Genomic DNA, 45,317 nt, shown 5'->3' with positions numbered 1-45,317 from the left:
GTGAACAACTTGAGGCTTTTTTGTGTTTATGGATTTCGCTTTAGGTGAAGGCTGTAAGCTTTACGCTAACTAAAAACTATGTTTTATAAAACAAGAAGCTTCCTTTCATCCAACAAGAAGCTTCTAATTAGTCAACGAGAAGCTTCTTCTTTATAAAAAGGAAGCTTCTTTTTTACAACTAACTCAGAACTTAAAACCAGCGTTAGGGATAGTAGTGGAAATCTTTTGTAGAAATTGGATTTTCCTGTAATCACTTCCAATTTTATTCTACAAAAGATTGCAACGGATAGCCCGACCGAAGGGAACGCCATAATAATTAAGCTTATTATTATGTTTCATTAATATTTGTCCATCTGCTATAATTTTAGTACATTGAAGAATAATTTAATTTTGAATAAAATTTTATTTATTCAGCAAGAGGTTTTCTATCTCTTTATATGTTGTAATCATTAGATTACACATTCTATTCTGTTTTACACAATTTTTATAGATGTTTTTTTCTATATCAGGTCGTTTCAGGCATAAAAATCAATTACTATTGAGAGATAGTTGAGTAGTTCATATAAGTTTAATTAAAAACAATTCATGAGTTTAAAAGTAGGCATTATCGGGGCTGGACCAAGTGGTTTGGCAATGTTAAGAGCATTTGAGTCAGAAGAGAAAAAAGGTAACAAAATTCCAGAAATTAAATGTTTTGAGAAGCAAGACAACTGGGGAGGAATGTGGAACTACACTTGGCGTACAGGAGTAGGTAAATACGGAGAGCCATTGCATGGCAGTATGTATAAATATTTATGGTCGAATGGACCAAAAGAATGTTTAGAATTTGCAGATTATACATTTTCTGAACACTTTGGTCAAACAATATCTTCTTATCCACCTAGAGAAGTATTATTCGATTATATAGAAGGAAGAATTAAACAAAGTAATGCGCGAAAGTACATTCAGTTTAATACCGTTGCAAGGTGGGTAGATTATGTAGAGGATAAAAAACAATTTCGCGTTGTTTTTGATGATTTAAAGAAAAATCAAACTTTCGAAGAATATTTCGATTATTTAATTGTCGGAACTGGACATTTTTCTACACCAAATATGCCTTATTTTAAAGGGATCGAGAATTATACAGGAAATGTAATGCATGCGCATGATTTTCGTGGAGCTGATCCATTTAGAGGTAAAGAAATTTTATTGATCGGTAGTAGTTATTCGGCAGAAGATATTGCGGTACAATGTTATAAACACGGAACTAAATCGGTCACAATTTCTTATCGTACAAATCCAATTGATTGTAAATGGCCAAATGGAATAGAAGAATTGCCTTTGGTGACACATTTTGAAGATAAGAAAGCATTTTTCAAAGACGGAACATCAAAAGAGTTTGATGCAGTAATTATGTGTACAGGTTATCAACACAAATTTCCGTTTTTACCAGATAATTTGCGTTTAAAAACCAAAAATTGTTTGTATCCAGAAGGAATGTATAAAGGTGTAATATCAGATGTAAATGCTCAATTGTTATTTTTGGGAATGCAGGATCAATATTACACATTTAATATGTTTGATGCGCAAGCATGGTTTGCACGTGATTATATTTTGGGACGAATTAATTTACCTTCAAAAGAAGATATTCAAAAAGATATTCAGAAATGGATTGATTATGAAAAACAATCGATTTCTGCTGATGATCATGTTGATTTTCAAACTGATTATTTGAAGGATTTAATTCATTTAACTGATTATCCTATGTTCGATTTGGATAAAGTTGCTAATATGTTCAAATCTTGGTTAAAAGATAAAGAAGAAAATATTTTAACTTATCGAGATAAAACCTATACCTCTGTTATGGACGAAACGAAAGCAGAAAAACATCACACACCTTGGATGAAAGAATTGGATGATAGTTTAGAACGCTATTTGGATGAAGATCCAATTGATGAAAAGCAATTAGAAAAAACAAATTATTATTAATATTAACAAAAAGACTAACAAATGTGTTGGTCTTTTTTTATTTTCGATTGTATATTTAAACATCGTTAAAAAAGAAAAGTGTTTATTTTTGACAGAGCACAACACAATATGATTTAATACAATAGAAATGGAGATTCAATATTTTTTCGAATTATTTGGTACACTTTTTTTTGGAATTTCGGGCGCTTTAGCAGCAGATGAAAAATCTGGTAACGATTGGTTTGGTGTAACCTTTATTGCTTTCCTAACTTCAATTGGAGGTGGTACAATTCGTGATATTTTACTTTCCGTTGAAATTATGTGGATAAAGGATGTTAATCTTATTTATGCAGTAGGGATTGGTGTTATTTTAGCGGCAATTTTCTATGAGCCTCTGTTGAAACTTCGTAAAACATTTATGCTTTTTGATACGTTAGGAATTGCTTTATTTACGATTGTTGGTTTAGAAAAAGCTCTAAATCTTGGAATTCATCCTGTAATTGCACCTGTAATGGGAATGTTTACGGCGGTTTTTGGATCCATTATTCGCGATATGATGTTGAACGAAGTTCCTATTATCTTCAAGAAAGAAATTTATGCGTTTGCATGTCTTTGTGGCGCAGTTATTTATATGATTTTATGGAAATTGGGACTTGATCGTAACATCAATTTCTTTTTTTCGGGAGCTGTAATTGTCGCAGTTCGTTTGACTGCAATAAAATACAACTTATCATTACCAAAGTTTAAAAGTCATTAATTTATAGATTCGTATCTTAGCGAACTAATTTTTTATAGATGGAAATTCAATACATTTTTGAATTATTTGGGACGGTTGTGTTTGCTATTTCAGGTGCTTTAGCTGGTGATGAAAGACGAAAACACGATTGGTTTGGAATCGCTTGTTTTGCTTTTATAACGGCTGTTGGAGGAGGAACCTTGCGCGATTTATTTTTGAATAGTTATCCGTTGGTTTGGATTAGCGATATGAATGTGATTTATGCCGTTTTTGCAGGAATTTTATTAGCAGGAATATTTTTTAAGTATTTTTCACGTTTACGAATTACTTTAATGCTTTTTGATACTTTAGGAATTGCTTTGTTTACGATAGTTGGTTTAGAAAAAGCACATTCTTTGGGCGCAAACAATTTTATTTCTGTGATGATGGGAATGATGACGGCTGTGATGGGCGGAATGTTGCGTGATGTTTTGATGAATAGAACGCCGTTTATTTTTGTACAAGAAATTTATGCAACAGCGTGTATTGTAGGTGGGGTAGCTTATCTAATTTTTGATGATTTTGGGCTGGATCGAAATATTAATTTCATTGTTTCAGGAGCTATTATTGCTGCAATTCGTATTGTGACAGTTAAGTTTAATTTATCGTTACCTAAATTTTATTAATCATGCAAAAAACACCATTTAATCAAGAAATTTGGACAGGAAGAATTGATTCTGAAGACGGAGAGTTAGGCTTAAGAGTTCATCAAGTAATCAACGATTATGATCAATTTGAATCAGCATCCATTCAACCAAAAGTAATTCTTGGTTTTTGTTCAGAAGAAGGAGTTGAACGAAATAAAGGACGAATTGGCGCAAAGAATTCACCAGATTTCATTCGAAAAGCATTAGCCAATTTGCCTTTGCATTTTTCTGAAACAGATTTTATTTTTGATACTGGAAATATTGTTTGCGACGACAAAGATTTAGAAACTGCGAGAGAAGAACAGGTTAATCAAGTTCATAAAATCATCAAACAAAATCATTTTCCGATAGTGATTGGCGGTGGACACGAAACAGCTTTGGGCGATTTTTTAGCTTTAGCACAATCATACAAAAATATTGGAATTATCAATCTTGATGCGCATTTTGATTTGAGAACGCCAAATCCGCAATCTACTTCTGGCACACCATTTTATGAAATGGCAAAGTATTGCGAACAAAACGAAATGAATTTTAATTATATTCCAATTGGTATTCAAGAATTGGGAAATACAAAAGCATTATTTCATCGAGCAGAAAACTTAGGTGTTAAGTTTATCATGGCCGATGAAGTACACTTACATCTGAATAAAATTTTAGAAGACCTTAAAATTATCATTCAACAATATGATGCACTTTATGTATCATTGGATATGGATGTTTTTGATGCAGCGTATGCACCAGGTGTAAGTGCAACGACAATTAATGGTTTAACGCCTTTTCAAGTAAAATATATTTTGAAAGTTTTAATGAATTCGAATAAAGTTAAAATCTTTGATTTGGTCGAGTATAATTCGCTTTTTGATGTTGATAACTCAACAGCGAAACTCTCTGCACAAATGATTTACGAAGTTTTAAGACATTAATTATGAAATAATTTACAATATTTTGTAACCTTTTTCAGTTATCTGCGTATACATATATAGTGGTGTTAATAAACCACCCAAGAAATCGATAATAATCATTAATAATAGGAGGGTTTTAGTTAAATGAGACAGCTTAAAATTACAAAGCAGGTAACAAATCGTGAAACTGCGTCGTTGGATAAATACTTACAAGAGATTGGTAAAGTAGATTTGATTACAGCGGAGGAGGAAGTAGAGTTAGCACAACGTATCAAAGCAGGAGATCGTGTTGCCTTAGAAAAATTAACAAAAGCAAACTTACGTTTCGTGGTTTCTGTTGCGAAACAATACCAAAATCAAGGTTTAAGTTTACCAGATTTAATTAATGAAGGAAATTTAGGTTTGATTAAAGCAGCGCAACGTTTTGACGAAACACGTGGTTTCAAATTTATCTCGTATGCCGTTTGGTGGATTCGTCAATCTATCTTACAAGCATTAGCAGAGCAATCTCGTATTGTACGTTTACCATTAAATAAAATTGGATCGATCAATAAAATTAATAAAGCCTATGCTTTATTAGAGCAAGAACATGAACGTGCTCCATCTGCAGAAGAAATTTCTGAAGTTTTGGATATGTCTGAAGGTGATGTAAAAGAGTCGATGAAAAACTCTGGTCGTCACGTCTCAATGGATGCACCATTAGTAGAAGGAGAAGATTCTAACTTATACGATGTATTAAACATTGGTGAATCTCCATCTCCAGATGTACAATTGATGATTGAGTCATTACGTGTAGAGATTGAACGTGCATTACAAACATTAACGCCTCGTGAAGCTGATTTAATTCGTTTATACTTCGGATTAAACGGTCAACATCCAATGACGTTAGAAGAAATTGGAGAAACGTTTGATTTAACAAGAGAACGTGTTCGTCAAATTAAAGAAAAAGCAATTCGCCGTTTAAAACATACTTCGAGATCTAAGATTTTGAAAACATATATCGGACGATAATAAAAATAAAAAAATCCAGCCAATTGGTTGGATTTTTTTTATAATAATTTTCCGCTTAGTAAGAATGCAGCAATTGTAAAGTAGATAATCAATCCTGAAACGTCAACCAAAGTTGCGACAAAAGGCGAGGATGCTGTTGCGGGATCAAATCCAATTTTTCTCAAAATAAATGGAACTAAAGATCCAGAAAGTGTTCCCCATAAAACAATAATGATTAAAGATAAAGCGACTGTTAAAGCTACATACAACCAATATTCTCCATAACTATAAATTCCAGTTTTTTGCCAAATTAAGATTCTGATAAAACCAACAAATCCAAGAATTGCACCTAAGATTAATCCTGAAGCAAACTCTTTCTTCATTACATACCACCAATCTTTTAGTTTCAATTCGCCCAAAGCCATCGCACGAATAATCAGCGAAGCCGCTTGAGAACCAGAATTTCCGCCACTCGAAATAATCAATGGAACAAATAAAGCGAGTACAACCGCTTTTTCGATTTCTTGGTCATAATAACTCATAGCAGAAGCAGTAAACATTTCGCCAATAAATAAGATAACCAGCCAACCTGCGCGCTTTTTAATTAATTCCGCAATAGGTGTTTTAGTATACGAAACATCCAATTCTTCCATCCCTCCGAATTTCTGAATATCTTCTGTATCACGCATTTTCATTCGATCCAAGATGTCGTCGAAGGTTACAATTCCGACCAAAACATCATTCTCTGTCACAATTGGGATCGCAGAACGATCGTATTTATCAAAAACTTCTAACGCATCTTCTAAAGGAGTCGTCGTCTTGATTGAAACAAAATTATGATCGATCAAATCTTCTACTTTCGTATCTTCATCAGCCAAAAGAATTTCGCCAATTTTTAAATCATCAATCAATCTATTTTTTCCATCAACAATAAAAATATACGTCAACGTTTCCGCTTTTTTTCCATATTTTTTGATGTGCGCCAAAACTTGTTTTACAGTATAATGTTCTTTTACCTGAATATAATTTGGCGTCATCAAACGCGCAATCGAATCTTCTTTGTATCCAATCAAATTTAGTGCTGTAGCGCGTTCTTCAGGATTTAAAAGATTAATGGAATGTTTGATTAATTGATCTGGGAAATTTTCAAATAGTTCTGTTCGGTCATCAGGATCAAGATTGTTCAAAACTTCAGCTAAATCTTCGTCCGTCAAACTTTTTACAATTTCGTACTGAATATCGGGTTCAAAATAGGAGAATACTTCAACTTTATCATCATTCGAAAGCGAATAAAAAGCGATGTTTCTTTCTTTTACGTTCAGTGCAGTTAATTGTTCGGCAATATCTGCTGGATGTTGATTAAGCATATTATTTTCCATAAATTTGTTGTTTTTATCCCAAGCTGCAAATTAAGTCTTTTTGAGATGAGAAGAAGTATAGATTGGCTACTTTTAAGCTAATTTTAATATAGAAAATCATGATGAACAAAGCTGATCAAAACCAAATGAAAGAATATATAAAATCTATGGATGTAGATGACAGATTCGTTGGAATTTGGTCTGGAACTGATCATGGGAAATTTTTTAAAGGAGAAACAAATAGTTGGATGGTCAATAGAAAAGCTGACGGCACAATGACGGTTAACTTTAAAACGATTTATAGTGATGATCGTGTAACTTTTTCTGAAGACGAAGGTGTTTGGTGCACGATTGGTGATGAATATTACGAGTTTAGAGATTCTGATGAGATGGCAGATATTTATACTTATATTTTTATGTCAAAAGATTCGATTCATTTTATCATCAACGAAGAATTGAAAGACGAAGAACCTTATAACTTTATTGATAATCGAGTTTTCTTGGATTAAAAATAATTTTACTGAATCATTTTTTCAGTTATATTCGTATTGAATTAATTAACACTGAAAATGAAAAGACTAATATTTACTTTCTTATTATCATCTTCTCTTTTTGCTCAAGAAAAAGCAACAGATTTGATTTCAGCACATATTAATGTTTTGGGAGTTGGAGCAAATTATGAGAAAGCCATAACAGATAAAATTACAATTCTTGGTAATTTAAATTATTCTACAATTAATTTTACAGGTTCAGATGATGGTTTGGATATGGATTTCACAGTAAAGTTAGGATTAGAAGGTCGTTATTACTATAATTTTGATCGAAGAAGTTCAAAAGGAAAATCTACTTTAAATAATTCTGCAAATTTTATAGGATTGAAATTTGACTATTATACAGATTGGTTATCAACATACCAAGGGATGGGAAAAGATGATGATTTTGCAAAACTTGTGGTGAATTATGGAATTAAAAGAAATTTTGCTAAAAAATTTTTTTATGAATTCAATTTTGGAGCAGGAATTTTTATAGATACTTATTATCCTTTTAAATATTCTATTAATGGTTCTGATTGGATATATTCAGATAAAGAAACATACATCGACTTCTTACCTGAATTAGGTTTCAAATTTGGTTATAATTTCTAAAAAATATAAATCGTTGAGTTTTCAACGATTTTTTTATTTCATTACCTTTGCACCACAAAATACAAACAAACAACAAATAAGATTATGCCAATAGTAGCACCATCAATTTTAGCAGCCGATTTTGGGAATTTAGCAAAAGACATCGAAATGGTTAATAATTCTCAAGCCGAATGGTTTCATTTAGATGTAATGGACGGCGTTTTTGTTCCGAATATCTCTTACGGAATGCCAATTATCGAGAAAATAAATTCGTTAACAGACAAAGTTTTGGATGTGCATTTAATGATTGTTGATCCAGATCGTTATATTTCAACTTTCAAACAAGTTGGCGCAGATATTTTGACTGTTCATTACGAAGCGTGTACACATTTACATCGTACAATTCAAGCTATAAAAGCAGAAGGAATGAAAGCAGGAGTGGCGCTTAATCCGCATACACCAGTATCTGTTTTAGAAGATGTGATTAATGATTTAGATTTGGTGTTAATTATGAGTGTTAATCCAGGTTTTGGAGGTCAAAAATTCATTGAAAATACTTACAACAAAGTTTCTAAATTGAAAAAAATGATTACAGAAGCTAATGCAAATGTGATCATCGAAATTGATGGAGGAGTTGGAGTACAAAATGCATCAAAATTGGTAGAAGCTGGTGCAGATGCTTTAGTTGCTGGTTCGGCAGTTTTCAATGCTGAGGATCCAACAGCATATATCGCGGAATTACAAAAAGCTTAATAAAAATAGTATTGAGATGTGAGAAATTAGAATTGAGAAGTTCATATTTTTCCTTCAACTATTTAAACAAATAATAAAAAACTGAATCAGAAATGATTCAGTTTTTTTGTTGATTAATCCTGAACTTTTTTCAGGATCCTCATCAAGTTAATCAAACAATTTTCTTATTAAAATCTTAACTTTGTTGCATGAATTTCTCTAAAGACAACCCAAAAAAGATTTATACGATTGATGAAATCAAAGATAAAATGGCAAAATATTGTCTTTATCAAGATCGTTGTCATTGGGAAGTAGAGAAAAAACTTCGTGATTTTGATTTGATTCCAGAAGCGAAAGATGAGATTATTTTTAAGCTAATTCATTACGGATTCCTGAATGAAGAACGATTTGTTCATAATTTTGTTCGAGGAAAAGTCAATCAAAAAATGTGGGGAAGAAATCGTCTTCGTCAAGAATTAAAAATGCGTCAAATTGATCAAAAATTAATTGAAAAAGCATTTAAAGAAGAAATTGATTTGGATAAATATTGGAATAATTTATTGCATTTAACACAAAAAAAGTTCAATTTATTAGCTTCTGAGCGAGAATCTTTCAAGAAAATAAACAAAGTAAAAGCATATTTAGCGTACAAAGGTTACGAGTTCGATTTGATGAATGATGCTATAGAAACAGTGAAAACAAAAGAGTAATACAATTCATCCTTAAAATTCGACAATTCGGTCAACTATTTTTAAAATTAAAAACGACTTCACTTAATTTTATTCCATAATAAATAAACACATTATGGAAAATTTAGTCAACATCATTATTTACATTCACGCATTTTTTGGAGGAATTGGCTTGGTTGCTGGAACAGCTGTTATGATTATAAAAAAAGGAAATTCGACACACAAAAAAGTGGGAAAAATATTTTCGATTGGTATGTTAGTCAGTTCTGTTCTTTCGTTGATTATTTGTGCTTTTCCAAATCACCACAATTCTTTTCTTTTAATGATTGGTATTTTCACGATTTATATGATTTTGATCGGAAATAGAATTCTAAATTATAAGCGCAAAAACTATTCTAATAATTTGGATAAAATCATTTCTGGAGCAATGTTTATCACATCTATTGTGATGATTGTTTTTGGATTACTTCCACTTTTCACAAGCAATGCAATTGGATTATTGTATTTAATTTTTGGGTTTTTAGGAGGGTTTATGTGTTATCGAGATTTTGTTTTTTACAAGAATACAGAGAATTATAAAAAATGGACAATGAATCATGTTGGAAAAATGGTTGGTGCTTATATCGCTTCAGTAACAGCGTTTTTGGTTGCAGGCGCTGGATTTGGAGATAATATTTATTTTTGGATTGTGCCTTCAATTATCGGAACGATTTATATTTTTTCTTGGTCAAAAAAACTAAATAAAAAAGTTGCAGTGAATTGATTATCTTTAATCAAAACACTTATATGAAGAATTTATATTTTTTACTCTTATTCATTCTTTTTGTTCAATGTGAGCAACCGAGCAGTCAATCTGCTAAAGGTTGGGAAAAGAAGAATGAAATAAAAGCAGATTCAGTTTTTAAAGATGAGAATGTAAATGAAGTTATTGAACAAGCTATTGATATTACAAAAAGTAATCATATACCAATTAGAACAATCTCTCTCTTTTTCGCAAAAGAAAAATTTTATTTATATATTTCTTCGACTGGACAAGACTGTTCAATAGGGAATTATTATACATTACCAATTACTATTCAAAATACAGATTATACTATTCTTTTAGATAAAAATGAAGTATTAGATGAATATATCGATATCTCAAATTTAAATTATATCCCTTTAGATAAAGAAAAAATAACATTCTGTTGTGAAATAAAAGGTTACGCTTTTCGATTTCATAAAGATGAAGAAGGAAAGTATCAATTAAGAGAGTTGGAGCATTTTTATAATTATACGGATGATTTTGTTTTAGAAGAAGATAAAAAATATTTTCCTATTCAATATGAGGAAATTCTAGAACCAGAACCATTTATTCATCCTAATGATGTAAAATAAAAAAACGAATTTCGAAACTCGAAATTCGTTCTTACTATTTCTAATATTTACCTAATTCGTTTTCAAATTCTTGCAGATAATTCGCCAAATGAAAACCATCTACAAAACCATGATTCGCCTCAACCGAAACAGGCATATACATTTTATCGTTTTGCGTATACGCTTTTCCAAAAATAATTCGCGGAATAGATTCTCCCGTTCCAAAGTTACTTGGTTGTGTTAGACCTGTAAATCTCGACCATGGAAATGTAGAATGACGAACCAAGCCAATGGTAATTTCTTCATTTTTGATATGCAAACCAACCGAGTTTTCTACACTTTGTATTTGCTCTTGAAGTTGCGCGTTAAATGCATCAAAATCTTCGGTAAAATTCATCAATGCAAAACCAAAAGTTCCGTCTTTTCTTCCAATTGTTGTTCCGCAATCTAAATGATCGTACACAAAAATTTCATCATCTTCGATGCGATATTTAAACTCATTAATCTTATTTTCTGCCAACATCGAGCAATGTAAATAGACTGCGAAAAAAGACAATTTATTTGCTTTGGCAAATTTGTACGTTTTAGAACATTCAACCTCCGCAACAACTCCGACATACGGATTATCCATTTTCGAGAACATATTAAAATGCTCTATACGATTCCAACCTTCAGGATTAAATTTCTGTTTCATTGCTGCAAAGTTAAAAATAGGATTTACAATTACTTCAATCTTTTTTGTTGATATGCATCACCAATTACATTCAGAGTTACGCCTAGAATAATCATAAAAATTCCTAAAGCTAAACTCAGCGAAAAATCTTCACCAAACATCATAACACTTACAGCAACGGCAACCACAGGTTCTGATGCGCCAAGAATAGAAGTGGCTGTAGAACCAATATTTTTAATCGCATAAATCAATGCGATGCTCGAAACAACTGTCGTAACAAACGCAAATGTAAAAAAGTTGAAGGTTAATTCTAATGATGGTAAAATGAAGGATTCTTTGTGAATAATCATTTTTGTTGCGTAATAAATCGTTGTAAATAGAAACGAATAAAAGCTTAATGTAAAGCCTTTTATATCTCGTACTTTCGATTTGTTGACTGTCACAATATATAATCCGTAACCCAAAGCACTAATAAAAACAATTCCTAATCCGATTGGATTTAGCTCGAATTTTCCTTCTTTAAAACTTAATAAAATTACACCAGCCAGTACAAAAACAATGGCTACAATAGTTGAAATTGTAATTCTTTCTTTGAAGAAAACAGCCATTATGATGGCAACAATCAACGGATAAACGAATAATAATGTGGAGGCAATTCCAGGAGTTAAATAATCATAACCTAAAAATAAAGCATCCGCTGAGATTCCGTACAATAATCCTAAAATGATTAAAAATGGAATCTGTTTCACATCTATTTTGAATGATTGTTTTTTGATGAATAAATATGTTCCGACAATCAATGCAGAAAAAAAGAATCGATAGAATAATGTAGTATCCATCGAAAAATTTGCCTGTTTTATAGGTAGGATAAATAATGGAATTAATCCATAAGATATGGAAGAAATTAGTCCATATGCGTAACCTTTGAATTTCATTTTTAATAGAAAAAACGAAGTTCTAATTTCGAACTTCGCATTTGATTAGTATTTATTAAAATTTATTTTCTCGTAAAATCTAAATCTTGGAAGTCGTAACTAAAATCTGTTAACGGAGAAATGGCCTTCATTTTGAAACCTGTCATTTTTCCATCTTTTATTTCTGCATAAACAAAAGCGTCTGCATGGAAATAACGATTGTACCATTTTACTGCAAACGTATTGTCTTTGTAAAAAAGCATTTCACCAGTTAATTGAGGTGAACGTTTCGATTCGAAAATGATTTTTCCTTTCTTTTCATAAATTACAACATCACCAAACCAATTGTCCTTATACGTTCCGATTACACTTTTTGAATCAAATTTGATGGCTTTATTTTTTTGATTTGCTTCAACTGTTTTCCAAACTTCATCGGTAATAACATCGGCTTCTTCCACATTTTTCTTCATTATATCATCATACGTTTTTACCCAATCTGTAGATGGATTTTTTAAGTAAAAATCTTTGATTGTATTCGAGATTGCTCGGAAAGCTGCACCCGATTGTTGGTTTGTCAAAATCACAATTCCTAATTTTTCTTGAGGATAAAACATCGTTTGTGTTACAATTCCTTCCAATCCACCAGTATGCGAAACTTCCAATTTTCCGTTCATATCCTGCAATTGCCATCCCAAACCATACGCTTTGAATAATGAATTATAAGGTGGAGTAGTACGATTTGGTTGTAAAGTTTGTGGTGTAATCATTTCGTTCATTTGTTTTTCCGAAATAATTTGTTTTCCATTCACTTTTCCTTTATCTAAATTGAATTGCAACCATTTTGCAAGATCATCTACATTCGAATAAATTCCTGCAGCTGCATCAAAAATGGTGTTCGTATAACGATCAATCACTTGTAATTTTCCGTCAATTGGAACGTGCGGATTAATTGCATTTTTCTTGTCTTTTAGCAAATGCCAATTCGCTGCAGTATTCGTCATTCCAATTGGTTCCAACAATCTTTTTGTTACAAAATCTGTCCAAGATTGCCCCGAAACTCTTTCAATCACAACTCCTGCAATAATGTATAATAAATTATCGTAATCATATTTTACACGGAAATCTGAAACTGGTTTTAAAAACTGAATATTAGAAATAATATCTTTTGGAGTGAAATTATGTCCATCAGGCCAAACCATCAAATCTCCAGCACCCAAACCTAATCCACTTCGATGCGTTAATAAATCACGAATTGTAAACTCTTTGGTTACATAATCGTTGTACATCTTGAATTCAGGAATGTGCGTAATCACTTTATCATCCCACTTTATATTTCCTTCATCAACCAAAATCGCCAAAGCAGCTGCTGTAAAAGCTTTCGAGTTAGAAGCAATGCCAAAATTTGTATTCGACTGAACTTTTTCTCCCGTTTTAAGAGATTTTACGCCATAACCTTTCGAATGCACAATTGTCCTGTCTTTGATAACCGCAACAGACATTCCAGGAACATCAAATGCTTTCATTGCATTTTCTGTGACTTTATCAATAGCTTGATTCGAAATATTTTGTCCAAAAGCTGTAAAAGAAGCTAATGTAATCGTTGATAAAAGTATATTTTTCATGTGTGAATTTGAATTTTCACGAAGTTAGAAATTTTTATTCATCAGCTTATAGCTTTTAATAAAATATCAAAAATAGAGGATGAATTAATTTTGAATGATTTAAAATTTTATAATAATCAAGTAGAAAGTAAATTACAATTAATTAAAAACATAAATTAGTTAAAAATAATTCAATGAAAATAGCTTTCTTTTCGTCTAAGCCTTATGACAAAACTTTTTTTGAGGCTGAAAATAAAAATTACGGTTTTGAACTTAATTTTTATGAAACACATTTAGGTCCGCATATCGTAAACGCGATTGAAGATGAGCATGCTGTTTGTGTGTTTGTGAATGATAAAGTGAACCGACAAGTCATTGAAGTTTTAGCAAAAAAAGGCGTTAAAATTATTGCATTGAGATGTGCTGGTTTTAATAATGTCGATTTGGAAGCTGCGAAAGAATTTGGAATTAAAATTTGTCGTGTTCCTGCATATTCTCCCGAGGCTGTTGCTGAACATACAATGGCGATGTTGTTAACATTGAATCGAAAAACACATAAAGCTTATAATCGTGTTCGTGAACAAAATTTTGCATTGAACGGTTTACTTGGTTTTAATCTTTTTCAGAAGACGATTGGAATTGTTGGAACAGGAAAAATAGGAAAGGCTTTTATCAATATTGCGAAAGGTTTTGGATGTAAGATTATTGCTTATGATTTGTATCCAGATCAAGAATTGATGAATAATGGCGTGGAATATGTTGAGCTGGATAAGTTGTTTAAAACTTCAGATATTATTTCGTTGCATTGTCCGCTGACGCCAGAAAATCATTACATGATTAATCAAGAAACGATTGCGATGATGAAAGATGGCGTAACGATTATTAATACGAGTAGAGGTGGATTAATCAATACACATGAAGCGATTGAAGCTTTAAAAAATCATAAAATTGGTTATTTGGGAATTGATGTTTATGAACAAGAAGAAAAATTATTCTTCAAAGATTTATCAGCAGAAATTATTCAGGATGACATGATTCAGCGATTGATGAGTTTTCCAAATGTTTTGGTAACTGCGCATCAAGCTTTTTTTACACAAGAAGCGTTGGAACAAATTTCAGAAATTACGATGCGAAGTATTTTAGAAATTTTAGAAAAAGGTTCAACAGATGAGGTTGTGATGTTATAAATTATCTAAATGAGTGGATTTGAAACCATCATATTTTTTGAGACCAAATCCTAAAAAACGATCTAACGCAATATGAGCGAAAAAAATTAATCCAATCATTAAACACCATTCAATGTGTAAAAAATAACCAATGAGAATCAATGAAATTGTCGTAAAATAATTATGAATAAAATTATAAGATATTGCGCCAATCTTATTTCCAAAAAGATAACCTAACATAAAAATATCGGGAGCAAGAAAAAGAATTGCAAACAAAAACCAGGAATAATCAAGTTTATAATAGATGATTAGCGTTACAATTAAAATTGCTAATTGTTCTAATTTTAATAAATTTTTCATAATGTTGATGCTTAATTTATTAGTATAAATATTTTACCAATTGTTACAAAAAAAGCCGTTCATTAGAACGGCTTTTGGTATATAAAAAGAATTTTAATCATTCAATTTCAAAACAGCTAAGAATGCAGATTGGGGAACTTCTACACGTCCAATTTGACGCATTTTCTTCTTACCAGCTTTTTGTTTTTCTAATAACTTACGTTTACGAGAAATATCACCACCATAACATTTTGCAGTAACGTCTTTACGTAATGCTTTGATTGTTTCACGCGCAATAATTTTTGCACCAATCGCGGCTTGAATTGGAATATCAAACTGTTGACGAGGAATTAATTCGCGTAATTTTTCACACATTTTCTTTCCAATATTGTAGGCATTATCAACGTGAATTAAGGCAGATAAAGCATCTACAACTTCACCGTTAATCATGATGTCAACTTTTACCAATTTTGAAGCTTTCATTCCAGAAGGTGCATAATCAAACGATGCATATCCTTTTGAAATAGATTTTAATCGATCATAAAAATCGAAAACAACTTCAGCCAAAGGCATATTGAAAATCATTTCTACTCTATGTTGAGTTAAATAGTTTTGAGATTGTAATTCACCACGTTTCTCAATACATAAACTCATTACAGGACCTACGAATTCAGATTTTGTAATGATTGCTGCTCGAATATATGGTTCTTCAACACGATTTAATCCTGATGGATCTGGTAATTCAGATGGATTATGAACCGGAATCATTTTTTCTGGATCTTTTTCCAAGTACGCTTCATACGAAACGTTAGGAACAGTTGTAATTACCGTCATGTTGAACTCACGTTCTAAACGCTCCTGAATAATTTCTAAGTGTAACATTCCTAAGAATCCACAACGGAAACCGAAACCTAAAGCAGCAGAAGATTCAGCTTCAAAAGTTAATGAAGCATCATTCAAACGTAACTTTTCGATAGAAGCACGCAAATCTTCGTAATCTTCTGTGTCAACCGGATAAATACCAGCGAAAACCATTGGTTTTACTTCCTCGAAACCATCAATAGCTTCGCTTGCAGGATTCTCAACTAATGTAATTGTATCTCCAACTTTTACCTCAGAAGCTTCTTTAATTCCAGAAATAATATAACCTACATCTCCAGTTTTAATGACTTTCTTCTCAACTTGATTCAGTTTTAATGTTCCAATTTCATCGGCACCATATTTTTTGTTGGTAGCCATGAATTTTACTTGATCTCCTTTTTTGATTTCTCCATTTACCACTTTGTAAAAAGCTTCAATTCCTCGGAAAGGATTATAAACAGAGTCAAAAATCAAGGCTTGTAACGGTGCATCTGGATCACCAACTGGTGCAGGAACTTTCTCGATAATTGTGTGTAACAATTCTAACACACCTTCACCTGTTTTTCCACTTACACGCAAAACATCTTCGGGATCACAACCAATCAAATCAACAATATCGTCTGTTACTTCTTCTGGATTTGCAGAAGGTAAATCGATTTTGTTCAAAACTGGAATGATTTCCAAATCATTTTCTAAAGCCAAATAAAGGTTAGAAATGGTTTGTGCTTGTATACTTTGTGCAGCATCTACAATTAACAAAGCTCCTTCACAAGCGGCAATCGAACGAGAAACCTCGTAAGAAAAATCCACGTGACCAGGAGTGTCAATTAAATTTAAAATATATTTTTCACCATCTTTTTCATATTCCATTTGGATGGCGTGCGATTTAATTGTGATTCCGCGTTCGCGTTCCAAATCCATATCGTCTAAAGTTTGATTTTGTAACTCACGATCAGAAATCGTGTTTGTTACTTGCAATAAACGATCGGCCAAGGTACTTTTACCATGGTCAATATGGGCGATAATACAGAAATTACGGATATTTTTCATATTCTATTTGTCGAATAGGCAAAAATAATCTTTTCCGTGCAGACTGCAAGTATTTTGAAAAATATTATGAATTATATTTTAATAAATTAACGAGAGTTGAAGTGTGTTTTTTACTAAAAAATAAATCTAGGCAATTATCCGATGAAAAAAAGTATATAATTTATCTTCTTTTACTAGACCAAATTTTTGTTTCAAACGATACTTTGTTATTCGTACACTTTTTGGTTCAATATTAAGAAGAGTTGCAATTTGTTTGGTGTCTAAACCAAGATAGATATACGAACAATATTTCAAATTAAGAGGTGTTAGTTTTTGCTTAGAATGCTCGTTTAGCGTTTTGAAAAAGTTTGAATGTAATTCTTGAATTCTAAATTTAGCACTTTCAAAATCATAATCCATTAAATTTTCTTCTCGCATAACTTGTTTTAAATTGATAGAAGAATCATTTCCATTTTTTTGTAGTTTCCGCTTGATCTTGATTGTACAAATCGATTGAATAATCAGTTGCTTTTTTCTGAAATTCAAATATAGCCGAGTCAACCTAAGTTTAGCATATTCGTTATTCCCATAATTAACGAAGCCTATATTATGTATTCAACAAAAGAAATTGTTTTTAATAATCTCTTTTGTGTTTATATGAATTTTAAACCTAATTTTATCCTTATGAAAATCAGCACAAAATGAGGAGATTACTATTTTTTGTTATTACTTTTTTTACATTTATTCAACTTTCTGCTCAAACGACTCGAAATTTGAATTTAGAGAATTGGACTTTTCAACAAAAAGGAGATTCAAAATGGCTGAAAGCTGAGATTCCTGGTTCTGTTCATACCGATTTGATGTTAAATAATATTATTCCAAATCCTTACAAAGACGTTAATGATGCAAAAGTGCAATGGGTAGAAAACGAAGATTGGAACTACAAAACTTCTTTTGATTTGACTGAAGCCGAACGAAAAGCGCAAAACATTCAGTTAAAATTTAATGGATTGGATACATATGCAAAAGTTTTTCTGAACGGAAAATTAATTCTGGATGCGAATAATATGTTTCGAATTTGGGAAGTTTCGGTCAAAGATTTACTGAAAGATAAAAATAATTTGCTCGAAATACAATTCAAATCGTCGCCTAATGAAGGAAAACGATTAGCAAATCTTCTTCCATATAAATACCAGAAGGTGAGCGTGTTTTTACTCGAAAAGCGCAATATCAGTATGGTTGGGATTGGGGACCAAGATTGGTAACGGTTGCGATTTATAAACCAATTGAACTTATTTCTTGGAATAATTTAAAACTGAATGACTTGTCTTATGAAATTGTCAAATTGGATAAAAATCAAGCGAAAGTAAAGTTTAAATTTATTATCCAATCGGAACAAAATACAACTGTAGAAATTAATTTTAATCAGAAAAAAATCACTCAAAAATTAACCAAAGGAATCAATTATTTTTCGATTGATGAAACAATTCAAAATCCAAAATTATGGTGGCCAAATGGAATGGGCGAACAATATTTGTACGACTATCAATTCAAAATTAGACAAGGAAATGAGCAAGTTTCTAAGCATTTGAAATTTGGTTTACGCACTATAGAATTAGTTCAAGAAAAAGATAATGTTGGTTCAAGCTTTTATTTTAAAGTAAATGGAATTCCAACGTATATGAAAGGTGCGAATTATATTCCGCAAGATAATTTTGTTTCGCGAGTTTCAAAAAATGATTACGAAAAGCTGATAAATAGTTCGGTTGAAGCTAATATGAATATGATTCGCATTTGGGGCGGAGGAATTTATGAGGATGATTATTTTTATGAATTATGCGACGAAAAAGGTTTGTTGGTTTGGCAAGATTTTATGTACGCTTGTGCTTTTTATCCTGGTGATCAAGATTTTCTTAACAATGTAAAACAAGAAACAATCGATCAAGTGAATCGACTAAAAAATCATACTTCTATCGCGCTTTGGTGTGGAAATAATGAAATTGATGAAGCGTGGCACAATTGGGGATATCAGAAACAAATGGGCTGGTCAAAACAAGATTCTTTGAGTATTTGGAAAGATTATCAAACGACTTTTCATCATATTATTCCCAATGTTTTGGATTCTATTTTATCAAAGTCAGAGAACCGTTATTGGCCGTCTTCACCTTCGATTGGTTGGGGAAGAAAAGAAAGTTTGACGCAAGGAGATTCTCATTATTGGGGTGTTTGGTGGGGAATGGAACCGTTTGAAACCTATGAGAAAAAAGTTCCACGTTTTGCTTCGGAATATGGTTTTCAAGGAATGCCAACGTTAGAAACCGTAAAATCTATGTTTTCTGAAAAAGACACATTGAGTAAGAATTCTGTAACCATTTTAGTGCATCAAAAACATCCAAAAGGTTGGGAAACAATCAACGAATATATGCAACTCGATTATGCAATTCCGACCGATTTTGTGCAGTACAACTACGTTTCTCAATTGTTGCAAGCGCGCGGAACTCAGATTGGGATTGAGGCGCATCGACGCGCAAAACCGTACAATATGGGAAGTTTGTATTGGCAATTGAATGACGTTTGGCCTGTGACTTCGTGGGCGTCTTTGGATAAATTAGGAAATTGGAAAGCGTTACATTATCAAGTGAAAAGAAGTTTCGAGAATGTATTGATTTCGGTTGAGAAAGAAGAAAATGTGTACAAAATCTATATCATAAATGACTTATTGAAAGATTTGAAAGGAAAAGTAAAATTTTCTATAATCGATTTTAATGGAAATAAACGTTGGACTAACGATAAAGATGTAATTATTTCATCAAATTCTTCTACTAAAATATTGGAATTAAGTAATGAGGTTTTGAAAGGAACTTCTTCAATAAAATCTTTTCTTCGAATTGAATTTGAATCAAATAGAGAAAAATATTCGAGTAATTATTTCTTCGAAAAACCGAAAGATTTAGCTTTAACAAAACCAACAATTAAAATTAAAAAGATCAGTAGCAATCAAATTGAAATTTCTACAAATGTTTTGGCAAAAGATGTTTATTTATTGGACGGAAACAATCAATTTGATGATAATTTCTTTGATTTAATTCCGAATGAAACTCGTATTATAAATGGAGAGAAAGCAATTCAAAATCTAAAAATTTATTCGTTGTATGAGACGATGAATGCTGAAAATCAATAATATTTTTCTCCCTATTTTTAGTGAAATTTCACAAACGATTTGGAAATGTGAATTTTATTGACTTAAATTTGCACTGATAAAAATCATAACGTATAACAATTTAATAACGAAGAAATAAAATGTTCAAAGAAACGACATATCAGTTTTCAGCTATTGCAACAGATTTTGCAATGAGCATTTCTTCGTGCTTATAAATCGTAAATAATTAACTTATTATATCAAAAGCCCGGAGGATTCTTCGGGCTTTTTCTTTTATTATTCCATTCTAGATTCAGAATAACTTCTAAAAACTTCCGAAGAAGAAATAATTAGCGCTAATTATTTCAAAACAATTATTTGCAATCAAATAATCCATGTTATGGAAGATTCAATTTTCTTTTCAGCTCGTTTACGAACAAAGAGAACGAAGAAAAGAAGCGTAAAAACAGCAAAAGAAAAAAATGTAAGAGAGAAATATAAACGTAGAAAAGAAATCTTTAAAGAACAAAAAGCGATTCCGCTTGTTCCTTTAAAAGAGCCATATCAAAAAGGTTTCGAACGTTATTTTGTATTGAGAGAAGATATTAAAAAGGAAAATGAGATTGAATTTTTCACTCAAATTCTGAAGAAAATTAATACTTCTCAATATGCAGAAACGCGAAAGTTTGTAAAAAAACGAAAACGAAACGGAAAGCGAATTTATGTTCCGAGAATTCAAGAATTGAAACAATTACAACCTTATGAATATTCAGGACCGCATTCAATTTTGAATGATGAAGAACGTCGATATTTTGCGTGTATTCAGGTGTATGATCCAAAAACAAAACGTTTCAAAGGAATTTATGAATTTCTACAACCGTGGCGTTTTCGATTGATTATAAAACCAAATATGATTACGCATTACAAACCACTTGATATTGATTTGAAGCGCGAAGAAGCGCAAATCGATCACTTTTTTGACAAGTATAAAAATCAAGGAATCCTCTTAAAGAAAATAGTTGGAGGAGGTTATTCGTATGAACGAAAACCAAAATTTAAAAATCCTTTTACGAAAAGGAAATTTTTTAACGACAAAAATTCGGCGACAGAAATCGCTGAAATGCTGATAGAACAAGAACATCAGCTATCTAAAAGACATTAATCATGGGAAATAAAATCTCTGGAAAGGACTTCATAAAATTAGGCTTTCCAAAAAATAATTCGATCAATATTGCAATTGGGCAAATTCATCGATACAGAAAAAAAGAAAAGAAACAAACGATTCTCAACGAAGCAAAAGAAGTTTTACTCGAACCAGAAAAGTACATTGGTCACGGAATTTGGGGAAAAGTTGCGGAAGGATTAATAAAACCAGTTGAGGTTAGATTACAAGAATTAAAAACAACGCGTTCACCTTTTTCGATTTTTGGAGAAAATGAAATTGACGAGCAAGCAAAATTTCAATTATATGATGCATTGAAATTGCCAATTTCGGTAAAAGGAGCTTTGATGCCAGATGCGCATTCGGGGTATGGATTGCCAATCGGAGGTGTCTTAGCGACGGATAATGCGGTGATTCCTTATGGAGTTGGTGTGGATATTGGTTGTAGAATGAGTCTTTCGGTTTACGATTTGCCAGCTAGTTTTTTGAAAGGAAAATCGCATCAATTGATTCAGATTTTGCAAGATCATACCAAATTCGGAATGTATGAAACGCATAAACTAAAAGCGGATCATGAAATTTTTGAACGTTCTATTTTTGATGAAATTCCAATCTTGAAAAGTTTAAAAACAAAAGCTTATCAACAATTAGGAACTTCTGGTGGAGGGAATCATTTTGTTGAATTTGGGATTGTGAAATTAGATGAGGTAAAACCTGAATGGAACTTGATTCCAGGAGAATATTTGGCTGTTTTATCGCATAGTGGTTCGCGTGGTTTGGGTGCAAATATTGCAAAACATTATACGTATTTGGCGACGAAACAATGTCCACTTCCGAAGCAAGTTCAGCATTTGGCTTGGTTAGATTTGGACACGTACGATGGCCAAGAATATTGGGCAGCGATGAATTTGGCTGGCGAATATGCCAAGGCTTGTCACGATGATATTCACCGAAGAATTGCGAAAGCTTTGGGAAAACGTATCGTTTTTAACATCGAAAATCATCACAATTTTGCGTGGAAAGAAATGGTTGAAGGAACGGAACGAATTGTTCATCGTAAAGGAGCGACGCCAGCTGGAAAAGGAATTTTAGGAATTATTCCAGGTTCGATGACCGCGAACGGTTACATTGTTGAAGGTTTGGGAAATGAATTGAGTATTAATTCGGCTTCGCATGGTGCGGGACGAAAAATGTCGCGTGCGAAATGTAAATCAACAATTACTAAAAGTTTTATGAATTCACAATTGAAAGATGCAGGAATTGAGCTGATTGGCGGAAGTGTAGATGAAGCACCTTTGGCATATAAAAACATAAAAACGGTGATGAATTTACAGACTGAATTAGTGAAAGTGTTGGGAACTTTTACACCGAAAATTGTACGAATGGATAAATAATGATGAGGAAAAAAATTATTCAACTTACATCGGGTAGAGGACCAGCGGAATGCAATTTTGTGGTGACTAATGTTTTTAAAAAGTTTTCGGAAGCGTGCACAAAATCTGAAATTAAGTTTGACATAATTGAAAGAGAAATGGATAAAGATTTTCATCAACTTTCATCTGTGATTATAGAACTTGAAGGAAATGATTTAAACACGTTTTTAAAAACTTGGCTTGGAGCAATTTTATGGATTGGTAAAAGTCCATACCGAAAATTTCATCAACGAAAAAATTGGTTTATTGGTTGTTTTGAATTAGAAATTCCGAAAGAAAATTCAATCAATCCGAATGAAATTATATACCAAACAATGCGAAGCTCTGGAAATGGTGGACAAAATGTAAACAAAGTAAATTCGGCTGTTCGTGCGATACATCAACCAAGTGGAATTTCGGCTGTTTCGATGGATTTACGTTCACAACATCAGAACAAAAAAACTGCAACAACTCGTTTGTTATTGAAATTACAAGGATTTGAAACCAATAAATTGAAGGACTTGGTTCAAAAAAAATGGAATAATCAAACGTCTATTGCAAGAGGGAATCCTGTGAAAATATTCAGAGGAGATAAATTTAGTGAATAAAAAAAAGCCGCTCAATGAGCGGCTTTTAGTTTATTTTTTCAAGATTGCTTGGATAATTCCTTCCAAATTTTCATTGAATTCGAGCAGTTGAGAAAAAACTTTATCGTCTTTATTCAAGCCGCCGTGCTTATTATTTTTGACAAACGTTGCTTTTATCGTTTCCCAACGTTCTTTTTCTTCAGAAGTCATCAAATCTGCAATTTCTTTTAAACGCAAAAGATTCGATTCTGTGTCGGTTGTCAACGTTTGCGATTCACTTTCGTAATGCGCCAAAATCGTTTCATTAATTTCTTTTTCGTTCATCATCGGAACAATTTTCGAAACTAATTTTGACATATTTCTGTACGAACCTTGCATCTTGAAAGGCGGTTCAGTTCTGTAATCATCTTGCATTGCCGCACTTGTAATATAATTTTGATTGACTTTTACGACTACATTTCTAATCTTAATTACATGTTTCAAAACAGCAATAAAATCATCAATTTCTTGTTTCAAATAATTGCCTTCCAAATCTGGAAGTTGTTCTTGATTTTCGGTTACAAAATTTGTTAACTTGTAAAAATCTGTCAAACTTTTCGAAGCAATTTTATCCAAATATGGATTATCGCCTGTCGCATTTTCAATCAAACTCAAGTTGAACAACGTTTCCGTATCACCAATTACATCACCCAAATTATACACATCAGCACGATTGGCCAACATATCCGGAATCTGAAATTTAGAACCGCTTTCCGTATATGGATTTCCAGCCATTACAATACAAAAACGTTTTCCACGTAAATCGTAGGTTTTACTTTCTCCTTCAAAAATTCCATCAATTTTTCGCTGTCCATCGGCTAATGAAATAAATTTCTGTAAAAATTCTGCACTCAAATGCTGAATATCATCCAAGTACAACATTACATTATCCGCCATTTCAAACGAAAGATTGATCTTTTTCAATTCTTCTCTTTCTCCAGAAGTTTTGGCTTCGATTGGATCGATTGACGTAATGTTATGTCCAATTGTTGGTCCATTCACTTTCACAAAATGCAAGCCCATTGTTTTGGCTAAATATTCCATCAAGGTTGTTTTTCCATAACCTGGCGGAGAAATTAATAACAACATTCCCATACGAGCGGTGCGTTTGTTTTCGCCTGCTGTTCCTAATTGTTTGGCTAAATTATTTCCGATTAAAGGAAAATAAACTTCGTTGATTAATTTATTTCGGACAAATGAAGTCAAAACTTTTGGTTCAAATTCTGCGATTTTTAAATCTTTCTCGTAAGTTTTCGAAATTTCTTCTTTCAGCTTTTGGAATGATTTAAAATTTGGAACATCAACAGTTGAAAAATGCTCTAATTTTGAAATGATTTCATGATAATTTTGTGTGTAAATTCCGTCAACAATTACCGCATGATTTCCTTTCAAATCTTCAATTTTGATGACAGAATTTCCATCATTTATATGATATTGATCTTTCGAAAATAAAAGTATTGTTGCTACTTCATTCATCACATTTCTATATGACGAATAATTTTCGTTTTCATCTATAAATGAATGAATCCAGTTTTCGATCAAGTAAAATTTTTCGGTAGAAGAAAATTGTTGATCTTCAATCAATGCATTAAAATCTTCCGAATTTTTATTTTGTTCTAAATAATTTACAAACTCTTTTTGAAATTTTTCAGCTTCTCTACTCATTGAAAAAGCTTGATATTTCGTGAAAGTTGTAAATAAATAGTGAGAAACTTTTTCTGATGATGTTTGTGATTTATCCCATTCTGTTTCCCAATTTTCAAAAAGCGATTTGATTTCATTTAGAATGTTTTCAAAACGATTTGAATTCGGAAAATTTTTCAAAATTAATTGAGCAGAATTAATCATCGCATTCAATTTTTCTTGCAAATTATTTTCTAAAGAATGCCAAAAAACTTGAGCAGTTGTGCGTGTTTGAGCATCAAATTGCAACACATCTAATTTAGAATTGACGTGCACTAATTCAGTGAAAATTCGAAGTGCGTCAAAATTATGCACACCTTTTATATAACCTTCCGAATAATTTTGTTCAATGATTTGATTGATGAATTTTTCAGCATCGAAATCTTTTTCATTTCTCGCTAAAAAAGCTTGATAAGCCAAATATTCAGCGCGATAAACCAATTGATTTTCCGAAACAAATTCTTGATTCCAAATATCTTGATAACGATAAATTTCTTCGTTTTTAACTTTTTGATAGAAACTTGTTCCTGTTAAATGATAAAATAATTCGTTGTTACGATTCATTAAAGTCAGCGCTAATTGCTGCGTATTGACCGTAAATTTATTTTGTCCGAGCGCAATAATATTTTGTCCATCAACAAAAAGTTCGGTTTTATCTCGTAAAACGCGAAGCGTATCTTCTTGCGATTTTTTCAAGAGGTTTTCAAGATTTTCGGCTTTCGAAACATCTTTCAAATCCTTTAATTCTTGAATAATTTGACGCATTTTGTCAATCATTAAATCCGAAGAATAAAACGCTAAAATTTCTTCTTTTTCTGAAAAAGTTTTGGATTTGTTTTCGATATTTTTCAAGACGCGCAAACCAATTTGCTCTAATGAATTGGTGCGTTTGTTGGTTTGTTCAACCAATTGTTCGCGCTTCGAATTGAACGCTTTGATAATTTCGTCGCGTTTATCTGCAATTTTTAAAGCGAAATCATCAAAATCTGAAAATTTACTTTCTAATTCTTCGAGCTGAACAATAATTTTTGTATTGTATTCTTCTGTTTTTTCGGCAGTTGTTGATAACTCTAAAAAATTGACTACACTTTGTTCCAATAACGTAATTTGAGCAGAAAATTCGGCAACCGCTTCTTTACTTTTTAAATCAGAAGTTTGACGTGTTAATTGCGCACGAACTTCGTTAAGCGAAGCAAAAATGACAGAAATTTTCTCAATAATTTTTGTCGTTTGTGTAGCGTCTTCAATTTTTAAACTGTTCAGAATATCAATCAATAATTCTAATTCGGAAGCAATTTTAAGACAAGCTTCTTCGATAACTTTCGCATCAATGACTTTTTCGATAGAAGCTACTAAGTTTTTCTGTTCAGCAACTTTTTCTTCGTATGGAATTAGTGCTTCATCCAATAAAAGAAACTCAATTGTTTTGGTTGATAAATTTTCGTTTACCTCTTGCAATCGGTTTTCTAATTCTTGAACACGCTCTAAATTGATGTAGCGAATTGAACGTAAATCAATAACTTTTCCTTGAATTTTACGAGCCTCAGCTAAATGTTCAACCAATAAATCCAATTGATTGTACGTTGTGCTATTTACTTTGAAAACGATTTCTTCAATCGATTCTTCCGTTTTTTCTAAGGTTTCTTGCGCAAATTTTTTCTGAATTTGAACTTTAGCAAATTCATCAATCGCTGTATTGGCAACTGTTTTTATTTCTAATAAAGGAACAGCAAGCTCAAAAGTCTCTTGATCATTAATCCAAAAATAGCCATCTACAATATTATTCGCTTTTTTTACAATGTCCTCGTATAAACCTTCGTACGAATCTTCTTTGTTGATTAATTGAATAACCTCCTGAGATTCAGCCATTGCTTTCACAATGTCTTTGTTCCCAATTTTATATAATGGATGATTTGTTTTCTCTGTATTTTCAATCAAACGTTCAACATAAGGTGTTTGCCAAATTTGAACTTGATGATGTCTTGTCGCTTCTTCTTCGGTGCGGAAATAAATTAAACTTCCATCTTTAAAAATCGTAAAACCATTACAAACTATAGGTGTTTCCACAGTTTGTTGAATGATATTGTACGATAAAAGAATGTATGTATTGGTTTCATCTTGATTGAAAATGTACATAAAATCTTCTCCGTTCGGAGAATTTACACGACGGAAAAATTGAAAATGCTCTAAATTATTATTATCGAAAAGATGATACGTTCCGTTTTGTAAATAATAACCATTCGAAAAAATTAAACCTTGATTATCGGGTAACAGAACTGCTGCATCTAAAAGTGCAGGAATGTTGATAACTTCTTTGGTGCGAACATTGTAAATATAGGCTCTGAAATCTTCTTGAAACGGTTTTATTTTAACCGCAATTAGATTTCCTAAATCGGCATAATAATATTCGGCATCGTCTAATTGTTGATCTAAATGTGTCACTTTTTCAGTGAAAATTCCTTTTCCTGAATCCGTATTATCTTCAATTTTAAAAGTAATATCACCACCAATTGCTTCGATAAAAATCTTATCTAAAATAGAAATATGTGGAAACTTTCCTAATCGACGATCATCGATAGAAGTTTTTTGCCATTCAAAATCAAATTGATCTGCTTTTTTTACTTCGTGAATGCTGCGATCATCTTGATAAATTAATTTTCCGTCTTTGATTAACCATTTAAACGCTTTCAAATCTTGTGCGCTTTTACTGGTTTGGAAAACCATGTATAGATAATTATCTGTTCTACGAAATTTAGAAAAGATAGAATCGCGGTAATATTTATATAAATTCTGAAAATCTGTAAAGAAATTCTGATCGTTTATTAAGTCGAGAGGTTGAGGAATAAATTGATTTTCTTGAAACAGATAAATACTAAAAACATCGCTCAACTGAATGTCTGTGCGTAAACCGAAATGCACGTTGTAACCAAAAATACACAATTTATCGAACGCGATAATTCCACGTGCGACGCATGTATTTTCTGTCGTAATTCTTTGGTTTGCGCTTAATGCAAAATTGGTAGAATTGAAGACTTCTTTTCGAGCATCATTCAATTTCGTTAATCTTTCCGAAAGAAAATCTTTTTGTGTAAGAAGTCTTTTTCGGATGATTTCGTACGCGCCTGCATCAAGCGTTTCGGTAACGTTAATATTTTTTTCTTCTTGCATTAAATTAAAATCTAGAAGGTGATTAAACTGTAATTAAGAGCGATTGAAACGAATAGATTCAATCACTCTATTATTGTTTAATGGATTAACCTATTTTTTTATTTGAAACACCTAACTGATTCGCAATTCCGAAAAGAGAATTTATAAATCCTGTGTCTTCGCTGTTTCCAGAAGCAGAAGCAGCTTGCTGTAATTTAATTAATGCCGCAGTAATTGTTAAGTTTTTGATGTCGTTTGATGAAATGCCATATTTATCGGCAAGACTTCTCACTTTTCCAGCTAAATCGCTTCCGCCATCTTCGTCAATCAATGCATTTTTGATATCTGTTGCATGTTTCGAATTGTCGATTAAATGATCGAAACCTTTTGCATTCGAAACTTGTTTCACAATATTTTCGAAGAACATTGTTTCTCCACCAACAATGTCAATTTTCGCAGATTTCAATGCATTTGATAACACCTCAGCTTGGGCTCCAGCAATATCTTTTTGAATGTTGATATGAGCCAATTCGATATCTTTTTCTTTTTGTAATTGAAGTTTGAACTCTTCGTGCTCTTTTCCAACACCGTCCAGTTTCTTCATAGCTTCTGCTTTTTCTTCAATTCCTTTTGCTTCTGCTAATGCTTTTTCACGAACAACTTCTGCTTGTGCTAAGCCTTCTTTACGTAACGCTTCTGCTTTTTTCTCGATAACAGATGCTTCTACAGTTCCTTGTTTTTCTTCTGCTTCTGCTTTTGCAACCATTACTTCTGCTTCAGATAGACCAATTGCAGCTTCTTCTTTTGCTTGTGCTTCAGCAATTATTTTACGAGCTTCAGCTTCTTTTGCAGAAGCTTCTTTTTTAGCTTCCGCATCAATTAATAACTCTTGCGCTTTGCGTTCTGCAACTTGTTTTTGTGCATCTGCTTCGATAACTTGACGAGCAGCTTCTTGCTCTGCCGCAATTTTTGCCGCTTCCGCAGCTTTTACAGTTTCGATTAAACGCTCTTCCGCTTCTTGCGATGCAGCAATAATTCCGGCTTGTTTCTGACGCTCAACTTCACGGTAAACTTCAACATCTTTCACACCTTGTTGCTCTTCAATCACGCCTTTTTCTAAAAGAACGCGTTCTTTGATAACGCCTTGAATATTTTTCTTCTCAACTTCGATAGACCTTTCTTTATCAATCTGAGCTAAAGTCACAATTCGCTCACGTTCTGTTTGCTCTAATGCACGATCTTTTTCAACGCGTTCCGTTTCGATTGCATCAGTACGAACTTTATTTTTTTCTGCGATAATAATTTGACGCAATTTATTTTCTTCTTGTACCGCCAATTGCTCTTCTGTTGTAATACGAACAGATTCAGCTTTTAGACGTTCTTCTTCGCGAACTTTTGCAATTTCTGCCTCTTCGCGCGCTTTTATATTTTCGATTTCTCTGCGTTGACGCTCTTCTTTTTCGGCTAATTGTCGCTCTAATTCTAAGATTGCTTCGCGCGCTTCAACGTTTTGTTTTTTGATTACTTTTTCTTCTTCACGACGAATTAAGTTGGCGTTCATATTTTGTTGAGCCGTTAATTCCGTGATTTTTTTAATACCTTCCGAATCTAAAATATTATCAGGGCTCAAGAATTGTAATTCAGTTTGTTCTAAATAATCAATCGCACAGTCATCTAAAATATATCCATTCAAGTCTGTTCCGATGATATTTAAAATTTCATCTCTAAATTCGCGACGAGCTTCGTATAATTCGATAAAATCGAATTTTTTTCCAACTGTTTTTAAAGCTTCTGAGAATTTTGCTTCGAAAATACTTTTTAATGTTTCTGGTTCTGATGCTCGTTCTGTTCCTAAGTTTTGTGCAACATTGATTACATCATTCACCGATTTATTAACGCGAACAAAAAATGCAACTTTGATATCTGCACGAATGTTGTCTTTACAAATTAAACCATCGTGTTGTTGACGAGTAATATCAATTTTCTTAATCGAAATGTCCATAATTTCCATTTTGTGGAAAACAGGAATTACATACATTCCTTTGTTGAAAGCTACTTGCGATCCACCAACACCAGTACGAACGATGGCTTTTCCTTGCGGAACTTTTTTATAGAAAACGCTTAAAACGACGATGAAAGCAATAAAGATGAAAACGATAACACCAACTGCTAAAAGAATAAAATTTGTCATGAGATTTTTATTATATTTTGATTGATTTAGTGAATAATTAAGATTAAAATTTCTTCGATAAGAAACGAAGTAAGTTGAAATATTAGTGTCATAATAGTGTTAAATGTTGTTTAAGGTTATATGTTTGATGACGAAATAATAATGATTTGAAGGCGATTCGTCGGTGATAATAATGGTATCTCCAAAATTAATTTCTTCGCCATTTTGACTTTTGATGTTAAGCGTAATAATATCTTTCTCGATTTGAAATTCCGCAGAGCCTATTTTATCTCCTGTGATTTTAGATTTTGATTTTCCGACTCTTCCGATAAAATCAGTTTCTTCTTCTCCATGATAACCTAATTCTGAATACATTTTAACTAATGGTTTAGTGATCCAATGCATCATAAAATAAGCGATGATGAAAACCGGAATTAAGATTAAAACTGAATACAATCCTAATTTGCTTAATCCAAAAACAATCGAAGAAATAATGGTAATCACCCAACTGATAAATTTGAACAAAGTAATAATCACCATTAACGGAACTTTACCAACATTGATGAATTCTAAACATTTTGCCCAAAAACCTGGTTCGTGATGCACGTCTGCATCAGCATCGTGATCAGCGTCAATTTCGTGGTGGGCATCAACATCATTGATGTCTCCGATATGAAAATCAGAATCTGTTCCAAGATCAATTCCGTCACCAGCTAACAGTTGAAATACCCAATAGACAAGAGAAAATCCCATCAAAATGGTCATAATTCCGTTGGCCAATGGATTAAAAAGAAGGTCTAAAATTTCGGTCATTTAGTGTTAATTTTTAATGTTAAATAGCTCTTCTGAATGTATAATAAATAATTTTCGTTGTGCTGTTGATGGAAAGCGGAGTGGAAGTGATTAATTCCCAGCCTTCATTTCCATATTTATTTAGTAAATCATCCAAAAATGTTTTATCTATTTTGATAGAAAATAAGCCAGCGTTAGGCATTATTTCTATTGTTTTGTATTCATATTTAGATGCCATAGTTTTGATTTTTTAAAAGAGATTAATTTACTAAAAATTTTATAGAAATAATTCACTATAAAAAGTGATTTATTCTTGATTTTTCGACTGAATTTTTAGCTTTAAAGCTTCTAATTCATTTTGAATCAAATCACCTTTCAAGGTTTCGTTAATTTCGTCATCAGCGGTTTTCGAATTGTCCGCTAAACTTCCGTAAGCTTGTGCAAGTGCTTCGTCTTCTTCTACTTTGGCTTTCATGCGTTCTAACATGCTAATTGTGCTATTCGCATCAATTTTTGCCATTTGTTTGTTTACTTGTTTTGTGGCATCAGCAACTTTTACACGAGCTTTTAATGTTGTTAATTCATTTTCCCATTTATTAATGTTGAATTTAAGAACCTCAACGTTTTTGTGCACTTCATTTGCAGATTTTTCATGAATAATCACTTGATTTTCTAATTCAGTAATTTCTTCTAACAATTGATTTTTTAAGCTCAAAGCTTCTTTCGCTAAATTTTCGGCTTGTTCAATTGTAATTTCATTTCGCTCAGCTTTTTCTAACAAAAGAATTGCTTTTCGTTCATAATCTGCAGCTTCTTCTTTCTTTTTGTCGACGCTATTTTGCGAACGAATTGCCATTGCTTTTACCTTTGCGTAAGCCTCTAATGATTGATTAAGATCGTCGCGCATTTCGCGAATTCCTTGTTCTGTCATTTTGATTGGGTCTTCCATTTTTTCGACAACCGAATGTATTTCCGCTTGTCCAATTCTAAAAATACGTTTGAAAATATTCATAGTGATATTGTTTTATTGTTTAGAAAATTCGATTAATTGAGCAGAATATTCGCTCATCAATAAGCTCAAAGAATTTAACGTTGCTTCAAATTCGTTTTGATCAAGATTCGCAATTTGAAGTGTGTAACGATAAATAACTTTTTTTCCGTCTTCTGTTATTGCAAAAGCACCATGAATGATATCGCGATTTTTCATCAACAACGCTTTTAGCATTTCCAGATTATCATTTGTAATTGTAAATAAATACAACTCGAAAATGATAACAGGTGGTGCAATTCCTACAATCAGATTTTGAACACCATCCAATAAATTTTCAATCATAAAAACACCCTCTTTTTCGTCTTTGTAAGTGATGGTGTAATTGATGTTTTGAATAAAATTTTCAATCTTCGAAAAATAATTCATTTTGTTGTTATTAGTGTTTTTTGTAATTTGTTTCCATAAAATTAAACAATTTGCTAAAATAATTAGCAAATAAAAGTGTTAAAATTTTAAATAATGACAAAAATAGGTGAAAATATAAAGAAATTAAGACAAGTTAAGAACTTAACTCAACAGGCTTTTGCTGATTTGTTCGAAGTTAGTAGAGGGAATATTTCATCTTATGAAGAAAAACGTGCAGAGCCACGAATTGAAACAATTTCTCAAATTGCTAAATATTTTAGCATTCCAATAAGTCATTTGATCGAAAAAAACTTAACAGTTAACGAAATATTACACTTTGATAACTATTTTGAGGAAGCTGATATGTTACGAAATGTTAAAAATTTGAGCGCGATTCCTTTTTTATCACGAGAAATAATTCAGTTAAAAAAAGAATTATTTTCTAATATAGAAAATTATCCGTCGATTTACTTTCCAATCTATAATTCGCATCAGTTTATTGCGTTAGAATATTCTTCGGGTATCGCTTCACCTATCGATTTTACAGAAGAAGAATCGTCTATTTTATTTTTTGAACATTTGGAAGTGGAAAATTTACATTTGGTAAATGATAAGTTTGGTTTGTATTTGAATGATGATGAAATTTTTGTTGGGAAGTTTACTCAACACGAAAATCAATTGATTTTGGAATTAAATCAATGGAAACAAATTATTTTTGATGTTGAAAATATTCAGCACTTTTATCAGTTTTATGCTGTTTATAAGAAGGTTTAGAAATAATTTTTATAAGTAAGATTGTTTTCTAAATATTAGATGTTTCTACATCGTTTGACTCGCTCAACATGACAAGAAAATCCAATCTAGGCTGATAATTAATGTCATGTCGAGGAATCGAGACATCTCTTCTAAAAACTTATAATTTACTACTCAAGACTTTTAAACTTTAATATAAATCTTCTTTTTATCTAATAAATAAGCTAACCACCAAAAGAAAGCTAAGAAAATTAGCGAATAAACAAATGAACCAATTTCTGGAATTCCAGGAATTTTAGCGCAAACATTTTCGTAGAACCAACCCAATGGTGAAATGAATTTGATTTCTCTTTTGTCGTTTAAACCAGCTTCAATTCTGATTAAACCTAATAATCGAGGTAATAATCCGCTCAAAACAAAGATGAATAAAGGATTTTTTCCAAAAACATCAAAGAATTTCATGAAACCATTTTTGATGCCTAAAATTTCGATGAACCAAATCATTGATCCAATTGTCAAAATTGCTAAACCAGTTGTGTTGAAAACATAAGAACTGCTCCAAATCTTTTTATTGTACGGAAAATCCCATTGCCAAACGTAACCAATTGTCAACGCAATTGTTCCTAAAACAAATAAGCCAGCTAACATTTTATATTGCGGATTGTCAGTTTTTGGTAAAGGACGATTCAACCAATTGATATTTCCTTGTTTCTGAATATAATCACCAACCAAATACCCAAATAAAACCTGTGGAATAGTAGAAATTGTACTGAAAATTCCTTCGGGATCAAACGGTACTCCTTCTCCTTTGTAAATATGCGCTAAACCAAGCAATTGATTATCAATTTTAGTTCCGATAAAACCTTCTAATGAATAAGGGGTAGAAGTTCCAAGTCCGAAAGTTAAAACCCAATAAAGTAGAAGAATCGCACAACTTATCAATAAAACTTGTTTTTGTTTAAAATAAAAAGCAATCACCGAAGCGAAAAAATAAGCAATTGCAATTCGTTGTAAAACGCCCATTATTCGGATTCCGCTTTCTTCTGAATCTTTCCATGCTTTGAAAATAAGTTCATTATTATCCCACTTGAAAAATGGCCACCAATTGATGAATAATCCAATTCCGAAAATTAGAATTGTTCGTTTTATTACTTTTTGCCAGAAAATTTGTTGAGGTTGTTGTTGTAATTTTGGAATCATAAAAGCCATTGCATTTCCTAAGGCAAACAAAAAGAAAGGAAAAACCAAATCTGTTGGTGTGCATCCGTGCCATTCTGCATGCTCCAAAGGATCGAACATAGCCGACCAAGTTCCTGGATTATTTACCAAAATCATCAACGCAACAGTTGCGCCACGAAAAACGTCTAATGAATAATAACGAGCTGCTTTCATCTCTTTTGTGTTAATGTTTTAAAGATATAGATTTTTTAAATTTTTTGGAAAAATGCTTTTCAAAAAGATACTAGATTATTCCTTACCTTTAATTGTCAATAACAAACAATAAATAAAATGAGAACGGAGTCTGATTTATTAGGAGAATTACAAATTCCTGAAACGGCTTATTATGGTGTGCAAACGCAACGTGCCATTAATAATTTCAAAATTTCCAATAACTATTTGTCACATTATCCCGAATTTGTAAAAGCGCTTGGTGTTGTGAAATTAGGAGCAGCGCAAGCCAATCACGAATTAGGAATTTTATCGAAAGAATTATTTGATGCGATTTCTTTTGCTTCGAATGAGTTAATAGCTGGTAAATATACAGAGCAATTTCCAATCGATATGATACAAGGTGGTGCGGGAACTTCTACAAATATGAATGCAAATGAAGTAATTGCAAATATTGCTTTGGAGTATTTAGGAAAACAAAAAGGAGAGTATCAATTTTGTTCGCCAAATGATCATGTAAACCTTTCGCAATCTACGAATGATGCCTATCCATCTGCTTTGAAATTAGCATTATTTAATATGAATAAACCTTTGGTTGAGGCATTAACTTCGTTGTATGAGGCACTTGATAAAAAAGGGAAACAATTTGGTAATGTTATAAAAATGGGACGTACGCAATTGCAAGATGCAGTTCCAATGACGCTTGGGCAAGAGTTTGAAGGTTTTTCGAATACATTACATAAAGAAGTTGATAATTTAAACCGAATTGCTGCCGAATTATTAGTAATTAATATGGGTGCAACTGCAATTGGAACTGGATTGAATGCTGTTCCAGGTTATGCACAATTGTGTACAACTAAAATAGCTGAAATCATGAATGAAGATGTTTCGTTGGCTGATAATTTAGTTGAAGCAACTTCGGATACAAGCTCGTTTGTGGATTATTCATCAGCTTTGAAACGTCTTTGTGTGAAGTTGTCGAAAATTTGTAATGATTTACGTTTGTTAACATCTGGTCCGAGAACAGGTTTGTTCGAGATTAATTTACCTCCAAAACAACCAGGATCTTCGATTATGCCAGGGAAAGTAAATCCAGTAATTCCAGAAGTAGTGAATCAAGTTTGTTTTAAAGTGATTGGAAATGATTTATCAATAACAATGGCTGCCGAAGCTGGTCAATTACAATTAAATGTAATGGAGCCAATAATTGGTTTTTCGATTATGGAATCGATTCAATATTTAACAAATGCGATGAATACGCTACGTGTTGAATGTGTGGATGGAATTACAGCAAACGCAGAACATTTGAAAAATGAAGTACAAAATAGTATTGGAATTGTTACAGCTTTAAATCCTTACATTGGTTACAAAGCAAGTACAAAAATTGCGAAAGAAGCTTTAGAAACAGGAGGAGGTGTATATCAATTGGTCTTAGATCACGGTTTATTGTCGAAAGAACGTTTGGACGAAATCCTTGATCCTAAAAATATGCTTGGTCCACATATCTAGAAGTTGTGAGTTAGTAGTTATGAGTGATAAGTTTTGAAAAAATAAATTAATAATGAAACCTTCGAATCTTCTAAAAATAGAAACATTAAACGATGAATGGCTAGATAAGGATGTGATTATTTTACATGCTTGTTTTCAGATTTTATGCGATTGTATTGAAAAAGAAAATTTATTTACAAGTCATGTTGATTGGATGTATGATGATGAACATAAAAATGCAAAAATTGAAATTGAAAACTTATATAATTGGTGGAATAAACGTAAGCTCGATAATGATAATTTAGAAAATAATCAATATGAAGAAGATAATCAAATGTTGAAAAAATTAATAGAGTTTAGACAATATCTTTGGACTTGATTTAATTAAAAAATTATGAGTAATGAGTTCAGAGAAAACTTAGAACTTGTTACTCATAACTTAAAACTTATTTTAATATCCGTGTAAATTCACATTATCAGTTGGAAGTAAATCAACTTTTTTACCCATTTTTTTCTGAATGATTTTGAAATGATGCAAATCTTCTTCTGTAATCAAACTAATGGCTTTTCCGTTTGCATTTGCACGACCTGTACGCCCGATTCTGTGCACATAATCTAAAGGCGAACGAGGTAATTCGTAATTAATAACAGTTGGTAAACCTTCGATATGAATTCCGCGTCCAATCAAATCTGTTGCAACCAAAACTTTAATATCACCTAGTTTAAAATCTTCCAAATTATCCATTCTAGCGCCTTGGGATTTCTTACTGTGAATCGCCATTGCAGAGATTTTATTCTTTTTTAATTTTTCTACTAAATTATCTGCAGTTCGTGTCGAAGAAACAAAAACCAAAACTTGTTCTAAGTTTTCAGATTTGATTAAATAACGTAAAAAAGGACCTTTTGTTTCGGCATCAACTTTATAAGCAACTTGTTCGATTTGTTCCAAATCAATTTCTTGTTTTTTGATTTCAACAACAATTGGATCAATACTTAATGTAGATTTTATTTCATCAATTTTATCATTCAAAGTTGCAGAAAATAGAATTGATTGTTTCTTTTTCGGAACACTTTTCAAAATTCGGTTCATCTCATCTCCAAATCCTAATTGGAACATTTTGTCTGCTTCGTCAATCACCAAATATTGCAATTGATCCAATGATAACGCATTATGATCCATCAAATCCAATAAACGACCAGGAGTTGCAATCAAAACTTCAGTTCCATATAAATTCTTCATTTGTGGATTAATTGAAGTTCCACCATAAACAGCTTGTGTTTGTACTTCGCGACGTAAAGCAGTTTGTAATCCTGCAAAAGTTTGTTCAATCTGAACTGCTAATTCACGTGTTGGAACTAAAATTAACGCTTTTATATTACGAGATTTTTCGTACGATTGATGCTGAATTTTTTGTAGCAAAGGCGCAACAAAACACAAGGTTTTTCCAGAACCAGTTTTTGCAATTCCCATCACATCTTTTCCTTTTAAAATAGATGGAATTGTTTCGGTCTGAATTTCAAAAGGTTTTAAAAATCCAAGTTTTGTAATTGCTTTTGATAAATATGGTGATAATCCTAAATTTTCGAATGACATAAATTGATATAAGACTGCAAAGGTAGAGATTAAATTTGAATGATATTTTAGGAATAATTACTCGTTTAATTATTTTTAATCGTGATGAAAATGAAAGTTTTAAAATCGTTTCTGAAATATTTCTAAAAATCTTTTTAGAAACAGTCAAATTATCGAAACAACGATTGAAAACAGAAATAATTTCTGTTTAAAACTTTATTAAAAGCTTTTTGCTTAATAAAACTATCGTTAACTTTGATTCTTATGAAAAAAGATCAGTCTAAGATAATTCGTGAGCAAGCGCCAAGATCTGCTACTCGCGAGCATTCGGTTCCATTATATTTAACATCAAGTTTTATTTTTGATAGCGCAGAGCAAGGACGTGCAATTTTTGCAGAAGAAGAGCAAGGTATGGTTTATTCACGTTATGCAAATCCAAATACAACAGAGTTTATTAATCGCGTTTGTGCTTTGGAAAAAGCAGATGCAGGTTTAGCTTTTGCTTCGGGAATGGCTGCTGTTTTTGCATCTTTTGCTTCGTATATAAAAAGTGGAGATCATATTGTATCGAGTCGTGCAATTTTTGGTTCTACACATCAATTAATTACGCAATTATTTCCGCGTTGGGGCGTAACTTATACATATGTAGAAACGCCAAATATCGAGGATTGGGAAAAAGCAATTCAATCAAATACAAAAATTGTTTTCTTAGAATCGCCTTCAAATCCTGGATTAGAATTATTTGATTTAGAATCTTTGGCAAAATTGAAAGAAAAACATCCGAATGTTATTTTTGCAATTGACAATTGTTTCGCAACACCATATTTACAACAACCTTTGCAATTTGGATTTGATTTATCTATTCATTCTGCAACAAAATATATGGACGGACAAGGTCGAGTTTTGGGTGGAGTAGTTGTAGGGGAAGAAGAATTAATCAACGAAATGATGTTTTTTATTCGTCATACAGGTCCAGCGATGTCAGCTTTTAATGCATGGACAATTTCTAAAAGTTTAGAAACGTTGCCACTTCGTATGGATCGTCATTGCGAAAATGCGTTGGCGTTGGCAGAAGCTTTGGAAAATCATGCTGAAATTGCAGATGTAAAATATCCATTTTTACCATCGCATCCGCAATATGAGTTGGCGAAAAAACAAATGAAAAGCGGGGGTGGAATCGTAACATTTGAAGTGAAAGGAGGAAAAGAACGTGCTTTCAGATTTATTGATGCATTAGAAATGATTTTATATACGTCTAATTTAGGGGATTCGAGATCGATTGCAACGCATCCAGCAACTACAACTCACGCAAAATTATCAGATGCAGAACGTGCAGATTTGGGAATTAGGCCAGGCTCTATTCGTTTATCAGTCGGTTTGGAGGATAAAGTGGATATTATCGAAGATATTTTGCAAGCGTTAGAAAAAACTAAGGTTTAATTAATTTATTGATTAGTTGTTGATTAAATATAAATTTTAATAATTTATTCATTTCAGCACGGACTTTGCTTATTCTAAACGAAAGTTTAGAATATGAAGAAGTTTTTAATTTTTGGTTTTGCGTTGTTTACAATGTCAAGTTATGCGCAAAATAGACCAAATGATGGAAATAATAGAAATGTCGATATTTTAATTGAAAGATCTGATTATTACGGAATATCAAGTAGTCAAAAAAATAAAATAATTGCTTTAAAAAAACAAGCAAGTAAAGATTTCGAAAGAGTTGGAAGAGATCGTAATTTATCTGGTTACGAAAAAGGTAGAAGAAAAAGAGAGATTTCTTACAATTTACAACGTGATATTGATAAAATCTTAAATGATAATCAACGTTATAAATGGTCAAATTCTCATCGTGACGATTATTACAAAGATCGAATTGATGATCGGTTAGAGCGTTTAGAAGACGAATACGAAAGAGATATCAAGGGAATAGAACGTAATTATTCTTACGATAAAAATTTGATGAAACGTAAAAAAGAAATCAGAAAAGCAGAATATAAACGCGCGAAAGAGCGTTTGAAAAATGTGAAAGATTATTATTAAAATAAAAGGATCCAATAATTTATGGATCCTTTTATGTTTTATATTAATTTGATAAAATTTTCTACTTGTTCCTCTGGTGTTGTCCAAGAAGTGACTAATCTAATTGCAGAATTTTCTTCATCAATTTTTTGCCAAATATAAAACTCAAAATCTTGTTGTAGTTTTTCGATAATTGAATTTGGTAAAATAGGGAAAATTTGATTGGAAGATGGTTCTGTCAAAAAGTTGTGACCTTTTGCTGAAATAGCATTTGCTAATTTTTCTCCCATTTGATTGGCGTGTTTTCCCATCTCGAAAAATAAATCATCTCGAAACATTTCCGAAAATTGAATTCCTATCAAACGTCCTTTCGCTAACATTCCGCCTTTTTGCTTAATATGATAACGAAAATCTTCGTCCAATTTTAAATTATTTATCACAATTGCTTCACCTAAAAGTGCACCATTTTTAGTTCCACCAATGTAAAAAACATCTGCAAAATTTGCCATATCTTCTAAGTTTAAATCACATTTAGAAGAAGTTAAAGCAGAAGCTAAACGTGCGCCATCAACAAAAAGGTATAAATTATTTTCTTGGCAAAAATGATAAAGCTTTTGCAATTCCTTTTTTGAATAAACACTTCCAACTTCCGTAGAATTAGAAATATAAACCAATTTTGGCTTTACCATATGCTCGTCCGTATGTGTGGCAAGAATAATCGAAATTTGCTCAGGAGTTATTTTTCCATTATCCGTCGCAATGGTATTTATTTTATGTCCTGTTGCTTCTATCGCGCCCGTTTCGTGAACGGCAATATGCCCGCTTTCGGCTGCAACTACAGATTCGTGTGGTTTTAGAATAGAAGAAATTACAATTAAATTGGCTTGTGTTCCACCAGAAACAAAATGAATTGCTGAATCTTTTTTCAGTCTTTTTTTGATGAACTCTCTTGCTTCATTGCAAAATTCGTCTTCGCCGTAACCAATTGTTTGTTCTAAATTTGTATCGATTAATCGTTGCAAAATTGCTGGGTGAGCACCTTCGCTATAATCATTTTTAAAGCTATATTTTTTCAAAATTGAAATCTTAAATTTTGAGAATAAAAGTAGGAGTTTTCCTAATTCTTTCCTATTTTACTATCTATTTTTACCAATTATTTAAACTGAAGTTATGAAGATTTTAGTCGTAGAAGATGAAATAAAATTGCAAGAAACAATTGTTGAGTTTTTAGAAAAGGAAAAGATGATTGTCGAAACAGCAGATAATTATCAGCAAGCTTTGGATAAAATAATTTCGTTCGATTATGATTGCATTTTATTGGATATGATGTTACCAGACGGTGATGGAATGTCTTTGTTGAAGGAATTGAAGAATCTTCATAAAGAAACTTCGGTGATTATTTTGTCGGCGAAAGATTCGGTTGATGATAAAGTAGAAGGATTATTGGTTGGCGCGGATGATTATTTAGCGAAACCATTTCATTTTGCTGAATTATTGGCTCGAATTAAAGTTGCTTTGCGCAAAAATCTACAAAAAGGAGAGGATGTTTTGAGTTATAAAAATATTCAAATTTTTCCCGAAGATCGTTTGGTAAAAGTAAATAATATCGAACTGAAATTAAACAGAAAGGAATATGATTTGCTGTATTATTTTATGTTGAGACCCGAACGTGTTTTTCAGAAAACAACTTTAGCAGAAAGTGTTTGGGGAGATCATATTGAGCTATCTGATAATTTAGATTTTATTTATTCGCAAATAAAAAATCTAAGAAAAAAAATGAAAGAAGCAAATTCTGAAGCCGATTTACAAGCGGTTTATGGGATTGGTTATAAGTTGATTTAACATGAAAATATCACTAAAAAATTATACATTTCGTTACCTCACATTTTGGTTGCTTATCGTTATTGCGATTTGGGCATTTCTTTTTCATTCCTTGATTTTGGATGAAGTTTATGACAATGTAGATGACGGATTAAAGAATCAAAAAATTGAAATTATTCGAGAAGCTTATCGCGATCCGAATTTATTAAATACAACCGAATTTGGATTAAGTCAATTCAAAATTTCCAAAGTTGATCCAAGTAAATATGATGAAAGAAATCACTTTTCGAATGAGTTGGTTTACATGGGATACGATGATGATATGGAACCTTATCGTATATTGAGAACTGGTTTTTATGACAAAGAAAATCATCCGTATTCATTAGAAATAAGAACCTCAACAGTCGAAGAAGATGAATTGATTTATGATTTATCGATTTCTTTGATTGCGTTGTATGTTTTTATTTTGATTAGTATTTTATTGATTAATCATTTTGGATTGAAAAAAGCCTTCAAACCTTTTGGGCAAATTATTTCTCAATTAAGAAAATATGAAGTAGGAAATAACGAAAAACCAAAACTTGTCGAAACGAATGTGAAAGAATTTTCTTATTTGCAAAAAGAAATTGAGCGAATGATTAATCGAAATGATGAGGTTTTTAATTCACAAAAATTGTTCATCGAAAATGCTTCCCACGAATTGCAAACACCTTTGACAATTGCGCTAAACAAACTTGATTTGCTAATAGAAAATTCAGATTTAAAAGAAAAAGAGGTGATGAGTTTGGTAGAAACCAAGCAAACACTTTGGCGAATGGTGAATCTTAATAAATCGTTGTTAATGTTATCTCGAATCGAGAATAATCAATACAAAAATAATGTTGAAGTTAATTTTACAGCTTTGACAAAAGATTTGATCGAAGATTATGAAGAAATTTTAGAAGCAGAAGAAATTAAATTAGAAACGAATTTTAAGGCAGATTTTATTCTTGATTTTAATATCGATTTAGCGCGAATTTTAATTTCAAATTTGATTCGAAATGCGATCAAACATAATAATGATGAGAAAATTATTAAGATAGAAAGTGATTCAAATCAATTTATAATTTCGAATACAGGGAAAAACGCAACATTGGATTCGAATCTTATTTTTAGTCGTTTTTATAAACAAGGAACAAGTGATGGAAATAATGGCTTGGGGCTTTCGATTGTGGACACGATTATCAAAAATCAACAAAATTTGACGTTACGTTACAATTATGAGTTTCCTTTTCATCAATTTATTTTGAAAAAATAAATTATTCCCAAATCTTTCCTAATTCACTTTGCAACTTTGTCTTAATAATTATAAAATCAAACAAAATGAAAAAGTTTTTAAGTGTTATCATGTTAAGTGCAACGTTGATTTCTTTTGCTCAAGATAAAGCAATAAAATATAACCAAGTTCCAAAAATGGGACAGCAATTTATCAACAAATATTTTGGTGTAAAACAAGTTGGTTCTGTGATGTTGGACGACGATTATTTTTCGAAAGAATATAAAGTGTATTTGGCAAATGGAACAAAAGTAGAATTTGATGGAGACGGAGCTTGGAAAGAAGTCGATGGAAAACGAAATGCTATTCCAACAGGATTTATTCCAGCTAAAATTTCGAATTATGTGAAAAGAAGTTTTCCGAATACTACAATAACAAAAATTGAAAGAGACCGAAAAGAAATTGAAGTGAAATTGAACAATGGACTTGAATTAAAATTTGATAAAAACGGAAATTTTAAGAAAATTGATGATTAATAAATAAAATAAAAAACTCCANNTGGAGTTTTTTATTTTATTTATCTCGGCTTTCTAACATTGGTACAAATTTGAAATCTCCAAATTCGTAATGCTCAAATTGATCTTCTGATAATCTCATAATGACAATCATTCGTTGCGATTGTTCACCAACTGGAATCACCATTATTCCTCCAATATTCAATTGTTTTTTTAATTCTTCTGGAATTTCTGGCGCACCAGCCGTTACAATAATTTTATCAAAAGGAGCAAAAGAAGGTAAACCTTTGTAACCATCTCCATACGTTTGATAACGTGGCTCGAAATTGATTTTTTTCAACATGATTTTCGAGAAATCAAACAAATCTTTTTGTCTTTCAATCGTAAAAACTTCAACACCCAAAGCAACCAAAACAGCAGTTTGATAACCAGAACCAGTTCCGATTTCTAAGACTTTTTCATTAGGCTGAATGTCTAATAATTGTGTCTGAAAAGCAACTGTAAACGGATGCGAAATCGTTTGTCCAGCAGCAATCGGAAAAGCTTCGTCGCGATATGCGAATTCCGTAAATGCGCTGTCTAAAAATAAATGTCGTGGCACTAAATTAATAGCTTCCAATACGTTTTCATCTTCAATTCCTTTCGAGCGCAACAAATCAACCAACATTTTGCGTCGTCCTCTGTGTTTAAAATCGTCTACAGACATATTCCAAAATTTTTACAAAAATGCATTAAATACAACTTATTCTCATTAATTTTAACGGCAAAATCTACCAAATGTTAAAAGTAGGAGTGATCGGTGCTGGGCACCTTGGAAAAATCCATTTAAAGTTATTAAATCAATCGGAAAGATACGAATTAATTGGCTTCTTTGATTCTTTTGAAGAAAATGGAAAAAAAGTTGAAGCTGAATTTGGGTATAAATATTTTAGTTCGATGGACGAATTGATTGATGCTGTTGATGTTGTCGATATTGTGACACCAACGTTATCACATTATGAAGTGGCATTGAAAGTGATCGAAAAAAATAAACATTTTTTCATCGAAAAACCAGTTACGCATACCTTAGAAGAGGCAGATCATTTGTTGAAATTGACAAATGAAAAAGGTTTGAAAGCGCAAGTTGGACACGTAGAGCGTTTTAATCCTGCATTTACAGCGGCTGCACCTTTTATCGAAGAACCATTGTTTATTGAAACGCATCGTTTGGCAGAATTTAATCCGCGCGGTACAGATGTTCCTGTAGTTTTAGATTTGATGATTCATGATTTAGATGTGATTTTATCGATTGTAAAATCAGAAATTAAATCAATTCATTCGTCTGGAGTTTCGGTAATTAGTGATACACCTGATATTGCAAATGCTCGAATTGAGTTTGAAAATGGTTGTGTGGTGAATGTTTCGACAAGTAGAATGTCAATGAAAAATATGCGAAAAATGCGTGTTTTTCAACGAAATGCGTATATTTCAATTGATTTCTTGACGAAAAAGACTGAAATTATTAAAATGCACAAAGCGCCAGAAAATCCAAGTGAATTTGCGATGATTTTGGAAAACGATAAAGGAGATCGTAGAGAAATTTGTTTTGAACATCCAGAAATTTTACCAAATAATGCAATTTTGGATGAATTAGAAAGCTTTGCAGATTCTATTGTGAATAATTCACCAATTAAAGTTTCGTTACAAGATGGACGAAATGCATTGAAAGTTGCATTGGAGATTATTGCTTATTTTGAAAAAGAACAGCAAGTCATTAAAAATCAAACAATCGAGAAAGAATAAATCGATGTTAGATTTTAGAAGTTCGAATTTCGCTAAACGCATGAATATGATGTGATTTTGAAACAAGTTCCTTTAGATTTGAAAATCTT

The 45,317-nt window shown here is 31.9% G+C and carries 42 protein-coding genes and 2 pseudogenes; 27 read left to right on the top strand and 17 right to left on the bottom strand.

Annotated elements, in window-relative coordinates; genetic code table 11:
• The first annotated feature begins 585 nt into the window (after window positions 1-585).
• From B4L98_RS00215 to B4L98_RS00195, 5 genes are all read left to right on the top strand, one after another.
• Entirely contained in the window at window positions 586-1,968 is a 1,383-nt protein-coding gene (locus tag B4L98_RS00215) for an NAD(P)-binding domain-containing protein (protein WP_291077218.1), read from the top strand.
• A gap of 127 nt (window positions 1,969-2,095) precedes the next feature.
• Complete coding sequence (locus B4L98_RS00210) at window positions 2,096-2,704, top strand: trimeric intracellular cation channel family protein (RefSeq protein WP_291077216.1); 609 nt, start codon at window positions 2,096-2,098, stop codon at window positions 2,702-2,704.
• A 38-nt stretch (window positions 2,705-2,742) separates the two neighbouring features.
• Complete coding sequence (locus tag B4L98_RS00205) at window positions 2,743-3,348, top strand: trimeric intracellular cation channel family protein (RefSeq protein ID WP_291077214.1); 606 nt, start codon at window positions 2,743-2,745, stop codon at window positions 3,346-3,348.
• A gap of 2 nt (window positions 3,349-3,350) precedes the next feature.
• The gene (gene hutG, locus B4L98_RS00200) at window positions 3,351-4,292 is read left to right on the top strand and encodes a formimidoylglutamase (protein ID WP_291077212.1); all 942 of its coding nucleotides are present in this window, start codon (window positions 3,351-3,353) and stop codon (window positions 4,290-4,292) included.
• A gap of 123 nt (window positions 4,293-4,415) precedes the next feature.
• Window positions 4,416-5,282 carry a sigma-70 family RNA polymerase sigma factor gene (locus B4L98_RS00195; protein ID WP_019975176.1) on the top strand — a complete coding sequence of 289 codons (867 nt, stop codon included), beginning with the start codon at window positions 4,416-4,418 and terminating at the stop codon, window positions 5,280-5,282.
• A 38-nt stretch (window positions 5,283-5,320) separates the two neighbouring features.
• On the opposite strand, the gene mgtE is transcribed toward B4L98_RS00195, so the two are convergent.
• On the bottom strand, window positions 5,321-6,640 hold the full coding sequence (gene mgtE, locus B4L98_RS00190) for a magnesium transporter (RefSeq protein ID WP_291058732.1): 1,320 nt from the start codon (window positions 6,638-6,640) through the stop codon (window positions 5,321-5,323).
• 98 nt (window positions 6,641-6,738) lie between these two features.
• Here mgtE and B4L98_RS00185 point away from each other — a divergent pair, with 98 nt between their 5' ends.
• From B4L98_RS00185 to B4L98_RS00160, 6 genes are all read left to right on the top strand, one after another.
• On the top strand, window positions 6,739-7,128 hold the full coding sequence (locus tag B4L98_RS00185) for a hypothetical protein (protein WP_038332499.1): 390 nt from the start codon (window positions 6,739-6,741) through the stop codon (window positions 7,126-7,128).
• Between the two features lie 60 nt (window positions 7,129-7,188).
• Window positions 7,189-7,764 (top strand): hypothetical protein, encoded by a 576-nt coding sequence (locus tag B4L98_RS00180; RefSeq protein ID WP_291077210.1) that lies wholly within the window; start codon window positions 7,189-7,191, stop codon window positions 7,762-7,764.
• Between the two features lie 84 nt (window positions 7,765-7,848).
• A complete protein-coding gene (gene rpe / locus B4L98_RS00175; RefSeq protein ID WP_280036965.1) occupies window positions 7,849-8,496 on the top strand; it encodes a ribulose-phosphate 3-epimerase in 648 nt (215 codons plus the stop codon).
• Window positions 8,497-8,684: 188 nt separating this feature from the next.
• Window positions 8,685-9,185 (top strand): regulatory protein RecX, encoded by a 501-nt coding sequence (locus B4L98_RS00170; RefSeq protein WP_291047174.1) that lies wholly within the window; start codon window positions 8,685-8,687, stop codon window positions 9,183-9,185.
• 94 nt (window positions 9,186-9,279) lie between these two features.
• Entirely contained in the window at window positions 9,280-9,927 is a 648-nt protein-coding gene (locus B4L98_RS00165; RefSeq protein WP_291047175.1) for a hypothetical protein, read from the top strand.
• Between the two features lie 23 nt (window positions 9,928-9,950).
• The gene (locus B4L98_RS00160) at window positions 9,951-10,541 is read left to right on the top strand and encodes a hypothetical protein (protein WP_286495877.1); all 591 of its coding nucleotides are present in this window, start codon (window positions 9,951-9,953) and stop codon (window positions 10,539-10,541) included.
• A 40-nt stretch (window positions 10,542-10,581) separates the two neighbouring features.
• On the opposite strand, the gene B4L98_RS00155 is transcribed toward B4L98_RS00160, so the two are convergent.
• The 3 genes from B4L98_RS00155 to B4L98_RS00145 all read right to left on the bottom strand — a co-directional run bounded on the left by B4L98_RS00155 (window position 10,582) and on the right by B4L98_RS00145 (window position 13,729).
• A complete protein-coding gene (locus B4L98_RS00155) occupies window positions 10,582-11,214 on the bottom strand; it encodes a CatA-like O-acetyltransferase (RefSeq protein WP_286495878.1) in 633 nt (210 codons plus the stop codon).
• A 29-nt stretch (window positions 11,215-11,243) separates the two neighbouring features.
• On the bottom strand, window positions 11,244-12,128 hold the full coding sequence (locus tag B4L98_RS00150) for a DMT family transporter (protein WP_286495880.1): 885 nt from the start codon (window positions 12,126-12,128) through the stop codon (window positions 11,244-11,246).
• A gap of 62 nt (window positions 12,129-12,190) precedes the next feature.
• Window positions 12,191-13,729, bottom strand: coding sequence for a serine hydrolase (locus tag B4L98_RS00145; RefSeq protein ID WP_291047178.1), 1,539 nt, complete (start codon window positions 13,727-13,729; stop codon window positions 12,191-12,193).
• A gap of 173 nt (window positions 13,730-13,902) precedes the next feature.
• On the opposite strand from B4L98_RS00145, the gene B4L98_RS00140 reads away from it, so the two are divergent.
• Window positions 13,903-14,895, top strand: coding sequence for a 2-hydroxyacid dehydrogenase (locus B4L98_RS00140; protein ID WP_125350034.1), 993 nt, complete (start codon window positions 13,903-13,905; stop codon window positions 14,893-14,895).
• On the opposite strand, the gene B4L98_RS00135 is transcribed toward B4L98_RS00140, so the two are convergent.
• The 3 genes from B4L98_RS00135 to B4L98_RS00125 all read right to left on the bottom strand — a co-directional run bounded on the left by B4L98_RS00135 (window position 14,890) and on the right by B4L98_RS00125 (window position 17,541).
• Window positions 14,890-15,234, bottom strand: coding sequence for a DUF4260 domain-containing protein (locus B4L98_RS00135; RefSeq protein WP_125350035.1), 345 nt, complete (start codon window positions 15,232-15,234; stop codon window positions 14,890-14,892). The genes B4L98_RS00140 and B4L98_RS00135 overlap by 6 nt on opposite strands.
• A 93-nt stretch (window positions 15,235-15,327) precedes the next feature.
• Window positions 15,328-17,124 carry a translation elongation factor 4 gene (lepA, locus tag B4L98_RS00130; RefSeq protein WP_038332533.1) on the bottom strand — a complete coding sequence of 599 codons (1,797 nt, stop codon included), beginning with the start codon at window positions 17,122-17,124 and terminating at the stop codon, window positions 15,328-15,330.
• A gap of 126 nt (window positions 17,125-17,250) precedes the next feature.
• Complete coding sequence (locus tag B4L98_RS00125) at window positions 17,251-17,541, bottom strand: helix-turn-helix transcriptional regulator (RefSeq protein WP_219035376.1); 291 nt, start codon at window positions 17,539-17,541, stop codon at window positions 17,251-17,253.
• A gap of 263 nt (window positions 17,542-17,804) precedes the next feature.
• On the opposite strand from B4L98_RS00125, the pseudogene B4L98_RS00120 reads away from it, so the two are divergent.
• The 6 genes and pseudogenes from B4L98_RS00120 to prfH all read left to right on the top strand — a co-directional run.
• A pseudogene (locus B4L98_RS00120) lies at window positions 17,805-18,239 on the top strand (glycosyl hydrolase 2 galactose-binding domain-containing protein); the annotation flags it as partial.
• A gap of 53 nt (window positions 18,240-18,292) precedes the next feature.
• A pseudogene (locus B4L98_RS14650) lies at window positions 18,293-18,349 on the top strand (hypothetical protein); the annotation flags it as partial.
• A gap of 12 nt (window positions 18,350-18,361) precedes the next feature.
• On the top strand, window positions 18,362-20,284 hold the full coding sequence (locus B4L98_RS00115) for a beta-mannosidase (protein WP_291077208.1): 1,923 nt from the start codon (window positions 18,362-18,364) through the stop codon (window positions 20,282-20,284).
• A 358-nt stretch (window positions 20,285-20,642) separates the two neighbouring features.
• Window positions 20,643-21,404, top strand: a complete 762-nt coding sequence (locus tag B4L98_RS00110; protein WP_114997794.1) for a hypothetical protein — start codon at window positions 20,643-20,645, stop codon at window positions 21,402-21,404.
• A gap of 2 nt (window positions 21,405-21,406) precedes the next feature.
• Entirely contained in the window at window positions 21,407-22,798 is a 1,392-nt protein-coding gene (locus tag B4L98_RS00105; RefSeq protein WP_291077206.1) for an RtcB family protein, read from the top strand.
• 2 nt (window positions 22,799-22,800) lie between these two features.
• Complete coding sequence (gene prfH, locus B4L98_RS00100; RefSeq protein ID WP_219035381.1) at window positions 22,801-23,424, top strand: peptide chain release factor H; 624 nt, start codon at window positions 22,801-22,803, stop codon at window positions 23,422-23,424.
• 30 nt (window positions 23,425-23,454) lie between these two features.
• Here prfH and B4L98_RS00095 read toward each other — a convergent pair whose 3' ends face one another.
• The 6 genes from B4L98_RS00095 to B4L98_RS00070 form a co-directional block, all read right to left on the bottom strand.
• The gene (locus B4L98_RS00095; RefSeq protein ID WP_291077204.1) at window positions 23,455-28,293 is read right to left on the bottom strand and encodes a DNA repair ATPase; all 4,839 of its coding nucleotides are present in this window, start codon (window positions 28,291-28,293) and stop codon (window positions 23,455-23,457) included.
• An 85-nt stretch (window positions 28,294-28,378) separates the two neighbouring features.
• Entirely contained in the window at window positions 28,379-30,463 is a 2,085-nt protein-coding gene (locus B4L98_RS00090) for a flotillin family protein (protein WP_221856601.1), read from the bottom strand.
• 99 nt (window positions 30,464-30,562) lie between these two features.
• Entirely contained in the window at window positions 30,563-31,255 is a 693-nt protein-coding gene (locus B4L98_RS00085) for an OB-fold-containig protein (RefSeq protein WP_125350042.1), read from the bottom strand.
• A 19-nt stretch (window positions 31,256-31,274) separates the two neighbouring features.
• Window positions 31,275-31,472 carry a DUF4177 domain-containing protein gene (locus tag B4L98_RS00080; protein WP_125350043.1) on the bottom strand — a complete coding sequence of 66 codons (198 nt, stop codon included), beginning with the start codon at window positions 31,470-31,472 and terminating at the stop codon, window positions 31,275-31,277.
• Between the two features lie 69 nt (window positions 31,473-31,541).
• Window positions 31,542-32,246 (bottom strand): PspA/IM30 family protein, encoded by a 705-nt coding sequence (locus B4L98_RS00075; RefSeq protein ID WP_125350044.1) that lies wholly within the window; start codon window positions 32,244-32,246, stop codon window positions 31,542-31,544.
• Window positions 32,247-32,258: 12 nt separating this feature from the next.
• Window positions 32,259-32,651 (bottom strand): YbjN domain-containing protein, encoded by a 393-nt coding sequence (locus B4L98_RS00070; protein WP_219034890.1) that lies wholly within the window; start codon window positions 32,649-32,651, stop codon window positions 32,259-32,261.
• Between the two features lie 93 nt (window positions 32,652-32,744).
• Between B4L98_RS00070 and B4L98_RS00065 the strand changes: the two genes are divergently transcribed.
• Window positions 32,745-33,404: a helix-turn-helix domain-containing protein gene (locus B4L98_RS00065; protein ID WP_286495889.1), complete on the top strand. Its 660-nt coding sequence runs from the start codon at window positions 32,745-32,747 to the stop codon at window positions 33,402-33,404.
• A 162-nt stretch (window positions 33,405-33,566) separates the two neighbouring features.
• Here the strand turns inward: B4L98_RS00065 and B4L98_RS00060 are convergent, their stop codons facing one another.
• Entirely contained in the window at window positions 33,567-34,775 is a 1,209-nt protein-coding gene (locus B4L98_RS00060; RefSeq protein ID WP_286495890.1) for an acyltransferase family protein, read from the bottom strand.
• A 108-nt stretch (window positions 34,776-34,883) separates the two neighbouring features.
• On the opposite strand from B4L98_RS00060, the gene aspA reads away from it, so the two are divergent.
• Window positions 34,884-36,281: an aspartate ammonia-lyase gene (gene aspA, locus B4L98_RS00055; protein WP_114997768.1), complete on the top strand. Its 1,398-nt coding sequence runs from the start codon at window positions 34,884-34,886 to the stop codon at window positions 36,279-36,281.
• A 52-nt stretch (window positions 36,282-36,333) separates the two neighbouring features.
• A complete protein-coding gene (locus B4L98_RS00050) occupies window positions 36,334-36,639 on the top strand; it encodes a hypothetical protein (RefSeq protein ID WP_114997765.1) in 306 nt (101 codons plus the stop codon).
• Window positions 36,640-36,711: 72 nt separating this feature from the next.
• Here the strand turns inward: B4L98_RS00050 and B4L98_RS00045 are convergent, their stop codons facing one another.
• On the bottom strand, window positions 36,712-37,854 hold the full coding sequence (locus B4L98_RS00045; RefSeq protein WP_286495891.1) for a DEAD/DEAH box helicase: 1,143 nt from the start codon (window positions 37,852-37,854) through the stop codon (window positions 36,712-36,714).
• A gap of 243 nt (window positions 37,855-38,097) precedes the next feature.
• Here B4L98_RS00045 and B4L98_RS00040 point away from each other — a divergent pair, with 243 nt between their 5' ends.
• Both B4L98_RS00040 and B4L98_RS00035 read left to right on the top strand, forming a co-directional pair.
• Complete coding sequence (locus tag B4L98_RS00040; protein ID WP_286495892.1) at window positions 38,098-39,273, top strand: trans-sulfuration enzyme family protein; 1,176 nt, start codon at window positions 38,098-38,100, stop codon at window positions 39,271-39,273.
• Between the two features lie 93 nt (window positions 39,274-39,366).
• Window positions 39,367-39,876 (top strand): hypothetical protein, encoded by a 510-nt coding sequence (locus tag B4L98_RS00035; protein WP_286495893.1) that lies wholly within the window; start codon window positions 39,367-39,369, stop codon window positions 39,874-39,876.
• Between the two features lie 38 nt (window positions 39,877-39,914).
• Here the strand turns inward: B4L98_RS00035 and B4L98_RS00030 are convergent, their stop codons facing one another.
• Complete coding sequence (locus tag B4L98_RS00030; protein ID WP_286495895.1) at window positions 39,915-40,931, bottom strand: threonine aldolase family protein; 1,017 nt, start codon at window positions 40,929-40,931, stop codon at window positions 39,915-39,917.
• 94 nt (window positions 40,932-41,025) lie between these two features.
• Between B4L98_RS00030 and B4L98_RS00025 the strand changes: the two genes are divergently transcribed.
• The 3 genes from B4L98_RS00025 to B4L98_RS00015 all read left to right on the top strand — a co-directional run bounded on the left by B4L98_RS00025 (window position 41,026) and on the right by B4L98_RS00015 (window position 43,467).
• Window positions 41,026-41,697, top strand: a complete 672-nt coding sequence (locus tag B4L98_RS00025; protein ID WP_221854497.1) for a response regulator transcription factor — start codon at window positions 41,026-41,028, stop codon at window positions 41,695-41,697.
• Window position 41,698: 1 nt separating this feature from the next.
• Window positions 41,699-42,973: a sensor histidine kinase gene (locus tag B4L98_RS00020; protein WP_221854498.1), complete on the top strand. Its 1,275-nt coding sequence runs from the start codon at window positions 41,699-41,701 to the stop codon at window positions 42,971-42,973.
• Between the two features lie 65 nt (window positions 42,974-43,038).
• Window positions 43,039-43,467, top strand: a complete 429-nt coding sequence (locus tag B4L98_RS00015; RefSeq protein ID WP_114997745.1) for a PepSY-like domain-containing protein — start codon at window positions 43,039-43,041, stop codon at window positions 43,465-43,467.
• A gap of 37 nt (window positions 43,468-43,504) precedes the next feature.
• Here B4L98_RS00015 and B4L98_RS00010 read toward each other — a convergent pair whose 3' ends face one another.
• Complete coding sequence (locus tag B4L98_RS00010; RefSeq protein ID WP_038332579.1) at window positions 43,505-44,152, bottom strand: protein-L-isoaspartate(D-aspartate) O-methyltransferase; 648 nt, start codon at window positions 44,150-44,152, stop codon at window positions 43,505-43,507.
• Between the two features lie 71 nt (window positions 44,153-44,223).
• Here B4L98_RS00010 and B4L98_RS00005 point away from each other — a divergent pair, with 71 nt between their 5' ends.
• Window positions 44,224-45,228: a Gfo/Idh/MocA family protein gene (locus B4L98_RS00005; RefSeq protein WP_114997742.1), complete on the top strand. Its 1,005-nt coding sequence runs from the start codon at window positions 44,224-44,226 to the stop codon at window positions 45,226-45,228.
• The last annotated feature ends 89 nt before the right edge of the window (window positions 45,229-45,317 follow it).

It is taken from the genome of Empedobacter sp. UBA5528 (genome assembly GCF_002426075.1).
GTDB lineage: Bacteria > Bacteroidota > Bacteroidia > Flavobacteriales > Weeksellaceae > Empedobacter > Empedobacter falsenii_B.
Note: the sequence above shows the minus strand (reverse complement) of the source record. Positions and strands in the feature narration are given on the sequence as shown.

Excerpts from the sequence above, each read along its gene's own strand:
- B4L98_RS00070 (WP_219034890.1), bottom strand. The coding sequence starts at position 32,651 with ATGAATTATTTTTCGAAGATTGAAAATTTTATTCAAAACATCAATTAC.
- B4L98_RS00140 (WP_125350034.1), top strand. The coding sequence starts at position 13,903 with ATGAAAATAGCTTTCTTTTCGTCTAAGCCTTATGACAAAACTTTTTTT.
- B4L98_RS00170 (WP_291047174.1), top strand. The coding sequence starts at position 8,685 with ATGAATTTCTCTAAAGACAACCCAAAAAAGATTTATACGATTGATGAA.
- B4L98_RS00165 (WP_291047175.1), top strand. The coding sequence starts at position 9,280 with ATGGAAAATTTAGTCAACATCATTATTTACATTCACGCATTTTTTGGA.
- B4L98_RS00205 (WP_291077214.1), top strand. The coding sequence starts at position 2,743 with ATGGAAATTCAATACATTTTTGAATTATTTGGGACGGTTGTGTTTGCT.
- B4L98_RS00035 (WP_286495893.1), top strand. The coding sequence starts at position 39,367 with ATGAAGAAGTTTTTAATTTTTGGTTTTGCGTTGTTTACAATGTCAAGT.
- B4L98_RS00110 (WP_114997794.1), top strand. The coding sequence starts at position 20,643 with ATGGAAGATTCAATTTTCTTTTCAGCTCGTTTACGAACAAAGAGAACG.
- B4L98_RS00150 (WP_286495880.1), bottom strand. The coding sequence starts at position 12,128 with ATGAAATTCAAAGGTTACGCATATGGACTAATTTCTTCCATATCTTAT.
- B4L98_RS00125 (WP_219035376.1), bottom strand. The coding sequence starts at position 17,541 with ATGCGAGAAGAAAATTTAATGGATTATGATTTTGAAAGTGCTAAATTT.
- B4L98_RS00105 (WP_291077206.1), top strand. The coding sequence starts at position 21,407 with ATGGGAAATAAAATCTCTGGAAAGGACTTCATAAAATTAGGCTTTCCA.
- B4L98_RS00145 (WP_291047178.1), bottom strand. The coding sequence starts at position 13,729 with ATGAAAAATATACTTTTATCAACGATTACATTAGCTTCTTTTACAGCT.
- B4L98_RS00180 (WP_291077210.1), top strand. The coding sequence starts at position 7,189 with ATGAAAAGACTAATATTTACTTTCTTATTATCATCTTCTCTTTTTGCT.
- B4L98_RS00045 (WP_286495891.1), bottom strand. The coding sequence starts at position 37,854 with ATGTCATTCGAAAATTTAGGATTATCACCATATTTATCAAAAGCAATT.
- B4L98_RS00085 (WP_125350042.1), bottom strand. The coding sequence starts at position 31,255 with ATGACCGAAATTTTAGACCTTCTTTTTAATCCATTGGCCAACGGAATT.
- B4L98_RS00065 (WP_286495889.1), top strand. The coding sequence starts at position 32,745 with ATGACAAAAATAGGTGAAAATATAAAGAAATTAAGACAAGTTAAGAAC.
- B4L98_RS00080 (WP_125350043.1), bottom strand. The coding sequence starts at position 31,472 with ATGGCATCTAAATATGAATACAAAACAATAGAAATAATGCCTAACGCT.
- B4L98_RS00195 (WP_019975176.1), top strand. The coding sequence starts at position 4,416 with ATGAGACAGCTTAAAATTACAAAGCAGGTAACAAATCGTGAAACTGCG.
- B4L98_RS00010 (WP_038332579.1), bottom strand. The coding sequence starts at position 44,152 with ATGTCTGTAGACGATTTTAAACACAGAGGACGACGCAAAATGTTGGTT.
- B4L98_RS00015 (WP_114997745.1), top strand. The coding sequence starts at position 43,039 with ATGAAAAAGTTTTTAAGTGTTATCATGTTAAGTGCAACGTTGATTTCT.
- B4L98_RS00020 (WP_221854498.1), top strand. The coding sequence starts at position 41,699 with ATGAAAATATCACTAAAAAATTATACATTTCGTTACCTCACATTTTGG.
- B4L98_RS00215 (WP_291077218.1), top strand. The coding sequence starts at position 586 with ATGAGTTTAAAAGTAGGCATTATCGGGGCTGGACCAAGTGGTTTGGCA.
- mgtE (WP_291058732.1), bottom strand. The coding sequence starts at position 6,640 with ATGGAAAATAATATGCTTAATCAACATCCAGCAGATATTGCCGAACAA.
- hutG (WP_291077212.1), top strand. The coding sequence starts at position 3,351 with ATGCAAAAAACACCATTTAATCAAGAAATTTGGACAGGAAGAATTGAT.
- B4L98_RS00060 (WP_286495890.1), bottom strand. The coding sequence starts at position 34,775 with ATGAAAGCAGCTCGTTATTATTCATTAGACGTTTTTCGTGGCGCAACT.
- prfH (WP_219035381.1), top strand. The coding sequence starts at position 22,801 with ATGAGGAAAAAAATTATTCAACTTACATCGGGTAGAGGACCAGCGGAA.
- B4L98_RS00185 (WP_038332499.1), top strand. The coding sequence starts at position 6,739 with ATGATGAACAAAGCTGATCAAAACCAAATGAAAGAATATATAAAATCT.
- B4L98_RS00095 (WP_291077204.1), bottom strand. The coding sequence starts at position 28,293 with ATGCAAGAAGAAAAAAATATTAACGTTACCGAAACGCTTGATGCAGGC.
- lepA (WP_038332533.1), bottom strand. The coding sequence starts at position 17,124 with ATGAAAAATATCCGTAATTTCTGTATTATCGCCCATATTGACCATGGT.
- B4L98_RS00025 (WP_221854497.1), top strand. The coding sequence starts at position 41,026 with ATGAAGATTTTAGTCGTAGAAGATGAAATAAAATTGCAAGAAACAATT.
- B4L98_RS00160 (WP_286495877.1), top strand. The coding sequence starts at position 9,951 with ATGAAGAATTTATATTTTTTACTCTTATTCATTCTTTTTGTTCAATGT.
- rpe (WP_280036965.1), top strand. The coding sequence starts at position 7,849 with ATGCCAATAGTAGCACCATCAATTTTAGCAGCCGATTTTGGGAATTTA.
- B4L98_RS00050 (WP_114997765.1), top strand. The coding sequence starts at position 36,334 with ATGAAACCTTCGAATCTTCTAAAAATAGAAACATTAAACGATGAATGG.
- B4L98_RS00210 (WP_291077216.1), top strand. The coding sequence starts at position 2,096 with ATGGAGATTCAATATTTTTTCGAATTATTTGGTACACTTTTTTTTGGA.
- B4L98_RS00090 (WP_221856601.1), bottom strand. The coding sequence starts at position 30,463 with ATGACAAATTTTATTCTTTTAGCAGTTGGTGTTATCGTTTTCATCTTT.
- B4L98_RS00040 (WP_286495892.1), top strand. The coding sequence starts at position 38,098 with ATGAAAAAAGATCAGTCTAAGATAATTCGTGAGCAAGCGCCAAGATCT.
- B4L98_RS00005 (WP_114997742.1), top strand. The coding sequence starts at position 44,224 with ATGTTAAAAGTAGGAGTGATCGGTGCTGGGCACCTTGGAAAAATCCAT.
- B4L98_RS00135 (WP_125350035.1), bottom strand. The coding sequence starts at position 15,234 with ATGAAAAATTTATTAAAATTAGAACAATTAGCAATTTTAATTGTAACG.
- B4L98_RS00075 (WP_125350044.1), bottom strand. The coding sequence starts at position 32,246 with ATGAATATTTTCAAACGTATTTTTAGAATTGGACAAGCGGAAATACAT.
- B4L98_RS00155 (WP_286495878.1), bottom strand. The coding sequence starts at position 11,214 with ATGAAACAGAAATTTAATCCTGAAGGTTGGAATCGTATAGAGCATTTT.